At 62.5% G+C, this 54519-nt stretch carries 62 protein-coding genes (2 of these 62 running past the window's edge); 30 read left to right on the top strand and 32 right to left on the bottom strand.

Features of this window, described 5'->3' with window-relative positions:
- The 6 genes from AC0L25_RS14770 to AC0L25_RS14745 all read left to right on the top strand — a co-directional run.
- Positions 1-1218, top strand: the 3' portion of a protein-coding gene (locus AC0L25_RS14770; RefSeq protein ID WP_473596167.1) for a M20/M25/M40 family metallo-hydrolase. It extends 168 nt beyond the left edge of the window; the window shows 1218 of its 1386 coding nt (coding positions 169-1386); its start codon lies beyond the left edge, outside the window; it ends in the stop codon at positions 1216-1218.
- A 196-nt stretch (positions 1219-1414) separates the two neighbouring features.
- Positions 1415-2035 (top strand): ribonuclease D, encoded by a 621-nt coding sequence (locus tag AC0L25_RS14765; protein WP_473596166.1) that lies wholly within the window; start codon positions 1415-1417, stop codon positions 2033-2035.
- A gap of 51 nt (positions 2036-2086) precedes the next feature.
- On the top strand, positions 2087-2335 hold the full coding sequence (locus AC0L25_RS14760; RefSeq protein WP_095496888.1) for a hypothetical protein: 249 nt from the start codon (positions 2087-2089) through the stop codon (positions 2333-2335).
- A 105-nt stretch (positions 2336-2440) separates the two neighbouring features.
- Complete coding sequence (locus tag AC0L25_RS14755) at positions 2441-2695, top strand: GlsB/YeaQ/YmgE family stress response membrane protein (protein WP_473596165.1); 255 nt, start codon at positions 2441-2443, stop codon at positions 2693-2695.
- Positions 2696-2721: 26 nt separating this feature from the next.
- Entirely contained in the window at positions 2722-2868 is a 147-nt protein-coding gene (locus AC0L25_RS14750; RefSeq protein ID WP_473596164.1) for a hypothetical protein, read from the top strand.
- A 204-nt stretch (positions 2869-3072) separates the two neighbouring features.
- Complete coding sequence (locus AC0L25_RS14745) at positions 3073-3468, top strand: hypothetical protein (RefSeq protein WP_473596163.1); 396 nt, start codon at positions 3073-3075, stop codon at positions 3466-3468.
- 508 nt (positions 3469-3976) lie between these two features.
- Here the strand turns inward: AC0L25_RS14745 and AC0L25_RS14740 are convergent.
- Both AC0L25_RS14740 and AC0L25_RS14735 read right to left on the bottom strand, forming a co-directional pair.
- The gene (locus AC0L25_RS14740) at positions 3977-4285 is read right to left on the bottom strand and encodes a hypothetical protein (protein WP_473596162.1); all 309 of its coding nucleotides are present in this window, start codon (positions 4283-4285) and stop codon (positions 3977-3979) included.
- Positions 4286-4427: 142 nt separating this feature from the next.
- Complete coding sequence (locus AC0L25_RS14735) at positions 4428-4571, bottom strand: hypothetical protein (RefSeq protein WP_473596161.1); 144 nt, start codon at positions 4569-4571, stop codon at positions 4428-4430.
- A 175-nt stretch (positions 4572-4746) separates the two neighbouring features.
- Between AC0L25_RS14735 and AC0L25_RS14730 the strand changes: the two genes are divergently transcribed.
- Positions 4747-7002 carry a transglycosylase domain-containing protein gene (locus AC0L25_RS14730; RefSeq protein WP_473596160.1) on the top strand — a complete coding sequence of 752 codons (2256 nt, stop codon included), beginning with the start codon at positions 4747-4749 and terminating at the stop codon, positions 7000-7002.
- A gap of 53 nt (positions 7003-7055) precedes the next feature.
- Complete coding sequence (locus AC0L25_RS14725) at positions 7056-7808, top strand: SDR family NAD(P)-dependent oxidoreductase (protein ID WP_027153080.1); 753 nt, start codon at positions 7056-7058, stop codon at positions 7806-7808.
- A 21-nt stretch (positions 7809-7829) separates the two neighbouring features.
- Here AC0L25_RS14725 and AC0L25_RS14720 read toward each other — a convergent pair whose 3' ends face one another.
- Positions 7830-9620, bottom strand: coding sequence for a cation:proton antiporter domain-containing protein (locus AC0L25_RS14720; protein WP_473596159.1), 1791 nt, complete (start codon positions 9618-9620; stop codon positions 7830-7832).
- Between the two features lie 192 nt (positions 9621-9812).
- Positions 9813-10262, bottom strand: a complete 450-nt coding sequence (locus tag AC0L25_RS14715) for a baeRF12 domain-containing protein (RefSeq protein ID WP_473596158.1) — start codon at positions 10260-10262, stop codon at positions 9813-9815.
- Positions 10263-10656: 394 nt separating this feature from the next.
- Between AC0L25_RS14715 and cysG the strand changes: the two genes are divergently transcribed.
- The 6 genes from cysG to AC0L25_RS14685 all read left to right on the top strand — a co-directional run bounded on the left by cysG (position 10657) and on the right by AC0L25_RS14685 (position 16340).
- Positions 10657-12108 (top strand): siroheme synthase CysG, encoded by a 1452-nt coding sequence (gene cysG / locus AC0L25_RS14710; protein ID WP_473596157.1) that lies wholly within the window; start codon positions 10657-10659, stop codon positions 12106-12108.
- The gene (locus AC0L25_RS14705) at positions 12105-12410 is read left to right on the top strand and encodes a DUF2849 domain-containing protein (RefSeq protein ID WP_473596156.1); all 306 of its coding nucleotides are present in this window, start codon (positions 12105-12107) and stop codon (positions 12408-12410) included. The genes cysG and AC0L25_RS14705 overlap by 4 nt, the downstream gene beginning before the upstream one ends.
- A gap of 47 nt (positions 12411-12457) precedes the next feature.
- Complete coding sequence (locus tag AC0L25_RS14700) at positions 12458-14128, top strand: nitrite/sulfite reductase (RefSeq protein ID WP_473596155.1); 1671 nt, start codon at positions 12458-12460, stop codon at positions 14126-14128.
- A complete protein-coding gene (locus AC0L25_RS14695) occupies positions 14103-14867 on the top strand; it encodes a phosphoadenylyl-sulfate reductase (protein ID WP_473596154.1) in 765 nt (254 codons plus the stop codon). Before AC0L25_RS14700 ends, AC0L25_RS14695 begins: the two co-directional genes overlap by 26 nt.
- A 192-nt stretch (positions 14868-15059) precedes the next feature.
- Positions 15060-15596: a DUF934 domain-containing protein gene (locus AC0L25_RS14690; protein WP_473596153.1), complete on the top strand. Its 537-nt coding sequence runs from the start codon at positions 15060-15062 to the stop codon at positions 15594-15596.
- A gap of 135 nt (positions 15597-15731) precedes the next feature.
- Positions 15732-16340: a DJ-1/PfpI family protein gene (locus tag AC0L25_RS14685; RefSeq protein ID WP_473596152.1), complete on the top strand. Its 609-nt coding sequence runs from the start codon at positions 15732-15734 to the stop codon at positions 16338-16340.
- 75 nt (positions 16341-16415) lie between these two features.
- On the opposite strand, the gene AC0L25_RS14680 is transcribed toward AC0L25_RS14685, so the two are convergent.
- Both AC0L25_RS14680 and AC0L25_RS14675 read right to left on the bottom strand, forming a co-directional pair.
- The gene (locus AC0L25_RS14680) at positions 16416-17438 is read right to left on the bottom strand and encodes a fatty acid desaturase (protein ID WP_473596151.1); all 1023 of its coding nucleotides are present in this window, start codon (positions 17436-17438) and stop codon (positions 16416-16418) included.
- Between the two features lie 136 nt (positions 17439-17574).
- The gene (locus AC0L25_RS14675; protein ID WP_352952279.1) at positions 17575-17811 is read right to left on the bottom strand and encodes a hypothetical protein; all 237 of its coding nucleotides are present in this window, start codon (positions 17809-17811) and stop codon (positions 17575-17577) included.
- Positions 17812-18048: 237 nt separating this feature from the next.
- Between AC0L25_RS14675 and grpE the strand changes: the two genes are divergently transcribed.
- Positions 18049-18684 carry a nucleotide exchange factor GrpE gene (gene grpE, locus AC0L25_RS14670; RefSeq protein WP_473596150.1) on the top strand — a complete coding sequence of 212 codons (636 nt, stop codon included), beginning with the start codon at positions 18049-18051 and terminating at the stop codon, positions 18682-18684.
- Between the two features lie 126 nt (positions 18685-18810).
- Here the strand turns inward: grpE and olsB are convergent, their stop codons facing one another.
- The 11 genes from olsB to sppA form a co-directional block, all read right to left on the bottom strand.
- Positions 18811-19686 carry a l-ornithine N(alpha)-acyltransferase gene (gene olsB / locus AC0L25_RS14665; protein ID WP_473596171.1) on the bottom strand — a complete coding sequence of 292 codons (876 nt, stop codon included), beginning with the start codon at positions 19684-19686 and terminating at the stop codon, positions 18811-18813.
- 176 nt (positions 19687-19862) lie between these two features.
- Positions 19863-22151 carry a hybrid sensor histidine kinase/response regulator gene (locus AC0L25_RS14660; protein ID WP_473596149.1) on the bottom strand — a complete coding sequence of 763 codons (2289 nt, stop codon included), beginning with the start codon at positions 22149-22151 and terminating at the stop codon, positions 19863-19865.
- A gap of 111 nt (positions 22152-22262) precedes the next feature.
- Positions 22263-23252 (bottom strand): acrylyl-CoA reductase (NADPH), encoded by a 990-nt coding sequence (acuI, locus tag AC0L25_RS14655; RefSeq protein ID WP_473596148.1) that lies wholly within the window; start codon positions 23250-23252, stop codon positions 22263-22265.
- Between the two features lie 52 nt (positions 23253-23304).
- A complete protein-coding gene (gene lspA, locus AC0L25_RS14650; RefSeq protein ID WP_473596147.1) occupies positions 23305-23805 on the bottom strand; it encodes a signal peptidase II in 501 nt (166 codons plus the stop codon).
- Positions 23806-23813: 8 nt separating this feature from the next.
- Positions 23814-24671 carry a TrmH family RNA methyltransferase gene (locus tag AC0L25_RS14645; RefSeq protein ID WP_473596146.1) on the bottom strand — a complete coding sequence of 286 codons (858 nt, stop codon included), beginning with the start codon at positions 24669-24671 and terminating at the stop codon, positions 23814-23816.
- On the bottom strand, positions 24672-25718 hold the full coding sequence (locus AC0L25_RS14640; protein WP_473596145.1) for an RsmD family RNA methyltransferase: 1047 nt from the start codon (positions 25716-25718) through the stop codon (positions 24672-24674).
- Positions 25719-25807: 89 nt separating this feature from the next.
- Positions 25808-26293 carry a DUF1772 domain-containing protein gene (locus tag AC0L25_RS14635; protein WP_473596144.1) on the bottom strand — a complete coding sequence of 162 codons (486 nt, stop codon included), beginning with the start codon at positions 26291-26293 and terminating at the stop codon, positions 25808-25810.
- Positions 26294-26428: 135 nt separating this feature from the next.
- A complete protein-coding gene (gene lhpI / locus AC0L25_RS14630) occupies positions 26429-27409 on the bottom strand; it encodes a bifunctional Delta(1)-pyrroline-2-carboxylate/Delta(1)-piperideine-2-carboxylate reductase (protein ID WP_473596143.1) in 981 nt (326 codons plus the stop codon).
- Positions 27410-27501: 92 nt separating this feature from the next.
- Complete coding sequence (locus AC0L25_RS14625) at positions 27502-27834, bottom strand: LapA family protein (protein ID WP_473596142.1); 333 nt, start codon at positions 27832-27834, stop codon at positions 27502-27504.
- Between the two features lie 79 nt (positions 27835-27913).
- Positions 27914-28198, bottom strand: coding sequence for an integration host factor subunit beta (locus AC0L25_RS14620; protein ID WP_006200394.1), 285 nt, complete (start codon positions 28196-28198; stop codon positions 27914-27916).
- A gap of 70 nt (positions 28199-28268) precedes the next feature.
- On the bottom strand, positions 28269-29222 hold the full coding sequence (gene sppA, locus AC0L25_RS14615; protein ID WP_473596141.1) for a signal peptide peptidase SppA: 954 nt from the start codon (positions 29220-29222) through the stop codon (positions 28269-28271).
- A 321-nt stretch (positions 29223-29543) separates the two neighbouring features.
- Between sppA and lptC the strand changes: the two genes are divergently transcribed.
- The 6 genes from lptC to ptsN all read left to right on the top strand — a co-directional run bounded on the left by lptC (position 29544) and on the right by ptsN (position 34803).
- Positions 29544-30257 (top strand): LPS export ABC transporter periplasmic protein LptC, encoded by a 714-nt coding sequence (gene lptC / locus AC0L25_RS14610; RefSeq protein ID WP_473596140.1) that lies wholly within the window; start codon positions 29544-29546, stop codon positions 30255-30257.
- Positions 30244-30867, top strand: coding sequence for an LptA/OstA family protein (locus AC0L25_RS14605; RefSeq protein ID WP_473596139.1), 624 nt, complete (start codon positions 30244-30246; stop codon positions 30865-30867). The genes lptC and AC0L25_RS14605 overlap by 14 nt, the downstream gene beginning before the upstream one ends.
- Positions 30867-31685: an LPS export ABC transporter ATP-binding protein gene (lptB, locus tag AC0L25_RS14600; RefSeq protein ID WP_473596138.1), complete on the top strand. Its 819-nt coding sequence runs from the start codon at positions 30867-30869 to the stop codon at positions 31683-31685. The genes AC0L25_RS14605 and lptB overlap by 1 nt, the downstream gene beginning before the upstream one ends.
- Positions 31686-31874: 189 nt before the next feature.
- Positions 31875-33401, top strand: coding sequence for an RNA polymerase factor sigma-54 (gene rpoN, locus AC0L25_RS14595; RefSeq protein ID WP_473596137.1), 1527 nt, complete (start codon positions 31875-31877; stop codon positions 33399-33401).
- 268 nt (positions 33402-33669) lie between these two features.
- Positions 33670-34254, top strand: a complete 585-nt coding sequence (gene hpf / locus AC0L25_RS14590; RefSeq protein ID WP_258122201.1) for a ribosome hibernation-promoting factor, HPF/YfiA family — start codon at positions 33670-33672, stop codon at positions 34252-34254.
- 84 nt (positions 34255-34338) lie between these two features.
- Positions 34339-34803: a PTS IIA-like nitrogen regulatory protein PtsN gene (ptsN, locus tag AC0L25_RS14585; protein WP_258122202.1), complete on the top strand. Its 465-nt coding sequence runs from the start codon at positions 34339-34341 to the stop codon at positions 34801-34803.
- A 76-nt stretch (positions 34804-34879) separates the two neighbouring features.
- Here the strand turns inward: ptsN and AC0L25_RS14580 are convergent, their stop codons facing one another.
- Positions 34880-35134 carry a BQ00720 family protein gene (locus AC0L25_RS14580; RefSeq protein WP_473596136.1) on the bottom strand — a complete coding sequence of 85 codons (255 nt, stop codon included), beginning with the start codon at positions 35132-35134 and terminating at the stop codon, positions 34880-34882.
- Positions 35135-35289: 155 nt separating this feature from the next.
- Positions 35290-35715, bottom strand: coding sequence for an Hsp20 family protein (locus tag AC0L25_RS14575; RefSeq protein WP_473596135.1), 426 nt, complete (start codon positions 35713-35715; stop codon positions 35290-35292).
- A gap of 143 nt (positions 35716-35858) precedes the next feature.
- Between AC0L25_RS14575 and AC0L25_RS14570 the strand changes: the two genes are divergently transcribed.
- Complete coding sequence (locus tag AC0L25_RS14570) at positions 35859-36800, top strand: nucleoside hydrolase (protein WP_473596134.1); 942 nt, start codon at positions 35859-35861, stop codon at positions 36798-36800.
- Between the two features lie 19 nt (positions 36801-36819).
- Here the strand turns inward: AC0L25_RS14570 and AC0L25_RS14565 are convergent, their stop codons facing one another.
- From AC0L25_RS14565 to AC0L25_RS14540, 6 genes are all read right to left on the bottom strand, one after another.
- Positions 36820-37248, bottom strand: a complete 429-nt coding sequence (locus AC0L25_RS14565; RefSeq protein WP_473596133.1) for a hypothetical protein — start codon at positions 37246-37248, stop codon at positions 36820-36822.
- Positions 37211-37498 (bottom strand): hypothetical protein, encoded by a 288-nt coding sequence (locus AC0L25_RS14560; RefSeq protein ID WP_473596132.1) that lies wholly within the window; start codon positions 37496-37498, stop codon positions 37211-37213. The genes AC0L25_RS14565 and AC0L25_RS14560 overlap by 38 nt, the downstream gene beginning before the upstream one ends.
- 135 nt (positions 37499-37633) lie before the next feature.
- The gene (locus AC0L25_RS14555; RefSeq protein WP_473596131.1) at positions 37634-38248 is read right to left on the bottom strand and encodes a LysE family translocator; all 615 of its coding nucleotides are present in this window, start codon (positions 38246-38248) and stop codon (positions 37634-37636) included.
- 109 nt (positions 38249-38357) lie between these two features.
- Positions 38358-39806, bottom strand: coding sequence for an amidase (locus tag AC0L25_RS14550; RefSeq protein ID WP_473596130.1), 1449 nt, complete (start codon positions 39804-39806; stop codon positions 38358-38360).
- Between the two features lie 9 nt (positions 39807-39815).
- Positions 39816-40724 carry a ribokinase gene (locus tag AC0L25_RS14545; RefSeq protein ID WP_473596129.1) on the bottom strand — a complete coding sequence of 303 codons (909 nt, stop codon included), beginning with the start codon at positions 40722-40724 and terminating at the stop codon, positions 39816-39818.
- A gap of 214 nt (positions 40725-40938) precedes the next feature.
- Positions 40939-41817 carry a methylated-DNA--[protein]-cysteine S-methyltransferase gene (locus tag AC0L25_RS14540; RefSeq protein ID WP_473596128.1) on the bottom strand — a complete coding sequence of 293 codons (879 nt, stop codon included), beginning with the start codon at positions 41815-41817 and terminating at the stop codon, positions 40939-40941.
- Positions 41818-42264: 447 nt separating this feature from the next.
- Here AC0L25_RS14540 and AC0L25_RS14535 point away from each other — a divergent pair, with 447 nt between their 5' ends.
- A complete protein-coding gene (locus AC0L25_RS14535; RefSeq protein WP_473596127.1) occupies positions 42265-42612 on the top strand; it encodes a hypothetical protein in 348 nt (115 codons plus the stop codon).
- A 2-nt stretch (positions 42613-42614) separates the two neighbouring features.
- Here the strand turns inward: AC0L25_RS14535 and AC0L25_RS14530 are convergent, their stop codons facing one another.
- On the bottom strand, positions 42615-43109 hold the full coding sequence (locus tag AC0L25_RS14530) for a DUF2244 domain-containing protein (protein ID WP_473596126.1): 495 nt from the start codon (positions 43107-43109) through the stop codon (positions 42615-42617).
- 22 nt (positions 43110-43131) lie between these two features.
- Here AC0L25_RS14530 and nth point away from each other — a divergent pair, with 22 nt between their 5' ends.
- Entirely contained in the window at positions 43132-43935 is an 804-nt protein-coding gene (gene nth / locus AC0L25_RS14525) for an endonuclease III (protein ID WP_473596125.1), read from the top strand.
- Here the strand turns inward: nth and AC0L25_RS14520 are convergent.
- A complete protein-coding gene (locus tag AC0L25_RS14520; protein WP_473596124.1) occupies positions 43929-44384 on the bottom strand; it encodes a DUF2214 family protein in 456 nt (151 codons plus the stop codon). The two genes, nth and AC0L25_RS14520, sit on opposite strands and share 7 nt — an antisense overlap.
- A 224-nt stretch (positions 44385-44608) precedes the next feature.
- Between AC0L25_RS14520 and AC0L25_RS14515 the strand changes: the two genes are divergently transcribed.
- Positions 44609-45148, top strand: a complete 540-nt coding sequence (locus AC0L25_RS14515) for a GNAT family N-acetyltransferase (protein ID WP_473596123.1) — start codon at positions 44609-44611, stop codon at positions 45146-45148.
- Between the two features lie 49 nt (positions 45149-45197).
- Here the strand turns inward: AC0L25_RS14515 and AC0L25_RS14510 are convergent, their stop codons facing one another.
- Positions 45198-45977, bottom strand: a complete 780-nt coding sequence (locus AC0L25_RS14510; protein ID WP_473596170.1) for an IclR family transcriptional regulator — start codon at positions 45975-45977, stop codon at positions 45198-45200.
- A 205-nt stretch (positions 45978-46182) separates the two neighbouring features.
- Here AC0L25_RS14510 and AC0L25_RS14505 point away from each other — a divergent pair, with 205 nt between their 5' ends.
- The 5 genes from AC0L25_RS14505 (at position 46183) to AC0L25_RS14485 (ending at position 51420) form a co-directional block, all read left to right on the top strand.
- A complete protein-coding gene (locus AC0L25_RS14505) occupies positions 46183-47160 on the top strand; it encodes a Bug family tripartite tricarboxylate transporter substrate binding protein (RefSeq protein WP_473596122.1) in 978 nt (325 codons plus the stop codon).
- A 130-nt stretch (positions 47161-47290) separates the two neighbouring features.
- The gene (locus AC0L25_RS14500) at positions 47291-47827 is read left to right on the top strand and encodes a tripartite tricarboxylate transporter TctB family protein (protein ID WP_473596121.1); all 537 of its coding nucleotides are present in this window, start codon (positions 47291-47293) and stop codon (positions 47825-47827) included.
- A 4-nt stretch (positions 47828-47831) separates the two neighbouring features.
- Positions 47832-49355, top strand: coding sequence for a tripartite tricarboxylate transporter permease (locus tag AC0L25_RS14495; RefSeq protein WP_254023475.1), 1524 nt, complete (start codon positions 47832-47834; stop codon positions 49353-49355).
- A gap of 15 nt (positions 49356-49370) precedes the next feature.
- Positions 49371-50555: a CaiB/BaiF CoA transferase family protein gene (locus AC0L25_RS14490; protein WP_473596120.1), complete on the top strand. Its 1185-nt coding sequence runs from the start codon at positions 49371-49373 to the stop codon at positions 50553-50555.
- Positions 50556-50568: 13 nt separating this feature from the next.
- Entirely contained in the window at positions 50569-51420 is an 852-nt protein-coding gene (locus tag AC0L25_RS14485; RefSeq protein WP_473596119.1) for a citryl-CoA lyase, read from the top strand.
- Here the strand turns inward: AC0L25_RS14485 and AC0L25_RS14480 are convergent.
- The 4 genes from AC0L25_RS14480 to AC0L25_RS14465 form a co-directional block, all read right to left on the bottom strand.
- Positions 51396-51902, bottom strand: a complete 507-nt coding sequence (locus AC0L25_RS14480) for an NUDIX hydrolase (RefSeq protein ID WP_473596118.1) — start codon at positions 51900-51902, stop codon at positions 51396-51398. The two genes, AC0L25_RS14485 and AC0L25_RS14480, sit on opposite strands and share 25 nt — an antisense overlap.
- Positions 51903-52034: 132 nt before the next feature.
- On the bottom strand, positions 52035-52331 hold the full coding sequence (locus tag AC0L25_RS14475; protein WP_352954153.1) for a hypothetical protein: 297 nt from the start codon (positions 52329-52331) through the stop codon (positions 52035-52037).
- 360 nt (positions 52332-52691) lie between these two features.
- Entirely contained in the window at positions 52692-53384 is a 693-nt protein-coding gene (locus AC0L25_RS14470; RefSeq protein ID WP_473596117.1) for a response regulator transcription factor, read from the bottom strand.
- Positions 53381-54519: the 3' portion of a DUF4118 domain-containing protein gene (locus AC0L25_RS14465; RefSeq protein ID WP_473596116.1), read on the bottom strand. 1579 nt of this gene lie beyond the right edge of the window; the window shows 1139 of its 2718 coding nt (coding positions 1580-2718); its start codon lies off the right edge, out of view; its stop codon occupies positions 53381-53383. The genes AC0L25_RS14470 and AC0L25_RS14465 overlap by 4 nt, the downstream gene beginning before the upstream one ends.

The raw sequence follows: 54519 nt of genomic DNA, 5'->3' as shown, positions 1-54519 counted from the left end.
TTCGACGCCGGCGTGCGTGACACGCCTGGCCATCCGATGGTGGTGGCGCACCATGACGGGCCGGCGGGCGCGCCGCATGTCCTGTTCTATGGCCATTACGACGTGCAGCCGGTCGACCCGATCGAGCTTTGGGAAAGCGATCCGTTCGCACCTTCGGTGAAGCAGATCGAGGCCGGCCATCAGGTGATCACGGGACGTGGTTCGGCCGACGACAAGGGGCAGCTGATGACCTTCGTCGAGGCTTGCCGCGCCTGGAAGCAAGTGCATGGCGGGCTGCCGTGCCGCATCACAATCCTGTTTGAAGGCGAGGAGGAGTCCGGCTCGCCATCGCTGAAGCCGTTCCTCGAGGCAAATGCGGCCGAACTCAAGGCCGACTTCGCCCTTGTCTGCGACACCGGCATGTGGGACCGCGATACGCCGTCCATCTGCGTCGCTCTGCGCGGGCTGGTCGGCGAAGAGATCACGGTGAAGGCCGCCGACCGCGACTTGCATTCTGGTCTCTATGGCGGTGCTGCCGCCAATCCAATCCGCATCCTGGCCAGAATCCTGGCCGACATCCACGACAAGCACGGCCATGTCACCATTCCGGGGTTCTATGACGGTGTCGAGGAGACGCCTTCGCAGATCCTGAAGTCATGGGAGACGCTCGGCGAGACCGCCGAGACATTCCTTGGGCCTGTCGGGCTGTCGATCCCTTCCGGCGAAAAGGGCCGCTCGGTGCTCGAACTCACCTGGGCGCGGCCGACGGCCGAGTTCAACGGCATTATCGGCGGCTATACCGGCAAGGGGTTCAAGACGGTGATCGCGGCGGAAGCCTCGGCAAAAGTGTCCTTCCGCCTCGTCCACAAGCAGAATCCCCAGAAGATTCGCGCCGCTTTTCAGGCCTTCGTCAGGGAGCGCATCCCGGCCGACTGCTCAGTCGATTTCCACCCGCATGGCGGCTCGCCGGCGATCCAGCTTTCCTACGACTCGCCATTTCTTGCCAAGGCCAAGGACGCGCTGTCCGACGAGTGGCCGAAGCCGGCGGTGACGACGGGAAGCGGCGGCTCAATCCCGGTGGTCGGCGATTTCCAGACCTATCTCGGTATCGAATCGTTGCTGGTTGGTTTCGGGCTTGACGATGACCGCATCCATTCGCCGAACGAGAAGTACGAGATGAGTTCATTCCACAAGGGCCAGCGCTCCTGGGCGCGCATTCTCGATGCGCTGACACGCTGAGTGGGCGAGAATTCAACTTTCTGTTGATTTTTCATCGGATCGCGGCAAGGACGGGCTAAAGCGCGTCGCGTTTGATCTGCCTGATGCGACGCGCTTTAGGTTGTTGTTTTATGCATGTCGTTATCGCAAAACCGCTGCACACTTTTGCGCGACATGCATTAGAGCGACGCGCGTCCAGTCGCGACCGGAGAAGACGATGAGCGATATCCGCTTCCATAAGAACGATCTGCCGGGGCTCTTGCACTACGACGTCGGGGCGGTCGCCATCGACACGGAGACGCTGGGGCTCAATCCGCATCGCGACCGGCTTTGCGTGGTGCAGATCTCGCCGGGCGACGGTTCCGCCGACGTCATCCAGATCGCGCCCGGCCAGAAGAAGGCGCCGAACCTCGTCAGCCTGCTCAAGAACCGCAGCATAACCAAGCTGTTCCATTTCGGCCGTTTCGATCTCGCCGTGCTCTACCACGCCTTCGGCGTCATGCCGGAGCCGGTGTTCTGCACCAAGATCGCCTCGCGGCTTACCCGAACCTACACCGACCGGCACGGGCTGAAGGACATCTGCTTTGAGCTTCTCGGCGTCAGTCTGTCGAAGGCGCAGCAATCATCGGACTGGGCGGCGGAGACGCTGTCACCCGAACAACTCGAATACGCGGCCTCCGACGTGCTCTATCTTCACCAGCTGCGTGATGTGCTGACGGCGCGGCTGGCGCGCGACAACCGGAGCAAGGAGGCCGAGGCCTGCTTCCGCTTCCTGCCCACGCGTGCGAAACTCGACCTGATGGGCTGGGATGAGGCAGACATCTTCGCCCACAGCTAAGGTGAACCAGGTGTTGGCCGCGACGTTCTGTCGGTCCATGGAGGGGATGAAATGGCTGCCAGAAAACCAATCGAAACAGCGCCCAAGGATGGCTCCAAGGTCACCGTCTACTGGAAGGACAGCGACGGCGTGATGAACGAATCCATCGCGCAGTACCGGTCGCTCGACCGCCTGAAGGCGGCCGGCGGCGACTGGGACGAGAACGACACCGGCTGGTGGGCGTATACGGACGGCCATACGCAAAGGAAGATCGAACCGATCAGCTGGCGGCCTGCATCCGGGGATGATGACGACGAATGACGCCGCTGGCGGGGCCGGCATCTTTCCAATAGGTTGGACCTGTTGCAATCGGAGGTCGATTCGGAGCTCTCTGCTCCGCGATCATTCGCTCAGGAGGGATCTGCAATGGGTACTGAGAGCCTGCTTGTCTTCATCATCATCGGCGCCATCGCCGGTTGGCTCGCCGGCCTGATGGTCAAGGGTTTCGGCCTCGGTCTTGTCGGCAATATCGCCGTCGGCATTGTCGGTGCCTTCATCGCCGGCTGGCTCTTCCCAAGGCTGGGGTTCGCCATAGGCGGTGGTATATTTGCCTCCATCGTCCACGCCACGATCGGCGCGGTCATCCTGCTCGTGTTGATCAAGCTGGTGAAGCAGGCCTGATCCTCGAAGCACATCAAGGGCGCGCCATGAAACAGAACATGCTGTATCTCATCATCGGCGCGCTCGTCGTCGTGGTCATCGCGCTCGGCGTCTATGTCTATCGCGAGCAAACCAGGCCGGAGGGCGTGGAACTCAAGATCGACGACAAAGGCATTTCGATCCAGCAGAACTGAGTGCGCCGGGTTGGCGCGGCAAAGGTGCCGACGACCTACCCATCAGGCCGAAAATTGACGATAAGGCAGGGGCCGCTCCATCCTTCGACGCACCCGGAGAGAAGCCAAGCTGGATATGGAATGAGAGTGACGTATCGACACATCCGCGGTATGATCTTGATACAGGGAGTTTGGGGCCAACCCACCTACTATTAGGAGGTTGCCATGAGGCACCAAACACTGGACCAACTGCATACGGTGGCAAAGGTACATAGAGACCCAACACCTCCTGGAATGGATCGAACCCAACGTCTCGAACGTTGGTCAAAACTTCTTGAACGGCAGCCCGACCGACTCCTTACCGCGCTTATCGGGACCGAATATCGTTCGTCGCCCGAGCGCGAAAATATGCGTGGCGAGGGCTCGCCAATATCGGTTGCCTTCGAGGATCCGATCCTGCGCGATGAGGGGCTGAAAGACGACACCTATGGCGAAGCGAAGCGTTTCTTCGAATTGACCGACAATGAGCTCCACGAAATTGTCTGCTACTGCCATGTGGGCGAGACGATGCAATCATCCTGGGCAGCGCTTTCCGTTCGCGCTGCGATTGGTAACGAATGATCCGCCAGGGTTGAATGACTTTGTGACAAGGTCATCCGCCAATTCAATGGTTTAGAGCGCGATCGGACGCAAAACCTACTTTACCGGTCGCGCTCTAATGACGAGCATAGACTGCGGCTATCTTCATAGACGCGCGGCCAGGTTCGCGCCCACCAGAGGGCGGCGGGGTGAGAAATCGCCTGGATCTAGCGCTTCAGGATGCAGCCATAATTGGGCGAATCTGGTTCTCCCAGATCCGATAGCCGTCCCCGTTAAGGTGGACCCCATCGGTCGTGAACTCCGGCCGGAGGCTACGTTTCGGGAGAGGGATGCGTTGAGGTCCAGAAACCGGCAATTGGTGGCGTTTGAGCAAAGAGCCATGTGCGCGCTGTTCAACCGCTTTATTGCTGCGTTGTGAACCTCGCTGCTCGTAAACAACGGTGACTGGACAACGATGCTGTCCACATCCGCCAACCGTTCAATGATCTTGCCGTAGGATGTAGCGACGTCGTCAGGGCTAGCTGACCTGCTAATATCGTTTACCCCTAGCATGAAAAACGAGCCGGGGCTCTGCTGCCGTAATCTGGTCGAGCCTTAGGAGCGCGCTGTCGACGCGTTCACCAGATATGCCGCGATTGATTATTGACAGTCTGGGAAACATCTCCTGCCAATGGCCACTCGCAGTGAGAGAATCACCAAACATGACGATGTCGGCATGTCCTTGGAATTGACGGAATTCGTCGACTTTCGCTTGCCAGTGAGCGTTATCGGAGCGTGTTGCAAAGAGGGTCACTAGCAGCATCGCCAGCACTGTGCTGAAGATCAGCATCTTCTTCATGTCAACCTACCAAGGTAGTCATAGCTCGCTCCGTAACCGCTCGGTGGTCTTGCCATCGATCTTCATGGGCTTGTAGGTCATCAGCCGCTTCATCTGCCGCCAGCCTGGATGACGCCCCGCAAGGTCGCTGGCCACTCCGACATCAGCCAGACAGAGAAATATGACCGCGCTCGAGGCCGCAGACTGTTTTGCCGATGCCAGAATCAGGCGACGCGAACAGAGCGGTGACGGGCGGTAACAGATTTAGGAATTCGTATGGAATTTCAAAGGCCTGCTGAACGGTCATTTTAACCCGCCCTTAAATCGCCGCAACTACTCTTCACCCCGAACGCCATGGAGCGACGTGCGTCCGTTCGGAGGCACAATACGCTCTAGACTTTGAAGCTTCGCATCGTGCTTTCCGAAAATCGATTCCGATTTTCGGGCCGATGCGACAGGCATCGGGACAGACAGCACAGCGCATGGCGAACCGCAGAGACAGCCGCATCGAACCGAGCTTCGAGGGACCGCCACAGGCGAAATCCTCGGCCGGTTTTTCGGTGAGCGAGGAGGATCGCGTCGTGCCGAGCAACCGCAAGACCTCTGCAAAGCGCCAATCGGCCAAGACAAGATCGTCGCGTCGCGGACGCGGTAAAAGCCGGCGCGGCCTGTTCAGCGTGCTCGGCCGGTTGGCCTACTGGTGCTTCGTCCTGGCCATTTGGGGTGGCATCGCCACCGCCGGCATCGTCGTCTATTACGGTGCGAAAATGCCGGCGGCCACCACCTGGGCCATTCCCGACCGCGCACCCAATATCAGGATCGTCTCGGTCGACGGAAAACTGCTCGCCAATCGCGGCATGAGCGGCGGCGAAGCCGTCGGCCTGCATGAAATGTCGACCTATATTCCCGAGGCCGTCATCGCCATTGAGGATCGCCGCTTCTACTCGCATTTGGGCATCGATCCGATCGGTTTGTCTAGAGCCATGGTGGCCAACGTTCTCGGCGGGCGTTTTTCGCAAGGCGGCTCGACGCTGACCCAGCAATTGGCGAAAAACCTGTTCCTGACACCCGACCGCACGCTGGAACGCAAGGTGCAGGAAGTGCTTTTGGCGCTGTGGCTCGAGCAAAAGCACACCAAGGACCAGATCCTCGAAATGTATCTCAACCGGGTTTATTTCGGCTCCGGAGCCTATGGTGTCGAAGCGGCCTCACGCCGGTATTTCGGCAAGAGCGCGCGTGATGTCACGCTGTCCGAGGCTGCACTCCTCGCTGGCCTGTTGAAGGCGCCGTCGCGACTGTCTCCGGCGCGTGACCCGAAGGCGGCCGAGCAGCGCGCGCAGCTCGTTCTCGCCGCCATGCGCGACGAAGGCAAGATCAGCGCCAAGGAGTTGACCACTGCGATGACCGCGCCGGCGTCGCGGGTGGCATCCTACTGGACGGGCTCGGAAAACTATGTCGCCGACACCATCGTGGAAGAACTGCCCGACCTGATCGGCGACGTGCGCGGCGACATCATCGTCGACACCACCGTCGACCTCACGCTGCAGAAGCTCGCCGAACAATCGATCCGCCGGCTGATCGACGGGAGCGGCAAAAAGCTCAATGCCAGCCAGGGCGTGCTGGTGTCGATAGACAATTCCGGCGCGGTACGCGCCATGGTCGGCGGCTATGATTATTCGACTAGCCAGTTCGACCGCGCCTCGGAGGCGCGCCGCCAGCCGGGCTCGGCGTTCAAGCCCTTTGTTTACATGGCGGCGCTGGAGGCCGGCCGTACGCCCGACAGCGTGCGCAATGACGCGCCGATCAGAATAGGCAAATGGACGCCAACCAATTACGGCGGCAAGTATTTCGGCAAGGTGACGCTGGCGACGGCGCTGGCGAAATCGCTGAACTCGGTGGCCGCCCAGCTGACCATGGAAGTCGGACCTGACGCGGTCGTCGAGGCGGCGCATCGCATGGGTATCGGGTCCGACCTCACGGCCAATACCTCGATCGCGCTCGGCACCTCTGAAGTGACACCGCTGGAATTGACGTCGGCCTATGTCCCCTTCGCCAATGGCGGCTATCGGCCGGACGTCCATTTCATCCGCCGCGTGACGACAGCCGGCGGCAAGGTGCTCTACGACAATAATGACGGCGGCGCCCCGCGCGTCGTCAAGCCCGAGATCGTGGGGATGATGAATTCGATGATGACCGGCACCGTCGAAATCGGCACTGCCAGGAAGGCGGCCTTTGCCTGGCCGGCCGCCGGCAAGACCGGCACCAGCCAGAATTCGCGCGACGCCTGGTTCATCGGCTATACCGCCAATCTCACCACCGGCGTCTGGTTCGGCAATGACGATGGCGGTCCGATGAAGAAGGTCACCGGCGGCGCGCTGCCGGCGCAGGCCTGGCATGAGTTCATGGTCGCCGCGCACGAAGGCGTGCCGGTGCGGCCGCTGCCTGGAACATGGAGGTCGACGCCCGCGGATACGATCGTGCAGGACGAAATACCGTCCAACACCGCGCAACCGGCCCCGGTGCCGTCCGCGTCGGTTGGCCAATCCGCGCCGTCTGCCAAAAAAGCGTCATCGCCTCGCGCCGTGCGTCCCGCCGAAACGGTCGATGCCGCAGGCTTCGGCATGCCGGGCGGTGGCGGCACCACCGCATCGATCAAGCGCCCGGTGCCGCCCGGCGATGTCGGCGGCCCGGTCAAGAAGCGGCAGACCTCGATCCTCGACATCCTCACCGGCGGCTGACCCCCTCGTCATCGCTGCCGTGTTCCGCTACATCTCCCGTTTGGAGATCGCGAATGGCCGAAACCGACACCAGAAAGACCATCGTGCTGACCGGCGCCAGCCGCGGCATCGGCCACGCCACGGTCAAGCGCTTTTCACGAGAAGGCTGGCGCGTCATCACCTGCTCGCGCCAGGCCTTTGCCGAGGACTGCCCGTGGCCGGCCGGTCCGGAAGACCACATCAAGGTCGATCTCGCCGACCAGGAGGATGTCGGCATCGCGATCTCGGAAATCCGCCACCGGCTGGAGGCGCATGGCGGCCAGCTTCATGCGCTGGTCAACAATGCCGGCATCTCGCCGAAGCTCAAGGACGGCAACAGCCGCATGAATTCGATCGACACGCCGATGCATGTCTGGCGCGACGTGTTCCAGGTCAATTTCTTCGCGCCGATCATGCTGGCGCGGGGATTGTTTAGGGAATTGGCGTCGGCCAAAGGGTCGATCGTCAACGTCACCTCGATCGCCGGCACCCGGGTGCATCCCTTTGCCGGCACCGCCTATGCGACGTCAAAGGCCGCGCTCGGCTCGCTGACGCGCGAAATGGCGCATGATTTCGGGCCGCACGGCATCCGAGTCAACGCCATCGCACCCGGCGAGATCGACACGGCGATCCTGTCGCCGGGCACGGAAAAGATCGTCGAGACGATTCCACTACGGCGGCTGGGCACCACGGCGGAAGTCGCCGACATCATCTTCTTCCTGTGCTCGCAGCAGGCGTCCTATGTGACGGGCTCGGAAATCCACATCAATGGCGGCCAGCACGTGTGAGCGAACGCTGGCGATCGAGGGCTAAGCAATCGGTGCTTTCGGCTCTTTGGGCCCCTCTGCCTTGCCTTCCATCACCTCTTCCACAATCCCCCGCGCGATCTCGCGCTCACCCATGATGACGGTGTCGGCTCCGAGCCCCTTGAGATGCTCGACCTCGGCATCGGAATGGGCGCGGGCAATGACGTTGATCTTCGGGTTGGCGGCGCGGGCGCGTAGCACGATCTGTCCCGCCTCGAAGGCGTTGGGGATGGCGAGGATCAGCCGCTTCGCGCCCTCGGGATTGGCTGCGGCGAACACCTCGCTGTTCGCCGCATTGCCGGACACGGTTTCCATGTCGTCGTCCCTGAGCTTCGCCAGCGTCTTGTCGGCATCCTCGATGACGAGGAACGGCAGGGCGGCCTCCGTCAATGACGCGCCGACAAGGCTGCCGACACGGCCATAGCCGACCAGGATGGAATGGCCGGTAAGCGCTGTCCTGGGCGGAGGGCCGTCCTCTTTCACCGGCTCCGCAACCGAAGCCAGCTGGCCTGGCTCCGTCGCGGGGCCGATCGGCTTTGCCTCGTCGAGCGAGGCCGCCTTGCCGGCGCGCCTTTCCAGCCATGGTTTCATCCAGTCGACGGCAAGGAACATCAGCGGGTTGAGGACGATCGACAGGATAGCACCGGCGAGGATGAGGTCGCGTCCTTGTTCGGGCAGCAGCTTCAGCCCGACGCCGAGCTCGGCCAGAATGAACGAGAATTCGCCGATCTGGGCAAGGCTTGCCGAAATCATCAATGCGGTCGGGATCGGATAGCGGAAGGCGACGACGATAGCGAAGGCCGCCAGCGATTTGCCGATGACGATGATGACCAGTGTCGCCAGGATCGGCCAGCCATTGCTGATCAGGCTGAACGGGTCAAACAGCATGCCGACCGAAACGAAGAACAGCACGGAAAACGCGTCGCGCAGCGGCAGCGATTCCTCGGCCGCTCGATGGCTGAGCGCCGATTCGCTCATGATCATGCCGGCGAAGAAAGCGCCCAACGCCAACGAGACGCCGAATAGCTTGGCCGCGCCGAAGGCGACGCCGAGCGCGATGGCCAGCACCGCCAGCCGGAACAATTCACGCGACCCGGTATGGGCGACGTAGTGCAGGATCCAGGGGATGACCCGGCGGCCGACCACCAGCATGACGACTACAAAGGCGGCGACCTTGGCCAGCGTGATGCCGACGACACCCCAAACGCCGTAGCTCGCCGGCAGCGACAGCAGGCCGCTGCTATGGATCTCCACCGGCTCCTGACCGCCCAGCACACCGGCCAGCGCCGGCAGCAGTACCAGCGCCAGCACCATGGCCAGGTCCTCGACGATCAGCCAGCCGACAGCAATGCGGCCGCGCTCCGTCTCGATCAGCCGCCGTTCCTGCAAGGCACGCAACAGCACTACGGTCGAGGCGACGGAAAGCGCCAGCCCGAAGACCAGCCCCGCGCCCATCGACCAGCCGAGCATCCAGGCAAGAGCGGCGCCGAGCGCTGTCGCGAAGCCGATCTGCACGATGGCGCCGGGCACGGCGATGGCGCGGACCGACAACAAGTCCTTCAGCGAGAAATGCAGGCCGACGCCGAACATCAACAGGATCACGCCGATTTCGGCCAGCTCATTGGCAAGGCCGGCATCGGCGACGAAGCCAGGCGTGTTCGGCCCGACAAGCACGCCGGCGATGAGGTAACCGACCAGCGGCGGGATGCGGAAGCGATTGGCAATTGCGCCGAAGACGAAAGCCAGCCCCAGACCGGCGACGATTGTGGCGATAAGGGGCGTGTCATGCGGCATGGTCTATGGAGCGCCTTTCAAAAATCACGATGTCGGATATGCACCGCCGAGGCAGCCGCCTTTGCAATATGGCGGCTCGGATGGCCGCGAGGCAACCCGCAAATGCCATGAAATCCACGACAGGGATGACAGAAGGCGAGCCGCCTCGGGGGGTTGCTGCAAAAGAAGGGCCTGAGCGCCTTGATGCCGCGATCAGGCCGCCTGCAGCAGGTTTTCGATGTCGACGATGGTGTGGTTGGTCAGCGTCTTCGGAATTTCCACTGTGATTTTCTCGGCAACTTCCTTGTGCAGTTTTCGACGCATGTCGCCCAGCACCTGCGGCGGTGCGATCAGCACCATCTCCTTGAAGGCGCCGCGATGCGCGAGCTTGTACAGCCGCTCGGCAATTTCGTCGGCAAAACGCTCCTTGCCGAGTCTATGCCAGTCAGTGTCCTCGACTGCGCTACGGTGGGCGGAAGGGCCGTCGCTGTAGCGGCCGGGGCGGTCCGAACCTTGCTCTCGCGTCGCCGGATTTGCCTGTTCCATTTCCTGCACGACCTGAAGGTCGGGATATTGGGTGTCACCATGGTTCTCGAGGAACAGCGCCTTCTCGCCGTCGGCCACCACGATCCACAGTCCGCGTTTCAGCTTGAGGTTATCCACGGAGCGCTCCTTTTTTCTGTTTTTCATGGTTCTCTAGGCCCGTCTCTGGAGCCATTGCCGCAGCTGAACAGCCATGCTCGGATTCGCAGGGCAAACGCGCGCCAAGGCAGGAATGTTCCGGTGTTCAGCCCATCGCAGCTTTAGTCAAACTAGATTGGTATAATTTAGAAAAAAGTGTTTTGTAACATGTCTCACTTGTCGCTAGAACGGCCGCAGATCAAGGCTCGCAACAGCGGTGTGGATCCGCTCCACTCGTGGGTGTGGAATTTTTTTCTCCTGCCTCCAGTGCTTGCGGAAAAGCGATTGCTTCGCACGAAGCGATGCGCGAGTGCGTTCCTTCTGCTTTTTCGCGCTCGCGCGTAGAACTGAAAGCGAATTCAGGATTCCGCTCGCCATGCCGCAGGCCACCGCCAAGCTCAACGCCTTTCCCGTCTTCATGCGGGTCGAGGGCGAAACCGTTGCCATCGTCGGCGACGGCGAGGAGGCTCTGGCCAAGGCGCGGCTGATCGGCCAGTCGAGCGCCGTGCTGCGCATCATAGCCGATGCCGCCGAGGCCGAGTTGCTGGCCTTCATCGCCGCGAATGGCGCCGTCCACATCGCTGCCGCCTACGATGCCGCGCATCTTGAAGGCGCGGTGATGGTGTTTGCCGCCAGCGGCAATGAGGCGCTCGACCGGCGCGTTGCCGAGGATGCGCGCCGGCTGGGCATTCCGGTCAATGCCGTCGACCGGCCGGAGCTGTGTGATTTCTTCACCCCGGCGCTGGTCAACCGCGCGCCGGTCGCCATTGCCATCGGCACCGAAGGGGCGGGCCCGGTGCTTGCTCAGATGCTGCGCAGCCGCATCGACCGCATGCTGTCGCCGTCGCTTGGGCCGCTTGCTTCACTTGCCGCCTCGTTGCGCGGCACCGCTGAGAGATTGCTGCCGAAAGGCAATGCCCGCCGCCGCTTCTGGAGCGTCTTTTTCGGCGGCGCACCGGCCCGCGCCATGGACGCCGGCCAGCTTTCGCAGGCGCATGACGCGGCCGTCGACCTGTTGCTTTCGAATGCGCCGGCATCGGGCCACATCTCTCTGGTCGGCGCGGGTCCCGGCGCTGAGGACCTGCTGACGCTGCGCGCTCACCGCCTGCTGATGGAAGCCGATGTCATCGTCCATGATGCGCTGGTGCCGGAGGCGATCGTCGCCATGGGCCGTCGCGACGCCGAGCGTCTGCCGGTGGGCAAACGCAAGGGCTGCCACACCAAGATCCAGGCCGAGATAAACGCGCTGCTGATCGAACTTGGCCGCGATGGCAAGCGCGTCGTGCGGTTGAAGTCCGGCGATCCACTGGTGTTCGGCCGGGCGGGCGAGGAAATGGCGGCGCTGCGCGATGCCGGCATTGCCTATGAGGTGGTTCCGGGCGTCACCGCGGCCTTCGCCGCCGCCGCCGATTTCGAGTTGCCGCTGACGCTGCGCGGCGTGTCGTCGTCGATGGTGTTCACCACCGGCCACGACCTCAAGGGAAATTCGCTGCCCGACTGGGCCAAGCTCGCCATTTCCGGCGCCACGGTCGCCGTCTATATGGGCCGCTCAGTCGCGGCCGAGGTTGCCGGCCGGCTGATCGAGGCTGGCCTGTCGCCGGATACGGCGGTCGCCGTGGTCGAGAATGCCAGCCTTGCCAACCGCCGCCGTTTCCACGGCACGCTGGCCGACCTGCCGTCGCTGGAGGCCCGCGCCGACCTTACCGGCCCGGTCATGACGATCATCGGCGATGCAGTCGCCGGCGCCAACTTTGACCATTCCGAGCCGCTTGCGGCGCACAGGCATGAGGGCGCGCCCCAAACAGCCGCCGAAGGAGCTGAACGATGAAAGTTCTGACCGCAAACCGCCTGACCGACGGCGAGGCCGTCTGGTACGCCAATGGCGGCTGGGCCGAGACCATCGACAATGCCGATCTCGCCCATGACAAGGCGGCTGAAGACCGACTGGAGGCGATCGGCGCCGCGGCCTATGCCAACAATGAAGTGGTCGACGTCAATCTGATCGACGTGACCGTCGCCAATGGTGTGGTCGAGCCGGTCCGGCTGCGTGAAAAGATCCGCGCCGCCGGCCCGACCAACCGCAACGACCTGGGCAAGCAGGCCCGCCCGGAAGCCGCCCGGGCGGCGTAAACGACTATTATGAATAAACGGGCGGACGCGCCCGGAAAGACCAGAACATGTACCGTTACGATGAGTTCGATCACGATTTCGTCCAGGCCCGCGTCGCCGAGTTCAGCGATCAGGTCGCGCGGCGGCTTGCCGGCGAGATCACCGAGGATCAATTCCGGCCGCTGCGGCTGATGAACGGCGTCTACCTGCAGTTGCATGCCTACATGCTGCGCATCGCGGTGCCTTACGGCACGCTGAACAGCAAGCAGCTGCGCATGCTCGGCCACATCGCACGCAAATACGACAAGGGCTACGGCCATTTCACGACGCGCCAGAACGTCCAGTTCAACTGGCCGGCGCTGTCGGACATTCCGGCGATCCTGGCCGATCTGGCGAGTGTCGAAATGCACGCCATCCAGACCAGCGGCAACTGCATCCGCAACGTCACCGCCGACCACTTCGCCGGTGCCGCCGCCGACGAGGTGGCCGATCCGCGCCCCTATGCGGAAATCCTGCGCCAATGGTCGTCGGTGCATCCGGAGTTCTCGTTCCTGCCGAGAAAATTCAAGATCGCGGTGACCGGTGCCGAGCGCGACCGCGCCGCCATCCAGACGCATGACATCGGCCTGCATTTGAAGAAGAACGCTGCCGGAGAACTCGGTTTCGCCGTCTATGTCGGCGGCGGCCAGGGCCGCACGCCGATGATCGCCAAGAAAATCCGCGACTTCCTGCCCGAGGCCGACCTTCTATCCTACTGCACGGCGATCCTGCGCGTTTACAACCTCTACGGCCGCCGCGACAACAAATACAAGGCACGCATCAAGATCCTCGTCCACGAGACGGGGGTCGAGGAGATCACCCGTCAGGTCGAGGCCGAATGGCAGGAGCTGAAGGATGCGGATCTAAAGCTGCCGGAAGCCGACATCCGCGCCATCGATGCCTATTTCGCGCCACCGGCGCTGGCCGACCGGCCGGAAGGCGACGAAGCTGTCAAGCTTGCCCGTCTCGATTCCAAGGGCTTTTCGGAATGGCTCGATCAGAACGTGGTGACCCACCGCCATCCCGATTATGCCGCCGTGACGATTTCGCTCAAGGGCATCGGCGAAGCGCCGGGCGATGCCTCCGACAGCCAGATGGAAGCGATCGCCGACCTCGCCGAGAAATATGCATTCGATGAGCTGCGCGTCAGCCACGAGCAGAACCTGATCCTGCCGCATGTCGCGCGCGCCGACCTCAAGGCGGTCTATGACGCGCTGGTCAACATCGGACTGGCGACGGCCAATTCCAACCTGATATCAGACATCATCTCCTGCCCTGGCCTCGATTATTGCGCGCTGGCCACGGCGCGCTCCATTCCGGTAGCACAAGAAATCTCGCTTCGTTTCGCTTCGCTCGAGCGGCAGCGCGAGATCGGTGAATTGAAGCTGAAGATTTCCGGCTGCATCAACGCCTGCGGTCATCACCATGTCGGCCATATCGGCATCCTCGGCGTCGAGAAGAAGGGCGCCGAACTCTATCAGGTCACGCTCGGCGGCTCGGCCGACGAGAACACCTCGGTCGGTGAGATCATCGGTCGCGGCTTCAGCTCGGCAGAGATCACCGACGCCATCGAACAGATCGTCGAGACCTATCTCGGGCTTCGACTGGACAGAACCGAAAAATTCATCGACGCCTACCGCCGTGTCGGTCCCGCGCCGTTCAAGGAGGCGCTCTATGCTGGCGAAGCCAAGGCCGCTTGATCGTATCGTCGACGTCGAGGCCGGCATCGCCGCCGAAGCGGCGGGGCTCGATGCGCTCTATGGTCATCTGAAGCCGCTTGAGATCATCGAGCGGTCGGCCCGGGAGTTCTTTCGCGGCGAAATCGCCGCGGTTTCGTCCTTTGGCGCGGATTCGGCGGTGCTGCTGCACATGATCGCTAAGATCGACCGGACTTTGCCGGTGATCTTCCTCGACACCGGCAAGCATTTCGAGGAGACGCTCGGCTATCGCGACGCGCTCGTTGCCGATTTCGGGCTGACCGACATCCGGGTGATCACGCCTGAAGAAGCGGCGCTCGAACGGATCGATCCGACCGGCAATCTGAACGAGACCGACACTGACGCCTGCTGCGACGTCCGCAAGGTCGAGCCGCTGGCGCGGGGCGTTGAGCCGTTCCGCGCCTGGTTCACCGGCCGCAAGCGTTTTCAGGCGACGACGCGGGCAGCGCTTCCGGTGTTCGAGGCGGTCGGTTCGCGCATCCGCATCAATCCGCTGGCGCATTGGACGACCGCTGACCAGGCCAACTATATGCGCGCGCATGCGCTGCGTGAAAATCCGTTGGTTGCCTATGGCTATCTGTCGATAGGCTGCTTCCCATGCACGCAGCCGGTGCAGCCGGGCGAGGACGCGCGCAGCGGCCGCTGGGCAGGGCACGCCAAGACCGAGTGCGGCATCCATTTGTCGGGGCTGGAAAAGTCGCTGACCGACGCATCGCTTTAGAGTATGTTGATATTCAGCCGGCCTGCGAACGGTGCTTCCTGCGCTTCCGGTGCTCGCGTACTCTAAGTACGCTCCGCTCCGGTTCTCGGAAGCCACCCAGTCTGGTCGCTTCGCGCCCGCCTTCGACTCCGGCTCGGCCTGACCTGGATCTCGACACACCCTAGGATTGTTTTGGACTTTAGGAATTTTTTGATGACCGAGCCGACACTGAAGACCGTTACCCGCCTGTGGACCCCGAATGGTTTTCGCGAAGACGAGTGGGTTCATGCCGAGAGTGCTGATGCGCTGTCCGGCAATGGCCGCTTCATTCTGCCGCTGCAGGCGTTTCTCGACCTCGACCCAGCGGTGCGCCGGTCGGCGAAGGAACGCCTTGGCGTGCTGCTTCAGCCCGGTGACCAACTCGAAAAAATCGCCGACCTGCTCGACCAGATATCGTTGGTGGCATTGGCCTTTCCGGCTTTCAGTGACGGCCGTTCCTTCTCCAAGGGCGAATTGCTGCGCAGCCGCTACCATTTCGAGGGCGCGGTCCGCGCCACCGGGCAGGTTCTAGTCGACCAGCTTCCGCATATGCTGCGCCTTGGCTTCGACGAGTTCGAAGTGTCAAATCCAGTGTTGCTGAAACGGCTCGAGGAAGGCCGCACCGGCGGTCTGCCGCTCTCGTATCAGCCGACCGTGAAGCCGGAGGCCAAAGGTCCCAAATATTCCTGGCGGCGGGTGCGCGCGGGCTGATCGTCTCCACGGAGCAGGTCGCATCTGGTCGGACCACTTTGCAGATTCAGTCTTTTATTTTCGGCGTCCGCACCTTTGGATAGGCCTATTATTTCGCGATCCGAAATAAATATCGCCACCAAGGGAGGAACCGGAATGGCTGGTAAGAAGATACTGATGCTCGTTGGCGAGTTCAGCGAGGAATACGAAATTTTCGTCTTTGAGCAGGCCATGCATGCGGTCGGCCACACTGTCCATGTCGTCTGCCCCGACAAGAAGGCGGGCGATATCCTGAAGACGTCGCTGCACGACTTCGAGGGCCACCAGACCTATACGGAAAAGCTCGGCCACGACTACATCCTCAACAAGACCTTTTCCGAGGTGAACCCGGCCGAATACGACGCCGTCTATGCGGCGGGCGGGCGCGGCCCGGAATATATCCGTATCGACAAGCGCGTGCAGGCGCTGGTGCGGCATTTCCACGACACCGGCAAGCCGATCTTCACCATCTGCCATGGCGCGCAGATCCTGATGGCGGTCGACGGCGTGCTGCGTGGCAGGCAGGTCGCGGCGCTGCAGTATTGCGAGCCGGAAGTCACGCTCGCCGGCGGCACCTACATCGATGTCGCGCCGACCGGCGCCCATGTCGACGGCAATCTGGTATCGGCCAAGGGCTGGCCGGGCCTCGCCGCCTTCATGCGCGAATGCCTGAAAGTGCTCGGCACCGAGATCCACCATGGCGAGATCGAACGCAAGGCGGCTTGAGCCAGGCCTTGGAAACCGCCGCAGCTGTGGTGCGGCGGCTCTACAGCGCCGCGCGTCCTTTTGGGGTACGCGCTTTTACGCAGTCATCCGCGCTTCGCGAAACGACACCAGCTTGCTGCGGCTCTCATCCCACAGCGCCAGCTTGACGCAGCGCAGGCTGTCGAGAAGCGTGACGCGACCGATTTCGCGCAGTTCCGGATAGTCCCTCAGGACCTCTTGGAGTCGATAGCACGGCACCTTGGCGGAGAGGTGGTGCACGTGATGGACACCGATATTGCCGGTGAACCAGTTCAGCACCGGCGGCAGGTCATAATAGGACGAGCCGTGCAGGGCCGCGTGCTGAAACTCCCATTCGGAGTCCTTTGCCCACTCAGTCTCTTCGAATTGGTGCTGGACGTAAAACAGCCAGATACCGGCGGAACCGGCGAGAACGACGATGGGCAAATGGACGACCAGGAACGCTTCGAGGCCGACGAACCAGACGAGGGCAGCGGCGGCGACCGCGATGGCCACGTTGGTGGCCATAGACGACACCCAGGGCGTGAGGCCGCCTCGCATCATGCCGACCGGCAGTCTCTGCTCAAAGATGAAAAGCCAAATGGGGCCGAGGCCGAACATGACGAGCGGATGGCGATAGAGACGATAGGCAAGGCGGCCCTGCCAGGACATTTGCCGATATTCCGCGACGGTCAGCGTCTTGATATCGCCCGTGCCGCGCTCATCGAGATTGCCGGCGCTGGCGTGATGGGTTGCGTGGGCACGCCGCCAGCAATCGTAGGGCGTCAAGGTCAGGATGCCCAGGCCGCGGCCGATCCAGTCGTCGGCGGTGCGGTTGGCGAAGAAGGAACCGTGGCCGCAATCGTGCTGGATCATGAAGATCCGCACCAGAAAGCCGGCGGCCGGAAGGATGAGAACCAGACCCCACCAATGGCCATAGGCATAGGCAGCCGAGGACAATGCCCACAGCGTGGCAAAGGGGATGAGGGTGATGGCAAGTTCGACGGCGCTGCGCCGCCTGTCAGGTTTCTTGTAACGCGCCAGGATTTTCAACCAGGCACGTTTGCTGTTCGCCACAGCTTCGGGGGAAATCATGTTCATCAGGAAGCATAGACGGACCATTCCGTCGCCGCAAGGCAGGCATCACGCGAAGTTACTGCGCGTAAATGTCGCGCGACGCGCAAGCTACTGCAATGTGGAAGGGCATGCTTGGGTTCCGGCGGCACGCGTGTTGGGTCTACCGCCTGTGGCCACCGGCGGCTACGCTGCTCTCGATGCCGTCCAGGCGGTCGAGCAATTCCCTGAATCGATCGGGAATATCGTTCTCCGTCCGGAACGCCGGCAGCGCACGCAGAAAGCGCGTCGTTGCCTCGGTGCCGAACTGGCGCCTGATGCCAGCCGCGAGCCTTTCACGTCTTTCGTCATTGGCGCGGGCGCTATTCTTGTTATGGTCGCCGTTGTTGCGGGTCATCATTTCAAAATCCTGTGTCGGCTTCGAAACTCTTCCAGCAGACGAATGGTTCCCCCATCGCAGCATCTTGGCAAGCAAAGCCGGCGGTTACAGTAAAATTTGAATTAATATCGAACGGTCTTCATGATGCGCCGTCGAGCGCCAGCGGCCTCTTCAGTATCGCTTGCCCCTTGATTTTTGGCCGCCAAACCTCGATATCGGGCACAAAATCCACATCATTCGAAATGACGGGAAACGGCGATGAGCGACCAGGCAAAAGACGAACGCGCGCCCGAGGATATCGAAGCGGCTGAGGCCGCCGCCGAGCGCTCGGAAGGCAGCGTCGACGGCGACTATGAAGCACTTGTGCGGCTGTTGAAGGAAAACGAAGAGCTGAAGGACCGCGCGCTCCGCGTCGCAGCCGAGATGGAGAATCTGCGCCGCCGTACCGCCCGTGACGTGCACGATGCGCGTGCTTATGCGGTTGCCAATTTCGCCCGTGACATGCTGTCGGTATCTGACAATCTGCGCCGCGCGCTGGACGCGATCCCGGCTGAGGCCAAGGCGTCGGGCGATACCGGTTTCAAGGCGCTGATCGAGGGCGTCGAGCTCACCGAGCGCGCCATGCTATCGGCGCTGGAGCGGCACGGGGTGAAGAAGCTCGAGCCGGAAGGCGAGAAGTTCGATCCAAATTTCCACCAGGCAATGTTCGAGGTGCCCAATCCGGAGGTGCCGGCCAACACGGTGGTCCAGGTCGTGCAGCCAGGCTATTCGATCGGCGAGCGGGTGCTGCGGCCGGCCATGGTCGGCGTTGCCAAAGGCGGACCCAAGCATGTCGCGAGCGAAGCGCCGGTCGAGCCAGGGCCGGTGAATGAGCAGGCTGAGAAGGATGCGTAAGTTAGGGGAGTAGGGCAGTAGGGCAGTAGGGCATAGCCTACGTACGGGTAAGCCGAGCAATGCCTACTCCCGGCCGTTGCCTTCTCTTCCCCTACTCCCCTACTGCCTTATTCCCCTACTGCCTTTTCACGCTGCGAAACGCTGGGCTTCCCCACCATAATAGTTGACGTAGCGGGCGCCGATCTCCTGGACCGGCATCACTACGAACACGTCGACCGTCGAGAATTCGCGGTCGATGACGCAGCCGTCGCCGATGCGCGCGCCGACGCGCAGATAGCCCTTGACCAGCGGCGGCATCGCCGCGATCGCGGCCTTGGCGTTGACCGCCTCGATCGGCATCAAATCCATGGAACAGTAGCGCCCGGCGACCGCACGCACGTCCCAGGCCGAATTCGTCCGGCAGTGATGGGCGAGATAGGTCAGCGCTTCGGCGTGCGCCGCCGGCACGGTGCCGTGGAACGAAGCGCAACCGGTCATCACGCCGATCCCGTAATGGTTGATATAGGCCCAAATACCTTGCCAAAGCGCCTCGATGGTGCGCTTCGAGCGGTATTCCGGCAAGACGCAGGAGCGGCCGAGCTCGAGGAAACGCTGGCCGGGGTGGCGGGCGATAAGATTGGTCAGCTCGAATTCGCCCTCGGAATAGAAGCCGCCCGCCGCTGCCGCGATTTCCTGCCGCAGCAGGCGGTAGGTGCCGACAATGCGGCGATGCTCGGGACCGGACAGCGAGGTGTCGAAGACAAGCAAATGATCACAAAGCGGATCGAAATGGTCGGCGTCGCGGCGGTCCTGCACCTGGAACAGGTTTTTCCTGGCGCCGAGCTCGTCATAGAACACCCGGTAGCGCACTTCCTGCGCGGCGGCGATCTCGGCCTCGTTGCGGGCGAGCCGCACTTCGAGGTTGCCTATGCGGCCGAGCGCTTCGCCTTTTATGACGGCATCGACATTGCGCCCGGTGAGCAAAGCACCGCTGGCGTTCGGCCGAGCGTCACATTCCGGCATAACTGTATGCACGAGTGATTCTCCTTCGAGCCATCCCTCTTGGCACGGGGATACGGTGTAGGTGCAACAGGATTGTGACAGTACCGTGATACGGCGTTGCGGGCAATACTTCGTCGGCTGGGTAATCCTTCAACCGGCTATGTTACGCAGGGAAGCCAGGAGGGACACCCGGCGGATCACGCGGCGACGTGGCCCTCGATCGCATGGACAAGCGCGTCGGGGTCGAGCGGCTTGGTGACGAAGCCGCTGGCGCCATGGGCGAGCACGGCGTGGCGGGTCGTTTCCTGACTGTCCGCCGAAAGCACCATGATCGGAACCGGCGGCACGGCGGTTTCCTCCTCATGCCGGCGGATGGCGGCGATGGCGTCCAGCCCGTCCATGACAGGCATGTGCAGGTCCATCAGCACCACGTCGAAGCGGTGCTTGCGGCCGGCGCCAGTGACGGCCTCGACGGCGGCCTTGCCGTTGCCGACCACTTTCACTCGATGCCCGGCCTTTAGCAGCGTGGCGCGGGCAAGCATGGCGTTGATGTCGTTATCCTCGGCGATCAGCACGGACAGGCCCTGCTGGCGGCTGCTAATGACGCGGACGGATGGTGCGCTGCGCTTGTCCGGCTGTGGCTGGGTGAGGGCGGGTACGCTGCTGGTCAAAAGCACGCGCAGCAATGTCTCGCCACGCACCGGCCTTGCCAGGAAGGTGGCGTAGCCGCTGGCGCGGAACTCGCCCAGCATGCCGCGGTCGGTCGGCGCGATCAGCGTGATCGCCTCGCAGTCGGCAAAGCCGCTCTGGCGAAGGCGCTTGAGCAACCTGCCGTCGCTCTCCTCCATGGCCGCATCAACCAGAAGCACGTCGCAGCCTTCTGGGAAGGACATTGCCTGGGCGGCGGTCGCAGCCAGATCGACCATGCCGCCATTGGCACGGATGGTGCGGGCGATGGCGTCGGCCTCAACGGCGTTCTTCGACAGTATCACCGCGCGCCGCCCTGACAGCGCATTCTGGCGGGTCTGCGGCGGCTCGGTGGCCGATATTGCAGGGATTTCGAAGACGAACTCGGAGCCTTGGCCGAGCCGGCTCGATACCGAAATCGTGCCGCCCATGGCGATCACCAGGCGCTTGGAGATGGCAAGACCGAGCCCGGCGCCGCCATGCGCGCGGGTCGACGTGCCATCAGCCTGTTCGAATTCCTCGAAGATGCGCTCCATATCGTCCTCGTGCAGGCCGGGACCGGTGTCGGCGACGGTGAAGCATATGCGGTCGGTGGTTTCGGTGCGGGCACGAGCGATGCTCACCAATACGCCGCCGCTGTCGGTGAACTTGATCGCGTTGCCGATCAGGTTGAGCAGCACCTGCCTGACTCTTCCCGGATCGGCTGATATCATCTGCGGCACGTCGGGTTCGACATGGCAGCCGAGGCCGATATTCTTAGCGAAGGCGCGCGCGGCCAAGAGTTCGACTATGTTGTCGGCGATCTCGCGCACCGACATTGGCTGCGGTTCGGGATCGAAGCGGCCGGCCTCGATCTTGGAATAGTCGAGCAGATCCTCGATCAGCGCCAGCAGCGCGCTGGCCGAGGTCGAGACGGCGCCGACATAGGTCCGTTGTTCGGGGGAGAGATTGGTGTCCGCCAGCAGCCTGGCCATGCCCATGATGCCGTTCATCGGCGTGCGGATCTCGTGGCTGACGGTGGCGAGGAAGCGCGATTTGGCCTGGCTTGCATATTCGGCTCGCTCACGGGCGGTGATCAGCGACGATTCGGCGTGCTTGCGGGCGGTGATGTCGCGGGCGATGGCGCGATGCGAGGCGCCGCCGTTCTCCTTGTCGCGCACGGACAGTTCGACCCATGAGAACCAGCGCGGGCCGCTCGACGTGCTAATGGCGACGTCGGTGGAGCTCAGGCATTCGTGGTCGGAAAAAGCGGCATCGGGAACGATGCCGACGTCGATGCCGAGTTCGGCCAGAGTCCTGCCGGCAAGGTCGCGCTGGTCGGCTCCGACAAGATCGGCGAAAACCTTGTTGGCATAAACGATATGGCCGTCACGGTCGCGGTGGACGACGAGATCGCCAAGCGCGTCGATCAGCCCGCGAAAGCGTTCCTCGCTCTCCTGCATCTCCCACATGCGGTCGGCCAGGGTTTCGACCTCGGCGCGGCTGCGAGCTGCGGTCTCGCCAAGGATGGCAACCGTGCGACGCTCCGTGCGCCTGGCACGCAGATGCACGGCAAGTCCGGCCATGCCAGTCGCCAATAGGCCGACGGTGATGAAGATCGGCGCGCCGGTCAGGTGCGACAGGCCTGCCAGCACGACGATGGCGACGAGCGTCAGGAACGGCAGGCCTTCGCGATTGGCGGCGGGCAGTTCGGGCGCCAGTGGCGGCGCTGCGATATGCTGGCGCCTTGTCGCCTCCGGGCCGATCTCGTCGACGCTTTCGTCGCTCTCTGTTTCTCTGATGCCGGATTCCGTGACCATGCGGAAACCCTTGCCAGACAGAGATTATGGAAAATTGCGACCGATCGTTCGAATTTTATCGGTCGCGCGGTTTTTTGCCTTTCTTTCGTGCAAAACGGCAGACGCTAGAACTCACATATCCACCACTACGCGGCCACGGATCTTGCCCTCGACGATGTCGTGCGCGGCCTCGATAATGCCGTCAAAGCCGATGGTCGTGGACAGGCTGGCCAGCTTCTGGAGATCGAGATCCGTGCCGATGCGGCGCCACGCCTCCATGCGGACCTGCTTCGGCGCCATCACCGAATCGATGCCGAGCAGACAAACGCCGCGCAGGATGAACGGGGCGACGCTCGCCGGCAGATCCATGCCGCCTGCCAGGCCGCAGGCGGCGACGGCGCCGCCATAGGAGGTCATCGAAAGGACGTTGGCCAGCGTGTGGCTGCCGACAGCATCGACGCCGCCCGCCCAGCGTTCCTTGGCGAGCGGCTTTGCCGGCTGGGCAAGCTCGTCGCGCGAAATCACTTCCGCAGCACCCAGGTCGATCAGGTAGGGGTTTTCAGCGCTGCGGCCGGTCGAGGCGATGACATGATAGCCGAGGCTGGACAGGATCGAGACCGCGACCGAGCCGACGCCGCCGGCCGCACCCGTCACTACCACCGGGCCGCGATCGGGCACGATGCCGTGCCGTTCCAGCGCGATGACGCAAAGCATGGCGGTGTAGCCGGCGGTGCCGATCGCCATGGCATCATGCGCGCTCATGCCCTGAGGCAGCGGCACCAGCCAGTCGCCGTTGACACGGGCGCGCCCGGCATAGGCGCCAAAATGCGTTTCGCCGACGCCCCAGCCGTTCAATATGACCTTGTCCCCCTTGCGCCAGTCGGCATGGGAAGACGAGATGACGGTGCCGGCGAAATCAATGCCCGGCACCAGCGGCCAGCGGCGGATCACCGGCGCCTTGCCTGATATGGCGAGGCCGTCCTTGTAGTTCACTGTCGTCGCCTCGACGGCGACGGTGACATCGCCTTCCATCAGGTCGGCTTCGGTGAGGTCGGTGACCGCAACCGACTGCTTCTTCTCGGCATCGCGCGAAACGAGGATGGCTTTGAAGGTTTCGGGCATGTCTTCTCCTCGGGCTTCTCGAATGGCCACTGTATGGCGGCAGGAGGCCAGGTCAATCGCTTGAGGGCTTGGCCTCGCGCCGCCAACCGATGAGTTCGTCGAAGACGACCACCACCGCGCCGACCGCGATGAAGGCATCGGCAAGGTTGAAGATGGCAAAGGACCATACCGGGGTGTGGAACAGAATGTAGTCGATCACGTGACCATAAGTAACGCGGTCGAACAGATTGCCGAGCGCGCCGCCGACGATCAGCGCAAAGCCGATGCGGGTAAGCACGTGGCTGGGCGGAGTGCGGACCGCGAGATAGAGCACGAAAGCAACGACGAAAGCGGCGATAACCACCAGGCCGGTGTCGCCGAAGGACGAAAACATCGAGAAGGCAATGCCGGTGTTGTAGGTGCGATACAGTGCCAGGAACGGCACAAGATCGACCTTTTCCTGAAAGGCGAGGCCGGTCTCGACCAGATATTTCACCCACTGGTCGAGCGCTATCGCGACGACGACCAGCAGGGCGTAGGGGAACCATGATTTTGCCGTTGGGGATTTCACCATTTGGGATGTCACGGTCTGGCGTCCTCCGGGGCAAGTTTCAGCGCGCCGCGCCGGATCTCGAACAGCATAATGCCGGTGGCCACCGCGAGATTGAGCGAATCGGCCCGGCCGGCCTGTGGGATGCGCAGCAACCTGTCGCAGCTTTCGGCCAGGCTGTCGGGCAGGCCCTGCTGTTCGTTGCCCATAATCAGCAGCACCGGGCCTTTGGAAAAGTCGACCGAGCGGTAATCGACCGCACCCTTCAGATGCGTGCCGGCAACGAGGCCAGGAAAGCTTTTTCGCCACGCGAGGAAGGCGTCCGGCGTCGCCTTGGCGACCGGCACGGCGAAGATCGAGCCCATCGTGGCGCGCACGGTCTCGACGGAAAAAGGATCGGTGGTCTCGCCGACCAGGATGACGCCCTTGGCGCCAACGGCATCGACGGTACGGATGACGGTGCCGAGATTGCCGGGGTCGCGCACGCGGTCGAGCGCCACCCAGACATCGCCGTCTCGAGCGCGGATGTCCTTCAGCGGCAGGAACTTCTGCGAAAAGACGCCGACCACCATTTGCGGGTTATCACGGCGGGTGATGGCGACGAGCACTTTTTCCGAAACTTCGAGCACGGTGCCGCCGGCGGCAACCGTGCGCGCCGCGACCTTTTCGACCGCTGCATTGCCGCGTCCGGCCTTGGCGAAGACCAGTGTCCGGATCGACCAGCCGAGGTCGAGCGCATCGATGACCAGCTTCAGCCCCTCGGCCATGAAGGCGTTCTGCTGATCGCGGAATTTCTTCAAGGAGAGCGCCTTGATGTCCTTAATCAACGGATTGGCGAGGCTGGTGACTTCCTTCACTTGCCCTGGCGCGCCGGCGTGCCGCTCGCTCATTCAGGCCACCCAGCGCGAGAACAGCGACGTGGACAGTGCCCGGCCGGCGGATTTCTCGCGGATGATCAGTTCGCCGGATTCGACCGTCCCGCCCATGCCTGCGAAAGTGTCGCGCATCAAGGCATGGATGGCGAAGAAGGAGGCGCGGATCGAATAGGCGGTCAGCACGACAGCAAGCGGCTTCGGCGTCAGGATCGAGCGGCAGAGGTCGGTCAGATCAGGCAGGTCCTCGAACAATTGCCAGACCTCGCCCTTGGGGCCACGGCCATAGGCGGGCGGATCGAACAGGATGATGTCGTAGCGGCTGCCGCGGCGCTCCTCGCGCTCGGCGAATTTCATGGCGTCGTCAATGATCCAGCGGATCGGCTTTTGCGACAGGCCCGCCATCTCCTGGTTCTCTCTGGCCCAGCCGATCGCCTTCTTGGACGCATCGACATGGGTGACCTCGGCGCCGGCGCGCGCCGCCACCAGCGAGGCAAGGCCGGTATAGCCGAACAGATTCAGCACCTTGACCGGTCGCTTCGCCGCCGCGATCAGCCCGGCCACGTGGTCCCAGTGCGACGCCTGCTCGGGGAAGACGCCGACATGCCGAAACGAGGTGAAGCGGCCGAGATAATCGATGCCGTCATGCTTCATCGGCCAGGTCTCGCCAAGCGGTGTCCTCGGGAAGCGCCAGCGGCCGATGCCTTCCTCGTCGGTGTCGCCGGTGAAAATGGCGTCGGCGCGGTCCCAGTCTTTGGCCGGCAACGCTTTTTGCCAGATCGCCTGGCCCTCGGGCCGGACGATGCGATAGGGGCCGTACTGCTCGAGCTTTTGACCGGCGCCGCTGTCGAGCAGCGCATAGTCGGTGTTGGGCGCCACTTCGAGAATCAGCGGCAGGTGTTCGGCGGGCAGGGCGCCGTCGCGGCGCGAAAGTACGCGCGGCACGGCTTTCGGGTCGGTGCGGTTGCCCGATGCTGTGCCGGTCCCGCGCGGCGCCTGTTCCGTCTCGCCCTTTGCGAGCTGATGCGAGCGGCTGTCGCGGCGTTTGTCGCGAAAAGGTTTCAAGAAGAGCATCTCCGGGGCGACTTGGCCCGCTTCTGCCACAGCACATTCGCTGGTGCAACAAACGCGGTCTCTGGGTATTTCCGAAACGGTCAGCCGCGCCTGATCCAAAGCAGGGCGACAACCAGCGATACGAAACCGACGACCTTGAAGCCGGCGACGATCATATGGCCGGTTTCCCAGCGCAGTCGGATCGCTTCGAAATTTTCCGGAATCGGTCCAGGCACCCAGGTGGCCAGAATATCGTTCGCCGGCTTGACGAGAGCAAACCACATCGCAAGAGACACCGCATAGAGCACGGCAGTGGCCAACGCGTACCAGAACGCCGGACGGTCATTGCGCAGCATCCATGCGAGAAGTCCCGGGCAGCCGATCGCGGCCACGTCGAGTGGCGCGCCAATGACGGCAAACAGCTGGAACTGGGCGTTGAAGACAGTCGTCTCGCGCCAGAGCGAAGGCGACCACTTCGTCAGCCGAGGAGCTGATTCCAGGACATGGGCGAAAGACGGTCCAAGGCTGAGCGCCGCGACGACGGCGGCCAAGATGGACCAGAACAACAGGAACCCGCGTATCTCCATAACGCCCGAACAACGGCGTGACGCCGGAGACGTTCCCAGCGGAAGGGAGTAGGGCAGTAGGGGAATAGGGGGTAAGTGAATAGGGAAAATATGACTTGCAGGAAGCCGCACGATTGGTAGAGCTCCCCTACTCCCCTACTCCCCTACTCCCCCACTCCTGAGCGCCTTGTACACCGCAATGCCGGCGGCAAGGTCTTCGAGGGCTGCGCCGACCGATTTGAACAGCGTGATCTCACCGGGGCTTTGCCGGCCCTTCTTCTGGCCGCGCGCCAATTCATGCAGGTCGGCGACGATGGCTTGCGCCTTCAGCACGCCCGAGGCCAGCGGCTGGACGATATCGCCCGCCTCCTTGGTGGCGCCTGCCCGGGTATCGACATAGATGCGGGCACGCGCAATCGCATCGTCGTCGCTTTCGCGCATGGCCGGCGTGAAAGCGCCGACCAGATCGACATGGGTTCCCGGCTTCAACAGCGCGCCCTTGATCAGCGGCGTGGTCGTGATCGTCGCCGACGAAACGATGTCGGCCTGGCCGAGTTCGGCGTCAAGATCGCTCGCGGCGGTGGCCGCAAAGCCCCCGGCGCGCAATTCCGCCGCAATCTTTTCGGCATTGGCCGGCGTGCGGTTCCAGATGCGTATGGCGGTGATCGGCCGCACCGCTGAATGCGCTCTGGCGAGGAACGGCGACAACGCGCCGGCGCCGACCACCAACAGCCGCGAAGCGTCCTCGCGGGCCAGATAGGAGGCGGCCAGCGCCGAGGCGCAGGCCGTGCGCCACTGCGTCAACCGCTGGCCATCGATCATGGCTTCAGGCTCGCCGGTCGCGCCGTCGAGCAGGAGGTAAAGCCCCATCACAGCGGGTTTGCCTACGGCGTTGTTGTCGGGCGACACTGTGACGATCTTGACGCCGATATGGCCGCCTGCCGACGTGCCGGTCGTATTGAAGTCGGTCCAGGCCGGCATCAGGAGCAGCGTCGAGGCCGCGCCGTCGGGGCGTTCGACCGTATGGTGATGCCTGACCGGCTGTACCGCGCCATCGCGAAAGGCCGCGCGCAGCGTCTCGACCAGGCCAGGAAAGGTCAGTGCTTGATCGACCTCGGCCGCCGAAATGGTCAGCATGGGAAACTCCGTGGAGAAATACGCCTAACGCATAACCGAAAATGGTACAGCGACCTTTGTGCGTCCCAAAGGACGTGCGGCGCTGTGTTGGCTCAGCTGGTCGGCTTCGGTAAGGCCGGGCCTTGTGGCGCAGCCGGCGCACGGCTGACCGCCTGGCGCAGGTTCTCGGCCTCGACGCCGCGCTGGCGCGCCAGCCTGCGGTAGCGGCCCTGCTTGATCCAGGTCGCCAGGCTGCCGACGACCATGCCAATGGCGAGAGCCAGGAACAGGAAAATGAAAAGCGGCAGCGTCACCGTCAGCGCCGGATTGCCGGGGTTGAACGGATCCAGGGTGAAGGCAACCGGATCGCGGTTGGCGACCGCCAGCGCGATCAGGATGACGGCCAGCGGCACGAAGATCACGATCAGCATGAAACGATTGAACATAGAATTTCCTGTCGAAGGCGGCTACCGCGGGCTTGGCCATACCAAAAAGGCCGCCATGCTGCACGAGCTCGCGCGGCGGCTATTTGCCGCCGTTCAGCCTTTCACGCAATTCCTTGCCGGTCTTGAAGAACGGCACCCATTTCTCCTCGACCTCGACGGATTCGCCGGTGCGCGGGTTGCGGCCGGTCCGGGCGGGGCGGTTTTTCACCGAGAAAGCACCGAAACCGCGCAGTTCGACCCGGTTGCCTTCGGCAAGCGCGTCGGTGATCTCGTCGAAAATCGCGCCGACGATGTTTTCGACGTCGCGCAGAAAAAGGTGCGGGTTGCGTGTGGCGATGATCTGCACAAGTTCGGATTTGATCATGAGAAGGCTCCCCGTGAAAACACTGCGGTCAAAATTATGAGGATGATTTTATTTGCTTTTTTCACTCGTCTCAAGGGTGCCAGACGGAAACGAGACCGTCAAGAAACAAGCGGTCGGCACCAAGTTCGTGAATGATCTCGCCGCCATAGTCGGGCAGGCCGAGCGCACTGCCGATGGTTCGCGCCATCGCTTTCGAGAACAGGAAGCCGCCGCTTTCTGCGTCCTTCCACTCCACCACCTTGAGCTTGGCGTCGACGCCCTTTGTCGCGAGCCAGTCGATCGCTTCGGTCTCGCCGCCGACCGCGTCGATCAATTTGTTGGCAACAGCCTGCCGGCCGGTGAAGATCGACCCGTCGGCCAGGGCCAGCGCCTCCGGCTTGGTCATATTGCGGCGTTCGGCGACGATGCCGACGAACCAGTCGTAGCTGTCCAGGATGAGCTTGCGGACCATGGTGCGCTCGTCGTCATTGGTCGGCTTGAAAGGCGATGGCGAGGCTTTCAACGGCGAGGATTTCACTTCCTCGAGCTTGATGCCGAGCTTGTCCATAAGGCCGCTGACGTCCGGATACTGGATCAGCACGCCTATCGAGCCGACGATCGACGATTTGCGCGCGACGATGTGATCGGCCGCGGTGGCGATCATGTAGCCCGCCGATGCGGCCAGCGTGCCGACCTCGGCCACCACCGGCTTCTCGGCGGCCAGCTTGCGCACTGCCTCGTAGATCGATTCGCCCCCGACGGTGGTGCCGCCTGGTGAATCGATCGACAGGATCACAGCTTTCACCCTCGAGGATTGACGGATGGTATCCAGTTGTTTGATCAGGTCTTCGTCTTCGGTAATGGTGCCCTCGATCTTGACCTTGGCGATATGGTCGACCGCCGTGCCAGTGAAGTCGTCACCGTAAATCCAGCTCGAAAAGGCAATCAGCCCGACTGCTGCGACAACAAGCGCTGCAACGCGCCAGAATGTCAGCTTGCGGCGCAAGCGGCGGCGGTCGATCAGGTCGTCGGCTCTCAGTGCCATGGTCAGCCTCATAGTCGGTGGAAGCAGATGCTTTTAAAGCAACCATCCGCGCCCGGCTACCGATTCCTGACGAGCTTGCGCCAAAGACAGGGTTTCGACGTTCGCGCGCCGGGGTTTTCAAGAGACATCAAGACCAATCCACAGGCCCCTAACGCTGTGCGCTTGTATCTGGTATGAGATGCAAGTCGTGCCGGTTTCATTTTCGTTTGTGCAACAGCAACCGTCACACTTTTGCGGTTTTCCTCCGCTTGTGCTTGCTTGAGGGCGCCGGCATCCCACCTATAGGGGTGCTTGGCGGCAGGGGTTTAAAAGAAAGCAGTTATGTTAGCGCGACCGATCGAACCGACCAACACCGAGACGGAGTTGGCTCCCCCGGACGTAGGCCCGGCGCGGGTCGACGCCTTCGGCATTGCCCGGCGCCATTCGCGCCGCGTGCGGATCTTGAAGCTGGCGGTGCCGCTGGCCGCTGCCGCAATCGCGATCGCCTTCCCGGTCTATTCCTATCTCGCGGCGCCTGGCTCAATCCAGGTCCAGGCCGACGGTAGCGCCTTCGCCAATGGCAAGCTGGTGATGGCCAACCCCAAGCTCAACGGGTTCACCAAGCAGAAACTGCCCTATTCTATGACGGCTTTGCGCGCCATACAGGACGTGACCAAGCAAGGCATCATCAATTTGGAGGGCATCGACGCCAAGCTGCCGATATCGACCGACAATGTGGCGGCCATCAATGCCTCGCACGGCACCTATAATCGTGACGGCAACACGATGAGCCTGACCAGCGATGTCACCATAACCACCACCGATGGCTTGGCGGCAAAGTTCAAATCGGTCTTTCTCGATATGGGCAAAGGCACTATGAAGACGAACGACCCGGTCGACGTCAGCCGCGGCGGGTCGCGGATCACCGCAGATTCGATGTCGATCCAGGACAACGGCAAGATCGTGGTTTTCGAGAACAGAGTGCGTGTCAACATCGATCCCGCCAGCTTGAAGGCGGCAGAGGCAATGAGCGGAGAATCCAATGCGGTTCAGTAGTTCGACACGGCTCGTGGCCGCAGCTTCGGCGTCGCCGGCCCGTGGGCTGGCTTTGGGGCTGGCTTTGGGGCTGGGCTTAGGGATGGCGCCAGCTCTGGCGCAGTCCAAGGCCACCAGCCAACTGTCGGGCCTCAAACTGTCCGGCGACAAGCCCATCCAGATCGAAAGCGATAAGCTCGAGGTCCGCCAGGCGGATAGCGTCGCAGTGTTCACAGGCAATGTAAGCGTCGTCCAGGGTCCGACCTTGCTTAAGGCCGGCAAGATGACGGTCTATTACGTCAAGGACCCCGACGCTGACGCCAAGGATGCGCAGGCCGCAGGTGCCGCGATGACCGGCTCGGCCAACATCGACCGCCTGGAGGTCGCCAACAAGGTCTATATCAAATCGGACGACCAGGTCGCCACCGGCGACAGCGGCACCTTCGACATGAAGACGGAAGTGCTGGTGCTTTCAGGCAGCAAGGTCGTGCTTTCGCAAGGTGACAATGTACTGGTCGGCTGTAAGCTCACCGTGCAGATGAAGAGCGGCCTGGCCCAGGTCGACGCCTGCGGGGGCCGCGTGATGATGTCGATCACGCCGCCGGCGAAGTCGGGAGCGGCGAACCCCTGATGGTCGACGTAGTATCGCTGATGGCGCGTGTTTCAGGACGCGCCGCCAGCAAACTTGCGGCACCGGCCACGGTCAGCGTCGACCAGGTAAAGTTCAAAGGAACCTTGATCGCCAAGGGCCTGACCAAGAGCTACAAGGGCCGCAAAGTCGTCAGCGGCGTGACGATCGGCGTGCGCGCCGGTGAGGCGGTCGGACTGCTCGGTCCCAACGGCGCCGGCAAGACGACCTGCTTCTACATGGTCACCGGCCTTGTGCCGGTCGACGAAGGCACAATCGAAATCGACGGCTTCGATGTCACCTCGATGCCGATGTACCGCCGCGCCCGCCTTGGCATCGGCTACCTTCCGCAGGAAGCGTCGATCTTTCGCGGCTTGAGCGTCGAGCAAAACATCCGTGCCGTGCTCGAAGTCGTCGAAAAGAACCGCAAAAAGCGCGAACACAGTCTCGATGAACTCCTCGATGAGTTTCACATCAGTCATCTGCGCAAAGCCCCGTCGCTGTCGCTTTCCGGCGGCGAGCGGCGGCGCCTTGAAATCGCGCGCGCACTGGCGACCCGCCCCGCATACATGCTGCTCGACGAACCTTTCGCCGGCATCGATCCGATCGCCGTCGCCGATATCCAGCAACTCGTGCGCCATCTGACGGCGCGGGGCATCGGCGTGCTCATCACCGATCACAATGTCCGCGAGACGCTCGGCCTGATCGACCGCGCCTACATCATCCATGCCGGCCAGGTGCTGACCCATGGCCGGGCCGACGAAGTGGTCGCAAATCCGGATGTGCGGCGGCTTTATCTCGGTGAGGGATTTACACTCTAAACGGGAAAATCCTCTCCAAGCGCGATTTTTAGCGCGAGATGGGCTTTCTTTTCCGATTTCTCGTCCGAATAACGCATCGACAGGCGAGTTTTGATCGCCGTCGCCTTGACAAGCAAAAGCCGGGCCAGTTTCTATGCCCAACTCCTTCCGGCAGTCCGGATGCGTAGACAGGGCGTTTGAAACCGAACCATGGCGTTGGCGGCAAAACTACAGCTACGACAATCCCAGTCGCTGGTGATGACGCCGCAACTCATGCAGTCGATCCGGCTGCTGCAGTTCACCCACGTCGAACTGGAACGCTTCATCGACGACGAGATCGAGCGCAATCCTCTGCTCGATCGCGCCGAGCCGCAGGACGATGCCGTCAGCGACCAGGCGCAGAAGATCGATGCCGCGCCGGAAACGACCACCGACGGCGACTGGTTCGAGCAGGAAACGGCGTGGAGCTCCGAGGCGATCTCGGAAAAGCTCGACACTTCGCTGGAAAACCTGTTTCCCGACGACCCCGGCACCAGCGAGCGGCTCGGTCCCGACCTGACGGCCCAATGGAAATCGGCCTCCGGCAACAGTTCCGCGTCCTCGTCGGACGGCTTCGACGTCGGAGACATGGCGGCCGCCGCCATCACGTTACGCGAGCATGTCGGCGAACAGGTCGCGCTTGCCTTCGCCGACCCGGCAGCACGCCTGATCGCCGGCGAACTGGCCGATGGCCTCGACGAGGCCGGCTACATGCGCGCCGACATGGCTGAGATCGCCGCCCGTCTCGGCACCGACGGAGCGGCGGTGACGAATGCGCTCGCTGTCTGCCAGACATTCGAGCCCCCCGGCATCTTTGCCCGTGACCTCGCCGAATGCCTGTCGCTGCAGCTTGCCGTCCGCGACCGGCTCGATCCGGCGATGAAGGCTTTGATCGCCAATCTCGAACTCCTGGCGCGGCGCGATTTCCAGACACTGAAACGGATTTGTGGGGTCGACGAGGAGGATCTGCTAGACATGCTGGCCGAGATACGTGCGCTCGATCCGCGCCCGGGGATGGCGTTTTCGGGCGGCGCCAGCGACGCGATCATCGCTGATGTCGAAGTGCGGGCGGCTAATGACGGAAGCTGGGTGATCGAACTCAACCCCGAAACGCTGCCGCGCGTGCTGGTCGACCATATCTATTTCGCCCAGGTATCACCGCATGCGAAAAACCAAACGGAAAAGGATTTCTTGGCGGAATGCCTGCAAAACGCCAATTGGCTGACGCGCAGCCTCGACCAGCGGGCGAAGACCATCCTTAAGGTTGCCTCAGAAATCGTGCGCCAGCAGGACGCCTTCCTCGTCCATGGCGTGCGTCACCTGAAGCCGCTCAACCTGCGCACGGTGGCCGACGCGATCGGCATGCACGAATCGACCGTCAGCCGGGTCACCGCTAACAAGTACATGCTGACGCCGCGTGGTGTGTTCGAACTGCGCTATTTCTTCACCGCTTCGATCGCTTCGTCGGGTGGCGGCGACGCGCATTCATCTGAAGCAGTGCGCGACCGCATCAAGCAGTTGATCGACGAGGAGAAGCCTGCCGACGTGCTTTCCGACGACGCGATTGTAGATATGTTGCGGGAAAGTGGCGTCGATATCGCCAGGCGCACGGTCGCCAAGTATCGGGAGGGCATGAATATTCCTTCGTCGGTGCAGCGGCGGCGTGAGAAACGCGCTTTGGCCAGCGCCGGACGTTGATCTCCGACGGAATTTCCACAGCTTTCGCGCTTCATTGACAAGCCGCAATGAAGTGGCTAGAAGCCCGCCCGCATGGGACGGGCTACTGCCCGCATGCGGATGGTCCGTCACAACGTTGGCCACGGGACGGTCAAAGAAGGCGGCTTGTGATCAACCGGAAAGTTCGGATTTAAAATCGGCGCAAGTGACGCCGCAAAGCTTGTGCGCACAGACCACGGGTATAAACTCGGAGCAGTTTGAAGCCTGAGCAAGGAAGGTCAGTTTTCAGATGACACTGCGCATATCAGGAAAACACATGGATATCGGCGATGCGTTCCGCACGCGCATCAACGACCGTGTCGGAGAAGTGATCGGGAAATATTTCGATCGGGGCTTTTCAGGGCAAATTGTAGTCGTCAAATCGGGATCTCGCTACACGGCCGATTGCATGATCCGGCTGGATTCCGGCGCTTCGCTGCAGGCGACCGGTGAAGCCCAGGACCCGACGCTCGCTTTCGAGGCCGCGGCGGATCGCCTCGAAACCCGACTTCGGCGCTATAAGCGTCGGCTGAAGTCGCATAATTCAGGCAATGCCAATGGCGAACTCACCGACATCGCCTATACGGTGATGGCGCCGCTTGCCGACGACGACGAGGAAATACCGGAGAATTTCGCGCCAGCCATCGTCGCCGAATCAACCATGACGCTGCGGACCATGTCGGTGGCGTCAGCTGTGATCGAGCTCGACACCAAGGACAGCCCGGTTCTCGTCTTCCGCAATGCTGGAAACGAGCATCTCAATATCGTCTATCGCCGGCCGGACGGAAATATCGGCTGGATTGACCCGTCTACGACCAAAGTCGCGCAGGGATGACGGCCAAGGCCGCACCGGGATAAGGCACCAGCCGCACGCGAGAGTGAGGGCTGGCGACGGCAGGCGAACAAGGGATTTTCAAGTATGGATCTGAGCGATCTTATCAACGTTCCGGCGATCTTGCCGGCGTTGAAGGCGAACTCCAAGAAGCAACTGCTGCAAATGCTGTCCGAAAGGGGAGCTGCGATTTCCGGCATTCCGGAACGGGAGGTGTTCGACACCATCCTGCAGCGTGAGCGGCTGGGCTCGACCGGTGTCGGCAACGGCATTGCCATTCCGCATGGCAAGCTGGCCGGGGTGAAGCGGATCGCCGGGGTTTTCGCCCGACTGGAGACGCCGGTCGATTTCGAGGCGCTGGACGACCAGCCGGTCGATCTGGTGTTCCTGCTTTTGGCGCCCGAAGGCGCCGGCGCCGACCACCTCAAGGCGCTGTCGCGCATCGCGCGGGTGCTGCGCGACGCTGACACGGTGGCCAAGATCAGGGGCACCCGCGACGCCGCAGCGATCCACGCGCTTTTGTCGGACACGCAGGCCTCGCACGCGGCCTGAGTTTTTGATTCGATCCGTTGAAGGGCCGCCGCGAGCGGCCCTGTCCGTTTTCCAACCAGATCGCTGTGCCGTATTGTCAGTGGATGGCGAGGGGGATCAGGTCGTTTTCCAAGGCGCCAGCCAGCGCCCGATCGCGAGCGTCCGAAAGCAGGATCGGCTGGCCGTTGGCGGCAAACAGGGCCCACAGTTCCAGGCCGGGCGCGATTTCGCCGAGGCCCGGGAAACGGCCGCGCAGATCGTCGCTCGACACCTTCCTGAGATAGGCGACCGAGCCTTCGCCGAGATGGGCGAATTCGCCGCTGGTCATAAGATTTTCGTCAGTTCTGGTCATTTAAGCCTCCTTGGCGCGAGGACGCCGCTCAAGGCCGCCTCGCATGAGAGCCATTAGAGCGCCGTGTGTCCAAAGAACGCTCTAACACTTCAATTTGCTGCATCGTACTTTTGGAAAAATCGATCCCGATTTTCCGGCCGATGCAGTGGTAAAGATCAGTCTTTCACCGATATGTTTATTTTCCGTACCAGCCGCTCGGACTCGGGCCGATCGAGATCGATTGACAAAAGGCCGTTCTTCAGCTCCGCCGCGATCACCCGCATGCCGTCGGCCAGCACGAAACAGCGCTGGAACTGGCGCGCAGCAATGCCGCGATGAAGAAATTCGCGCTCGGTGTCGTCGTTCTGACGGCCGCGCACGACCAACTGGTTCTCCTCCGTGGTCACATCGAGATCGTTTTCGGCGAAACCGGCGACAGCGAGCGTGATGCGCAGCCTTTCGGCCTTGCCGTCGACGCCGCTGAGGCGCTCGATGTTATAGGGAGGATAGCTGTCACCCGACTTCGCCAAACGCTCCAAGGTCTTTTCCATGGCATCGAAACCCAGGAGAAGCGGGCTGGAAAAAGGCGTCATTCGGCTCATGTTACACTGTCCTCTCAAGAGCGACATAAAGCGGAAAAACCCAGATGGCATTTTTCCCGATGGTCTTGATATGGTCCGCCCCGCGGTCAAGTTCAAGCCGTCAAAAGCCCCGCCCAAAAAGACTCCCCAAACAAGGAATTGAAATGCCCCAATCCCGCAAGATCATCATCGACACGGATCCCGGCCAGGATGACGCCGTCGCCATATTGCTGGCGCTCGGCAGCGCCGAGCTGGAGATCGTCGGCATGACCGCCGTCGCCGGCAACGTGCCGCTGAGGCTCACCGAAAAGAACGCACGCAAGATCTGCGAACTGGCCGGCAGGCCCGACATCAAGGTCTATGCCGGCGCCATCCGACCGCTGGCGCGCGAACTGGTCACCGCCGAGGAGGTGCATGGCGAGACCGGTCTCAACGGACCGCAATTGCCCGAGCCGACAATGAAGTTGCAGGACCAGTATGCGGTCGATTTCATCGTCGAGACACTGATGAGGGAAGAGAGCGGCACGATCACGCTCTGCGCGCTCGGACCGCTCACCAACGTTGCGCTGGCGCTGATCCGCGAGCCGAAGATCGCGCCGCGCATCAAGGAGATCGTGCTGATGGGCGGCGGCTTCTTTGAAGGCGGCAACGTCACCCCAACCGCCGAATTCAACATCTATGTCGACCCGCATGCCGCCGATGTCGTGTTCAAATCCGGCATCCCGATCGTCATGATGCCGCTCGACGTCACCCACAAGGCGCTGACCACGGCCAAGCGCACCCAGGCCTTCCGCAAGCTCGGCACCAGGGTCGGCACAGCTACGACGGAGATGCTGGAATTCTTCGAGCGCTTCGACGAGGAGAAATACGGCACCGACGGCGGACCGCTGCACGACCCTTGCGTCATCGCCTATCTGTTGAAGCCGGAGTTGTTCAGCGGCCGCAACTGCAACGTCACCGTGGAAATCGCCTCGGAGCTCACGATGGGCATGACCGTGATCGACTGGTGGGGCGTGACCAAGCGGCCGACCAACGCCATGGTGATGCGCGACATCGACCATGATGCGTTTTTCGCGCTGCTGCTGGAAAGACTGGGACGGCTTTAGAGCCGCTCACGGGCGCCGCTCATTCGTTGAGCAATCGGTATGTGTCGGTACCGTTTAGGTGATGCTGCTGTTGGATCGAAACTTCCGATCCGATCATATGTGGTGAGACCACTTCGCCTTGCACGAACACCAGTATCCCGCTGTCGCGCAGACGGACTTGGTACACGTAACGGATTCCCCGGCCGACAATGGCTTTGGGACTAAGAGGCGTCGTCGTGACGTTTTCGACGACGCCCATAACTTTTTGCAAGCCACAATCGGGCTGATATGCCGCGTCACAATCGATATGGCTATCACCAAAATGATGGCGCAAAACAACGAGACGCCGACAATGGTGTCGCGGTACTCTTGTTGAGTAGAAGAAAACGATTTCTAAGGGAAAGCCTTGTTTGGCCCATTCACGCCGCCGTTCAATTTGCGAACCGGTAAGAGATGGAGCCGTTGTCACGCGTAACGCGCTCAAGTCTGACGTTTGAGCCGATCAAGCGTGGGTGATCGTCGCAAATGAGGAACGACGAACCATTCTCAAGGAACAGTAAATACATGATATTCTGACCCTTGCCCTGTCCGCTTTTGATCATTGCGTCGATCGCATCAACCGACCGGATCGGGCTCGCGTCGTTCGCCCATTTGTTCAGAGCCGACGGAACCATCACCGCGAACAAAGTGATGAGCAGGATCACGCCAAACGCGTTCATTTTCAAATCCGCATAAGTCCACGGCATAGACATGAATCCCTCAGCGCAGATTCATGTGGTGGCACGAAGGCTGACTTTCAATCAGCCCTTTTTGTTCCGGCGATGTTACTGTTGGTGACGCCGGGCTCGCGGCCGTTACTTCGCCTTTGAAAACGCCAGCCACAAGCCGCCGCCGACCAGAAAGCTGCCGCTGATTCTGGACATGAGCTTGATGCGGCCGGCCGAGAGCAGGCGTCCGGCGCGGCCGGCGGCGAGCGCGAAGGTCGAATCCGACACGGCGGCGAAGATCAGAGCGGTGAGACCCATGACGCCGATCTGCATCGCGTAGTTGCCATCAGGGGCGATGAACTGCGGAAAAAACGCGCCGAAAAACACCAGCGTCTTAGGATTGCTGATCGCCACCAGCAGGCCTTGCAGGAAGAAGCCGCCGCGCGGTGTCTTCGCCGATCCGTCGGCGTTCAACTTGCCCTTGGAGCGAAACATCTGCACACCCATCCAGATCAGATAGGCAGCGCCGATCAGCCTGACCCATTCGAACCAATGGCCCATGCCCGCGATCAGCGAAGTCAATCCGATGCCGACAATGGCAATCATGATGGCCAGCCCGGCCTGCGTGCCGGCGACATTGGCGAGGCCGGCGCGGGAGCCATGGCGGATGCTGTTGGCGATGATCAGCGTGACCGTCGGTCCAGGCACCAGGACAATGACGATACAGGCAACGACATAGGTAGCGTAGAGTTCCAGCGACATGGTTTTCCTCGACAATATGCGGCTTGCGACGCGGCCGACCGTGATCAATGCATGACAGCAACGCCGGTGCAAGCCGGCCGCATATGTCGCTGGCAACCTTGACCTGGATTTAGACGCCGGCCTGCCACGGCAACGTCGTCTCGTAGGCTGCCGCTGCTCTCAACACGGCCATGTCGCCGCGCGGCTGCCCGATCAGTTGCATGCCCATTGGCCTGCCTCTGGCATCGAAGCCCGCCGGTACGTTCACCGCCGGGCAGCCGCCCAGCGTAGCGAGCGCGGAAACCTGCATCCAGCGGTGATAGCTGTCCATGGTCCGGCCCGCCACTTCCCTTGGCCAGTGGGTGACGACATTGAAGGGAAAGACCTGGGCGGTTGGCAGCGCAATCAGGTCGAAGCGGGCGAAGAGCGACAGGAGGGTTTTGTGCCAAGACGAGCGCCTCACCGTGGCAGCGTAGATCTGCGGCGCCGTGAGCTGTAGCGCATGTTCCACCTCCCACACGGCCTCCAGCTTCAGAAGACTGCGTTTCAAGGGATCGTCGTAATGCGCCTTGAGCGCGCAACCGCTGCTCGCCTGGCGCAGCGTTACAAAGGCCTGCCACAGCGCTTCGAAGTCGAAATCCGGCACCAGCGCTTCGGTCTGAAAGGATATTTCGGCGAATCGGCTGAGAGCGGCCTCGCAAAGACCAAGGATGCCGGGTTCGACCGGCAGATGACCACCGAGATCGCCGAACCAAGCGATGCGGCCGCCGGCCGTTGGCGTTTGCAGTCCCCGTAGGAAGCAGTCCTGCTTGTGATGTGAGAGCGGCGCGCGAGGGTCGTAGCCGGCCTGCTCGTCGAGCAGCAGCGCCATGTCGCGCACGCTGCGGCCCATCGGCCCTTCGACGCCCATCTGCGCGTGAAAGACGTCAAGCTCGGGGCCGGCCGGGACAAGTCCCTGCGACGGACGGAAGCCATAGACATTGTTGTAGGCGGCCGGGTTGCGCAGCGAGCCGCCAAAGTCGCTGCCGTCGGCGACAGGCACCATGTCGAGCGCCAGCGCGACCGCCGCGCCGCCGCTCGAACCGCCGGCGGTCAAGGCCGGGTCGAAAGCATTGAGCGTCGGGCCGAACACGGTGTTGTAGGTGTTGGAGCCAAGGCCGAATTCGGGAACATTGGTCTTGCCGATGATGATGGCGCCAGCCTTGCGGATGCGCTCGACGAAGAAATCGTCTTCCTGCGGCACGAAATCGGCGAAGATCGGCGAGCCGAAGCTGGTCCTGAGGCCCCTGGTTTGCGCGAGATCCTTGATGGCGATCGGCAGGCCGAACAGCGGTCCGGCATGCCCTGCATGCGCCAGATGCGCGTCGGCCTTGTCGGCCTCGCGCAAGGTGTCGGCACGGTCGCGCAGCGAGACGATGGCATTGACCAGCGGGTTCACGGCTTCGATCCGGTCGAGGAATGCCGTCACCACCTCGCGCACGGACAGCTGACGACGCCTGATCGCGTCGGCAAGATCCACGGCGGACAGGCGGCAGATATCGCCGGCAGGCGGCACGGCGTGTTTCGTGGCCGGGCGCATGGCTCTCACCTAGCTGGCGGATTTTTGCAGCGCCGCGTCGACGTCCTTCGCCAGCGGGATCGCCGGTTGGGCGCCGGGCTTCAGGCAAGCGAGCGAACCAGCAGCAGCAGCACGGGCGAGCGCCTGATCGAGCGGCAGGCCGGATGACAGCCCGGCGGCGAAATAGCCGCAAAACGTGTCGCCGGCGCCGACCGTATCGACAGGGGTGATCTTCAGCGCCGGAACCATCAGAAGATCGGCCGGCGTGGCAGCCAGAACGCCGTCACCGCCGAGCGTGACGACGATTGTACGGCCGGTCTTCCCGGCGTAATCGCGCATCCGCGCCGGGCGATCGCGGCCGCTCAGCGAAAGCGCCTCGCCATAGAGGTCGAATTCGGTCTCGTTGGCGACGACATAGTCGGCCTTGCCGAGGAAGGCGGCCGCCTCGCCACGGAATGGTGCCGTGTTGAGCACGGTGACCGCGCCTGCAGTCCGGGCCGCGTCCAGTGCTGCATCGACAGTCTGCAGCGGTATCTCCTGCTGCAAGAGCACGACATCGCCCTTCTTCATGAAAGCCTTGGAAAGGTCCCCTGTCACGACCGAATCATTGGCGCCCGGTACCACAGCAATCACGTTCTCGCCGTCGTCGGCGACCATGATCAATGCGGTGCCGGTCGAGGCGAAGGTTTCACCGACACCGGATAGATCGATCTTGCCGTCCCGCAACAGCGCCAGCGCTTCAGTGGCGAAGTTGTCCTTGCCGACCGCGCCGACCATGTGCACCTTGGCGCCGGCGCGCGCGGCGGCCAGCGCCTGGTTGGCGCCCTTGCCGCCGGGTGCGGTGGTAAAGCCGGAGCCCCGAACCGTCTCGCCCGGTGCGGGCAAGCGGTCGACATTGGCGATAAGATCGAGGTTGATCGAGCCGATAACGATGATCAAGTGGTGCCTCCCTGCTGACGCATCGTGGTTTCCGAAAATCGGAATCGGTTTTCGGAAAGCACGAGGCGTAGAATTAAAGTGTTAGAGCGTACTTTGTGCGTCCGAATGGACGCACGTCGCTCTAATTGCACGGGAAGCTACTCCGTAAGGCCGCTGCTTGCCAGACCGCGCCGAGACCAACCCGCGCTGCCGGCCCGAATCGATGGACGTGTCATCAAGATCCGACCTGTCCCGCTTCCCAGCCAAGGATGGCTCGCTTGCGGGTCAGGCCCCAGTGGTAGCCAGTGAGCGCGCCGGACTTGCCGAGAGCCCGGTGACACGGCACTACGAAGGACATCGGATTGGCGCCGACCGCGGCACCCACCGCCCGGCTGGCGCTCGGTGCGCCGATGCGGGCGGCTATCGAGGAATAGGTGCAGGCCTTGCCCATCGGGATGCGCAGCAGGGCTTCCCAGACGCGGACCTGGAAGTCGGTGCCGATCATGACGACGCGCAGCGGTTGGTCGGCGCGCCACAGCGCCGGATCGAAGATGCGCGCAGCATAGGGCGCCGTCGCGGCCATGTCCTCGACATAGTTTGCGTTCGGCCAGCGGCTGGACATGTCGGCGAAAGCCGCACGCTCGCCGCCGGCATCGCTGAAGGCGAGGCCGGCAAGGCCGCGATCGGTGACCATGATCAGGGCGATGCCGAAGGGCGAAATATGATAGCCGTAGCGGATCGTCAGCCCGGCGCCGCGCGTCTTATAGTCACCCGGCGACATCGCCTCGTGGGTGACGAAAAGGTCGTGCAACCGGCCGGGGCCTGACATGCCGACTTCGAAAGAAGCCTCGAGCAGCGGCATGCCGGAATCGAGCAGTCTGCGCGCGTGGTCGAGCGTGACCGCCTGGAGGAATGCCTTGGGCGACAGGCCGGCCCAGCGGGTGAAGAGCTTCTGCAGGCCGGTCGGCGTCTCGCCGACCTCCTCGGCCAGTATTTCGAGCGACGGCTGGTCACGGTAGTCAAGGCTGATCTTCTCGATCGCGCGCCGAACAACTTCGTAGTCACTGCCTTCAGGTGTGATGTCTTTCTTCAGAATAGCTGTCTGTGCGTTCATGGGACTATCTCCTTGGGCGTGAATATCGCCCTTCGCGGCTCCGATCACCACCCGAAACTTGCCTTCTCGTCATGTGCATCCAGACAGATTTGGCTCGAGCTGAAGAGGCATGCATGGCTGGCAAGAAAGTGCATCGCATCGAGGAAAAGCGATGCTGCTCCTGTTCATCCGGCTTTGGAGCTACATCCCGCCGCTGGGTAAATCGGCAGGATGTTGCGATATCGATTCTGAAATAACTTCCCCTGCGCTTCGCGCTTGTTGCTCGACAACAAACTTAATGCGAGTTTGTCGGAAAGACGGATCCTATGGAATGAAGCAAGATGCACGGGCAGCAGCGGCTTTTTTTCTGGCCCCTCCAATTGCGGTGGCAATCGAGATTCTTCGAGAATTGTGCATCGTCGTTTTTTACCACGGATTGAATGAAAGTCTTGTATACACGAGCCAATTTTGGGCGGTATTGAAGACCGCAACCATTTTTGCATGGTCTTTCGCAATACTGTTTGGGATCCCGCTCTACATTCTTCTGAGATGGCTCAGAATTTCTCGCCGTGGGTAACGATAGGGTTCGCTGCCGCAATCGGAGCATTGTTCAATATTTTTCCGGAATTCTTGCCCAAAAATGAGACGACCAACTTTTGGATAACAGGCTGCCAAATCATAGCGAATGGCACGCGCACTTTATGTGGTTATTGGGAGCTGGCATCGGACGTGCTGTCTACCGCGACGCTGGGCGCGATGGCCGGTCTGATTTTTTGGCTTATCTACGCTGGCGGCTGGAAACGGCCAGTCACCTGAATCTAGCGTGCTTTCGCGGTCGCCAGTGCCCTTGAAAAAGCAGTGGCAAAGCTCTCGCGGTCGTCGGGATTGAGGAAACCGCCGATCGGCACATTCTGGCCTTGTGCTTCCACCGCCATCCTGGTGATGCCGATCTCGGCGTGGCGGGCGACCGAAAAACGCGCCCAGAACGGATTGAAGCGATGCGCTTCCGATTTGCCTGATGGCGCGGTCTTGCGGATATTGAGACTGGTGCGCGAGACCGACACTTCGTCGCGGGCGCGGGCGGCACGATAATTGGCGCGAAAGGCGATGTAGACGGCAATCAGGTCGAGACCCAAGAAGCCGAATACCGGCCAGGCGCCGCGCGACAGGAAAAACGCTCCGGTCACCAACGAGCCGAACAGCAGGGCGCCCATCAGGATGGCAAAGCCGGTTTTGCCCAGCGACCGATGCGGTATCAGCAACGCCTGGAAGAATGGCTCGTCGGCCTGAAATGAGGCGTTTGTGTCGCTCATGCCGGGATATTATAGGAAGAGGATGACGAGCCCCAAGTCCAAAAATTCCTCCACGCCCGAAAATGAACTGCCCCCCGGCCGACGCGACGGCTCGAACGCCAAACCGCGTGCCCGGCCGGTGCGGTCCCATTCGCTGTACAGCCCGGCCGAGGTGCACGAGATTTTCCGACGCTTTTCCGTTCAGCGGCCCGAGCCGAAGGGCGAGCTCGAACATGTCAACGCCTTCACGCTGCTGGTGGCGGTGGTGCTTTCGGCACAGGCGACCGATGTCGGCGTCAACAAAGCAACGCGGGCGCTGTTCAAGGTCGCCGACACGCCGCAAAAGATGCTGGCGCTCGGCGAGGCTAAGCTCGGCGAGTATATCCGCACCGTCGGGCTTTGGCGCAACAAGGCTAAGAACGTCATTGCGCTGTCGGAAGCGCTGATCCGCGACCATGGCGGCGAGGTGCCTGACGACCGCGACCGGCTGGTCAAGCTGCCGGGCGTCGGGCGCAAGAGCGCCAATGTCGTGCTCAACATGGCCTTTGGCCAGCATACGATGGCGGTCGACACGCACATCTTCCGCATTGGAAACCGGCTCGGGCTGGCGCCCGGCAAGACGCCGGAGCAGGTCGAACAGGGGCTGTTGAGGATCATCCCGGACGAATATATGCGGCACGCGCATCACTGGCTGATCCTGCATGGGCGCTATGTCTGCAAGGCGCGCAAACCGGATTGTCCGGTCTGTGTCATCGCCGACATCTGCAAGGCCGAGGAGAAGACGAATGATGTTCCGGCGCCGCTGGTCGAAATTGCGCCACTCGAACCGGTAGGCGAAATTCAGTAGCCGTAGCCGCGCGCCATCGCCGCGGCGAAGACCGGGATCAGCAGGAAGATCAAGGCTTCGGCGCGGACATAAGTTCGAACGGATACAAGTTGCGCCGCCGGCACCTGGAAACCGGGACTGGCCGAGGCCTGCCTGTTCCAGGAAACAAAGCGGATCGTCGGGATGATCGACAACAGGCCGACGATGACGAAGGCCGCCATCTTTGCCCAGAACACCCAGTTGTAGACGTAGAATTCCCAGCCCTTCAGGCCGTAGATGACGCGGCCGATGCCGACGACGATAATCAGCATTGCGATGATGCCATAATGGCGATCGATGCCGACAAGCCGCCGGAGCGTCGCGGCGGGCAGATCGCCACGGATCAAGACAAATTCGGCGCCGATGATGCCTGCCAGTGAAAACACCAGCAGATGATGAAAGATGGCAAGCAGAAGATCGGTGGTATCCATGCCCTTTTTCCCTCCGTCGGACGGCACAGCGGACGCGCTGAATCAGTTGCCGGTGAAAACTAGCACCGCCGGACAGGATTCACATGGCTGGGAGATGATCTGCACAGGCTTTGGCTCTTGTCTGGTGCAGGCGATTGGATCTCTGTCGCATATCGCTGTCCCCAAATCACCGAGCACTGGGCGACATGCACTAAGCACAGGCAAACGCAACCGAGGCATGACATATGATCAACCCACAGACGCTCGTCGCTCCCGTCATCGAAACGCCGCGCACCGTGCTGCGGTCACACCAGCTCGATGATTTCGATGCCTACGTCGCCATGTGGGCCGATCCGGCCGTCACCCGCTTCATCGGCGGCAAGCCGCGCACGCGAGAGGAAAGCTGGATGCGCTTCCTGCGTCATGCCGGCCTGTGGTCGCTGCTGGGCTACGGCTTTTGGGCGATCGAGGACAAGGCATCCGGCCGCTTCATCGGCGAGGCCGGCTTTCACGATCTGAAGCGCGACATGGTGCCTTCGATCGAAGGCGTTCCGGAAGCCGGCTGGGCACTGGCCCCGAGCGCACATGGCAAAGGGTTCGCTAGCGAAGTCGTCGCACGGGTTCTCGCCTGGGGCGACGAGGCATTCGGGCGCGCAAGGACGGTCTGCATCATCGATCCGGAAAACACCGCTTCATTGAACGTCGCGGCAAAATGCGGCTACAGGGAAGTGCTGCGGACCTCCTATCACGACGATGCGACGATCCTGCTGGAACGGCAGGCTTGAGGGTGCTGCCTGTCGTCCTGTGGTTCTGATCAGGCCGAATCGAGGCTTTCTACGCCTTCCGCTTCAGCATCGGACCTTCCGCTTCGGCGCCGGCTTTGCGGGCCGCCTGTTCTAGCATCGAGGCGTCTTCGCCAAAAGCGCGGGTGGCACGCGCGGCTGCCTCAATCAGCGGATGTTTCATGCGCTGGAGAAAGGCCGCGTCGACGCGCGTGCTCGGGCCGGACAGCGTCAATGCCCCGAGCAAGGTGTGCCCCGGTCCGAACACCGGTGCCGAGACGCCCGCCGTCTCGGGGTCGCGGTCGCCGACCGACAAACAATGATAGGTCTTGCGGATCGTCTCGTAAGGCTCGCCCTGCTGACCGGAAAACGCCGCAAGCACGCGGCCGCCTGAACCGGCCAGCAACGGCAGCACGTCGCCTTCCCGTATGGTGTAGCGGATGGGATGCTTGGACTCGACGCGGTAGAGACAGGTGCGCACGTCGCCCGAACGGACATAGAAAGCGACGCTTTCCCAGCTTCGCTCGGCCAGATCGCGCATGATCGGCAGCAGGATGTCGATCGCCACAACCGAACGCTGGTATAGGGCGCCCAGTCGGAAGGTGGCAGGGCCGACGCGGTAGCGGCCGTCGTCGAGACGCTCCAGCAGCTGCCCGCGCAGCAACGAGTTCGCCAGCCTCAGGATCGTACTCTTGTACAGGCCGGTCCGCGCCGCGATTTCGGCAAGGCTGAGCGACCGGTCGGCGGTAGCGAAAGCATCGAGGATGGCGATCGCACGGTCGAGCGCGGCAACGCCGTTGGTCGACGCAGGCCTGGATTGTGTTACGGTCATCTGCTTGACCACGTCGTTCCGTTCCCAGTTGGACAGAAGGGCCGATCGGAACAACTATGCCGCGTGCAGATAGTTCTGTCCAGTAGAATGCCGTTCCTGTTGACAGAACGAAGCAAAGACTGCATGAATTTTTGTCGAGCGGGTCTGAATTCAGGCTACGTTGCTGGCAGGCACCGGAGGAGGTGTCCGTGATTGGAGGAATCCCATGCTGAACAGACGCAGATTTTTAATGAGCACCGCCGCCGCTGGCGCCGCCGGCTTCGCGGCGTTGCATCTCTCGCCCGCTTTTGCGCAGGATGCACCGCAGATCCAGATCTTCGTGCCGGCAGCGCCCGGCGGCGGCTGGGACCAGACGGCGCGCACGATGGACCAGGTGCTGCGCAGCGAAAAGCTGATCTCCGGTTCGCAGATCACCAATGTCGGCGGCGCCGGCGGCACAGTCGGCCTGCCGCAATTCATCAGCCAGTGGAACGGCAAGGGCAATTCGCTGATGGTTGCCGGCATGGTCATGGTTGGCGCCATTATCGCCAACAAATCGGCCAATAATCTCACCGAAGTGACGCCGATCGCCCGCCTCACCGGCGAATTCGAGGCGCTTGTGGTGCCGGCGGCCTCGCCGTTCAAGACCGCAGCGGATTTCGTCGCCGCCCTCAAGGCCGATCCGACCAAGGTTCCGGTGGCTGGCGGTTCGGCGGGCGGCTCGGACCATATATTGTTCGGCCTTATCGCGAAGACGGCCGGTGTTCCGGCAGCCAACCTCTCCTACGTGCCGTTCGCCGGTGGCGGCGAGGCACTGTCGGCGCTTCTCGGCAACCAGGTCGCGGCCGGCATCTCCGGCTATGGCGAGTTCTCCGAACAGGTCAAGGCAGGCGCGCTTCGGCTGCTCGCCATTTCCGCGGACAAGCGCCAGGAAGGCATCGACGCACCGACGCTGAAGGAAGCTGGCATCGATGTCGAATTGTTCAACTGGCGCGGCGTTTTCGCACCGCCGGGCGTTTCCGACGCCGACAAGGCGGCGATGGTAACGCTGGTCGAGACCATGGCCAAAAGCGATGCCTGGGCCACCGAATGCAAAAACCGCAACTGGACGCAAATCCTGCTCACCGGCGACGACTATGCGAAATTCCTCGCCGAGGACACGGCCCGGATCGCAGCCATCCTCAAGGACCTCGGCCTTGCCTGATTTCCTCGGAGAGGGGCGGTCTGCACTGCCCCTTTCCGAAGTTCGCCAGCCGCATGGACATGCGATCCAGCGCGAGTGAAACTGCGGTAAGGTCGGCTGTGGGAGACCGGCCTATCCAGGGAGGACGATCATGAGCACCAGCGACCAGCAGGCGGCGCGGCCGCGCCTTGCCGTGCCCGAACTGCTGATCGGCATCGGGCTTCTCGCTTGCGCCGGCGCAGTTGCATGGCAGACGCTGTCGATTCCGGTGTCGCCGCTCTACTCGAAGGTCGGCCCGACCGTCTTCCCCTACATCACCATGGTCGGCATGACGGTCCTTTCCCTCCTGCTGATCGTCGCCGCCCTGCGGGGCGGCTGGCAGCCGGAAGAAGAAAAGGAAACGCCGACCGACTGGAAGGCGATGGGCATCGTCGCCGTCGGACTGGTCGCGAACCTTGTGCTGATCCAGCCGCTTGGCTTCACCGCAGCCTCGGTGATCATGTTCGTTCTCATCTGCCACGGGTTCGGCAGCAGACATCCGCTGCGTGACGCGCTGCTTGGCCTGATCCTGGCGCTTGCCGCCTATTTCGGCTTCGCCAGGGCACTCGGCGTCAACATCGGCGCCGGCTTCATCGAGAACCAGCTGAACACGGGTCTCGATTCGATCATCCGTATGTTGAGAGGCTGAAGCCATGGAAACGCTCAGCCATCTCGCGCACGGATTTTCGGTCGCTTTTACGCCGGTCAATCTCATGTGGTGCCTGCTCGGCACGACACTGGGGACAGCGATCGGCGTGCTGCCCGGCCTCGGACCGGCGCTGACCATCGCGCTGCTTTTGCCGATCACCTATCAGGTGGCGCCGGAAGCGTCCTTCATCCTGTTTGCCGGTATCTATTACGGCGCCATGTATGGCGGTTCGACGACATCGATCCTGCTCAACACGCCGGGCGAAAGTGCGACCATCGTCACTGCGCTGGAAGGCAACCGGATGGCCCGTTCCGGCCGCGGCGGCGCGGCACTTGCCACCTCGGCGATCGGCTCCTTCGTCGCCGGCACACTCGGCACGCTGGGCGTCGCTTTCCTGGCTCCGGTGGTGGTCAAATTCGCGCTGTCTTTCGGCCCGGCCGAATATTTTTCGCTGATGGTGCTGGCCTTCATCACGGTTTCGGCGGTGCTCGGCTCGTCGTCGGTGCGTGGTCTGACCAGCCTGTTCGTCGGCTTCGTCATCGGCATGATCGGCGTCGACCTGCAGACCGGCCAGCCGCGCTTCACCTTCGGCATGAGCCAATTGCTCGACGGCGTCGACGTGATCGTTGTCGCCGTCGGCCTCTTTGCGGTCGGCGAGACGTTCTACATGGCCTCGCGCCGCTATGCCGGCAAGGACGAGATCGTGCCGCTGAAGGGCTCGCTCTACATGACGGCGGCCGAATGGGCACGCTCGTGGAAGGCTTGGCTGCGTGGCGCCCTGCTCGGCTTCCCGATCGGCGCCCTGCCGGCCGGCGGCGCCGAAATCCCGACCTTCCTGTCCTATGCGATCGAGAAGAAGCTCTCCAAACACAAGGAGGAGTTCGGCACGGTCGGCGCCATTGAAGGCGTTGCCGGACCGGAAGCCGCCAACAACGCATCGGCTGCCGGCGTGCTGGTGCCGATGTTGACGCTCGGCCTGCCGACCTCGGCGACGGCCGCGATCATGCTGTCGGCCTTCCAGAGCTATGGCATCAATCCCGGGCCGATGCTGTTCATGACGCAGGCCAATCTGGTCTGGGGGCTGATCGCCAGCCTGTTTATCGCCAATATCATCCTCGTCATTCTCAACCTGCCGCTGATCGGCCTGTGGGTGCGGCTGCTGAAAATCCCGGCGCCGCAGCTCTATGCCGGCATCCTGGTGTTCGCCACGGTCGGCACCTACGGTATTTCGCAGTCGCCGACCGACCTCGTCATCCTCTATCTGCTCGGCGGGGCCGGATTCCTGATGCGGCGCTTCGATTTCCCGACGGCGCCGGTCATCATCGGCATGATCCTCTGGCCCCTCGCCGAAACGCAGTTCCGCCGTGCGATGACCATCTCGAACGGCGACTGGTCGGTGTTCTACAAGCATCCGCTGTCGCTGACGCTGCTGACGCTGGCGTTCATAGGGCTGATCGGACCGCATATCTACGCTTTCATCGAACGCCGGCGCACGCGAGGACCCGAGCATGTGCCGGGCGATGCCTGATCTGTTTGTGACATCATGACCGATCTGCTGTCCGGTATCCGCGTCCTCGACCTGACCAATGTTCTGGCAGGTCCTTACTGCGCCTATCAGCTGGCGCTGCTCGGGGCCGATGTGATCAAGGTCGAGGCGCCGCAGGGCGGCGATCTGGCGCGCCAGCTCGGCGGCTCGCCGGAGCTCAACAGTGCCGGAATGGGCGCTTCGTTCCTGGCGCAGAACGCCGGCAAACGATCGGTGGTGCTCGATCTCAAGAAAGAGGCCGATCGCGAACGCTTTCTCGATCTGGTCGCCTCCACTGATGCGCTTGTCGAGAATTTCCGGCCCGGCGTGATGGACCGGCTGGGGCTTGGCTATAAGAGGCTGAAAGAGGTCCGCCCCAGCCTTGTCTATTGCGCGATTTCGGGCTTCGGCCAGACCGGGCCGATGCGCGACAACCCTGCCTACGACCAGATCATCCAGGGCCTTTCCGGCATCATGAGCATCACCGGCACACCGGAGACTGCGCCATTGCGTGTCGGTTATCCCGTCGCCGACACGCTGGGCGGGCTGGTCGGGGCGTTCGCCATCGCCGCCGCGCTGGTCAAGCAGAAGACGACAGGCGAGGGCGCCTTCCTCGACGTGTCGATGCTCGAATGCACGCTATCCGCGCTGGGCTGGCCGGTCTCCAACTATCTGACGGCTGACGTCGTGCCGCAGCCGATGGGCAATGAGAACATGACGGCTGCACCTTCCGGCACGTTTCGCACCGGCGACGGTCTGCTCAACATCGCCGCCAATAAGCAGGAGCAGTTCGTTACGCTCTGCCGGCTGATCGGGCTGCCGGAGCTGGCGTCAGACCCGCGCTTTGCCGAGCGCGAGGCGCGCAAGCGCAACCGCATCGCCTTGAAGGCACTGATCGAGGATGCCCTGGCGAGCGGCTCGGCCGCGGCCTGGGAAGAGACGCTCAATCGCGCAGGCGTGCCGGCGGGCAGGGTGCTGACGATCCCGCAGGTGCTGGCCGAGCAGCAAGTGATCGAGCGCGACATGACCACCCGTTTCGATGGCATGCCGAACATGGAGCGGCCGCTGACCGTCGTGCGCGGCGGATTCATGGTCGATGGTGCGGCACCCTTGCCGACCAAGCCGCCGCCGGCGTTGGGCGAGCATATGGACGAGGTGTTTGCCAGCCTGCCGCCGCGCGTCAAGAAAAGGGCGCAGGCATGAGCGACGTGAGAACATGAGCGACGTTGGAAAAAAAACCGGCCGCGAGCGCGGCGAGGAATGGTGGCAGACCGATATCATCGAAATGCGCCCTGGCGTGATCCGGCTGCGCGGCTATGAGATCCAGGACCTGATCGGCCGCGTCAGCTTTCCGGCGATGATCTGGCTGATGCTGCGCGGCGAACTGCCAGGTGAGGAGCAGGCGGCGCTGCTCGGCATCGCGCTGGGGGCGGCCGTCGACCACGGGCCGCAGGCACCGTCGATCGCCATTGCCCGCATGGCGGCTACCTGCGGCGTCGGCATCAACAGTGCCATGGCCTCAGCCATCAATGTGCTTGGCGACGTGCATGGTGGCGCCGGTGAACAGGCGCTTGCCTTCTACGGCGACATCGCCGCGGCACTGGACGCAGGCGTGACGCTTGCCGATGCCGTCGCGTCGCGCCTCGATCGTTTCTTCGCCGAGGAAAAATCCTATGTGCCGGGGCTCGGCCATCGCTTCCACCCGGTCGATCCGCGGGCGCCGCGCCTCATCGAGCTGACCCGCGATTTTGCCGCGCGCGGCGTCGTCAGCGGACGTTTCGCCGACATCGCCGAGGCTGTTGAGGCCGAGGTCGCGCGGCGCAAGGGCAAGAAGATCCCGCTCAACATCGACGGCGCCACCGCTGTCATCTATGGCGAGCTCGGCTTTCCGCCGCCGCTGACACGCGGCCTGTTCGTGCTCTCGCGCTCGGTCGGCATATTGGCGCATGCGTGGGAACAGTCGCAACAGAGCGACCGAAACAAGGGGCCACTGCCACGCGAATGGTTGTGGGCCTACACCGGCACGCCGGTGCAGCCTTTGCCTCAGGGTGATGACGATGCCAAATGAGACCTTTGCTCAAGTTCGCCAGCGGGCGCTGGTTGGGGAACTTTCAAGTTCTTCAGCAGCGTTGAAAGGTCGGGCTCGTCGATAAGCACGGCTGCGTCTGCCGGCGTCAGCCACGCTCGCTGCCGCCTTTTGGCTTCCTGCCAGTTGGCCAGTTCCTCCGTCACCGCCAGCAGGTAGACGGTGACGTCGACGCGGACGAAGCGGTTGGTCAGCCGCTTCCAGTAGGAATAGGTGCCGGCCGGCTGCTTCAGCGTCTTGCCGAGGACGCCGGCTTCCTCCTGCGCTTCGATGGTGGCTGCCTTGCGCCCACTCTTGCCCTTCATCGGCCAGCCCTTGGGCACAATAAAGCGCCTTGTCGATATCGAGGTGACCAGCATCACCTCGACGTTGCCATGCTCGCCCAGCCGAAAAGGAATCGCCGCGACCTGACGGATCCGCCCGCCCTTCCTCGCCTTGCGTACGGCCTTCTTGGTGGCTGCCATTCCCGACGATCCAATCAGGGCAGTGCCCAAGCAAAAAGGCACATTGCGAAATCAAAACCGCCTTGATGCTACTTCAAGCACATCTGCGTTCAAGTATATAAGTCGGCTAATAAATGAAAAGCGCCGGCTATCTCAGCGGCAGGTGCTGATGAAGCGGCTGCCCGACCGCCGCAACTGGCAAGTAGGCTGCATCTGCTGCACATCAGGCCGTTGCGGCGCGACCTGGCGATCCTGGGCACGGAACTGCTGTTGCTGCTGCTGATACTGCTGCCGCCGCAGCCTGTTCTCGAGCATCTGCAATTCGCCCTGCAGGACCAGCGCGTTGCGGTTGGCGGGAGTGACGTTCTGCGCGGAGACAGCGGCGCCCGACAACATCGCTGTTGCCAGCATTGCCGACATGAAGATCGTCGATAGGCGAAGCGGCGACATCTGTTCATTCCCGCACGAAATGGAACCCTCTAATCAATATAGGGCGTTTGTCTGGTGACGCCATAATTAAAGCCTCGCCGAGGCGGAATTGCCGGGGCTGAAGGCCCGTCGACCCTCATGTGCTGGCCAGGGGCATCATCTCGAGGTTGACGACAAGGGGGCATTCTGCAATTCAGCACGTGTCAGGCCGGTTGCCTGGTGTCTTTGGCATCCGATACGAAAATCACGCCGCTGCTCGAGGCCGCCGCCATTTTGAAAGGCCAACCGATCAGCTTTCCCATCTCATGACCGGCTTTAGCGGCGCGCTCTCCCGAACCGCGGAACTCTCGGCCGATTGAGCGTTGTCCACTAGGATTACATTCAGTCCACTTCGCGCAGACGATATCCGACGCCGGTTTCGGTCGTGATGTAACGCGGCTGGTCGGGCGTTTTCTCGATCTTTTGCCTGAGCTGCCGCACATAGACCCTGAGATACTGCACGTCGGTCGAATCGCCCCAGACCTGCTTCAAAAGAAACTGGTGGGTGAGAACCTTGCCCGCGTGCTGCACGAGGATGCGCAGGATGTCGTATTCCTTCGGCGAGAGCTTTATCTCCCTGCCCTCGATCGTGACAATGCGCTTCACCAGATCGACAGTGAGGTCGCCAGTGTGGAAGACCGGCTTTTCGCCTTGCTGCTGGAACTTGTGGCGGAGCGCTACGCGGATGCGGGCGACAAGCTCGTTCATGCCGAACGGCTTAGTGACATAGTCGTCGGCGCCGAGTTCAAGTGCCGAGACGATGCCGGCCTCGTCGGTGCGGCTGGAAAGGATGACCACGGGAACATGCAGGCCGTCGTCCCGCCATTTGCGCAGCAATTCGTGGCCGCTCATTCCGGGCAGGCCGAGATCGAGCAGGATCAGGTCCGGCTTTTCCGTCTCCATCAGTTCGATCGCCGTCTTGGCGTTTGGCGCCTCGCTGATCCCATAGCCCTGGCTGCCAAGGCCGACGCGGAGCAGCTTGCGGATAGGGGGTTCATCATCGACTACCAATATCCTGACGTCCAGGTTCGTCATGGCAATTCATCCATGTCGGGGTCGTCCACATGTTGGACTTCCGGCACCGGCATCCTGATGGTGAAAACCGCACCAGAGCGGTCGGTCCTGTTGGCCGCCGAAATCGTCCCGCCCATCGCCTCGATGAAGCCGCGGCAGATCGAGAGCCCAAGCCCAGTGCCGGCACGGACTTGGTCGCCCTTGCGCACCCGGTGGAACGTGTCGAAAATGCGCTCCAGATCCGCTGGCGGAATGCCCGGCCCCTCATCCATGATCTGCAGGATGACGGAACCATTGTCGGCCCAGCCCTGCAGGCGGATCGTCGAACCTGGCGGCGCATATTTAGCGGCATTGTCGAGGAGGTTGAACAGCGCTTGCTCAAACAGGACGGGGTCGAGCCTCAACATCGGCAGATCCGTGGGAATGTCCATTTCGGTCTTGTGTTCGCCGATGATTTTCCTGGCCCGATGCAAGGCGGTGCCGACAATGTCGCCGACATAGTGGAATGCGTAGTTCGGCTCCATCGCACCGGATTCGATCTTGGTCATGTCGAGCAAATTGGCGATGAAGCGGTTCAGCCGCTCCGATTCGTCGAGCACGGTCGACAGCAGGTCCGCCCGGTCCGCTTCGGGAAGCGCCGGCGCAAATTCCCGCAAGGTGCCGGCGGCGCCCATGATGGCGGCAAGCGGTGTTTTCAGGTCATGGGAAATCGAGGTCAGCAGCGCCGAGCGCAGGCGGTCCGCCTCGGCCTCGAGCTTGGCCCGGTCGACGTCGGCAACAAGCTGGATGCGCTCGATGGCCACTGCCGCTTGATCGGCGAGCGCGTCGAGCAGGCGCTTCTGTTCGGGAGTCAGCAACGGGCCCTGCTTGTCGTTGTCGAGGCCGACGACGCCGACGGCGGTGCGTCCCGTCCGCAACGGCAGATACAGGCGTCTTGCTCCGGGAAGCGTGTCGGCGCCGCGGCCTGCGGGGCGATCGTGCTCCCAGGCCCAACGGGCGGCCGCGATATCGGCCTCGGCCAGCGTGTCGTCGGGTGGGTAGCCGGCCTTGACGGTGATCGAGCCGTTTTCCGGCAGCAGCAGCACCACGCGCAGCTTCAGCATCGAGGCAATCTGGAAGGCAGTCGCCCAGAGCACGTCGTCAAGCGTGCCAGCGC

Source organism: Mesorhizobium sp. WSM4813 (assembly GCF_055811555.1).
The sequence above is the reverse complement of the archived record's forward strand: the minus strand, read 5'-3'. Positions and strand labels throughout refer to the sequence as shown.

Bases quoted from the DNA above. Each gene is read 5' to 3' on its own strand.
- AC0L25_RS14765 (WP_473596166.1), top strand. From the start codon at position 1,415: ATGAGCGATATCCGCTTCCATAAGAACGATCTGCCGGGGCTCTTGCAC.
- AC0L25_RS14760 (WP_095496888.1), top strand. From the start codon at position 2,087: ATGGCTGCCAGAAAACCAATCGAAACAGCGCCCAAGGATGGCTCCAAG.
- AC0L25_RS14755 (WP_473596165.1), top strand. From the start codon at position 2,441: ATGGGTACTGAGAGCCTGCTTGTCTTCATCATCATCGGCGCCATCGCC.
- AC0L25_RS14750 (WP_473596164.1), top strand. From the start codon at position 2,722: ATGAAACAGAACATGCTGTATCTCATCATCGGCGCGCTCGTCGTCGTG.
- AC0L25_RS14745 (WP_473596163.1), top strand. From the start codon at position 3,073: ATGAGGCACCAAACACTGGACCAACTGCATACGGTGGCAAAGGTACAT.
- AC0L25_RS14740 (WP_473596162.1), bottom strand. From the start codon at position 4,285: ATGAAGAAGATGCTGATCTTCAGCACAGTGCTGGCGATGCTGCTAGTG.
- AC0L25_RS14735 (WP_473596161.1), bottom strand. From the start codon at position 4,571: ATGACCGTTCAGCAGGCCTTTGAAATTCCATACGAATTCCTAAATCTG.
- AC0L25_RS14730 (WP_473596160.1), top strand. From the start codon at position 4,747: ATGGCGAACCGCAGAGACAGCCGCATCGAACCGAGCTTCGAGGGACCG.
- AC0L25_RS14725 (WP_027153080.1), top strand. From the start codon at position 7,056: ATGGCCGAAACCGACACCAGAAAGACCATCGTGCTGACCGGCGCCAGC.
- AC0L25_RS14720 (WP_473596159.1), bottom strand. From the start codon at position 9,620: ATGCCGCATGACACGCCCCTTATCGCCACAATCGTCGCCGGTCTGGGG.
- cysG (WP_473596157.1), top strand. From the start codon at position 10,657: ATGCCGCAGGCCACCGCCAAGCTCAACGCCTTTCCCGTCTTCATGCGG.
- AC0L25_RS14705 (WP_473596156.1), top strand. From the start codon at position 12,105: ATGAAAGTTCTGACCGCAAACCGCCTGACCGACGGCGAGGCCGTCTGG.
- AC0L25_RS14700 (WP_473596155.1), top strand. From the start codon at position 12,458: ATGTACCGTTACGATGAGTTCGATCACGATTTCGTCCAGGCCCGCGTC.
- AC0L25_RS14695 (WP_473596154.1), top strand. From the start codon at position 14,103: ATGCTGGCGAAGCCAAGGCCGCTTGATCGTATCGTCGACGTCGAGGCC.
- AC0L25_RS14690 (WP_473596153.1), top strand. From the start codon at position 15,060: ATGACCGAGCCGACACTGAAGACCGTTACCCGCCTGTGGACCCCGAAT.
- AC0L25_RS14685 (WP_473596152.1), top strand. From the start codon at position 15,732: ATGGCTGGTAAGAAGATACTGATGCTCGTTGGCGAGTTCAGCGAGGAA.
- AC0L25_RS14680 (WP_473596151.1), bottom strand. From the start codon at position 17,438: ATGAACATGATTTCCCCCGAAGCTGTGGCGAACAGCAAACGTGCCTGG.
- AC0L25_RS14675 (WP_352952279.1), bottom strand. From the start codon at position 17,811: ATGATGACCCGCAACAACGGCGACCATAACAAGAATAGCGCCCGCGCC.
- grpE (WP_473596150.1), top strand. From the start codon at position 18,049: ATGAGCGACCAGGCAAAAGACGAACGCGCGCCCGAGGATATCGAAGCG.
- olsB (WP_473596171.1), bottom strand. From the start codon at position 19,686: ATGCCGGAATGTGACGCTCGGCCGAACGCCAGCGGTGCTTTGCTCACC.
- AC0L25_RS14660 (WP_473596149.1), bottom strand. From the start codon at position 22,151: ATGGTCACGGAATCCGGCATCAGAGAAACAGAGAGCGACGAAAGCGTC.
- acuI (WP_473596148.1), bottom strand. From the start codon at position 23,252: ATGCCCGAAACCTTCAAAGCCATCCTCGTTTCGCGCGATGCCGAGAAG.
- lspA (WP_473596147.1), bottom strand. From the start codon at position 23,805: ATGGTGAAATCCCCAACGGCAAAATCATGGTTCCCCTACGCCCTGCTG.
- AC0L25_RS14645 (WP_473596146.1), bottom strand. From the start codon at position 24,671: ATGAGCGAGCGGCACGCCGGCGCGCCAGGGCAAGTGAAGGAAGTCACC.
- AC0L25_RS14635 (WP_473596144.1), bottom strand. From the start codon at position 26,293: ATGGAGATACGCGGGTTCCTGTTGTTCTGGTCCATCTTGGCCGCCGTC.
- lhpI (WP_473596143.1), bottom strand. From the start codon at position 27,409: ATGCTGACCATTTCGGCGGCCGAGGTCGATCAAGCACTGACCTTTCCT.
- AC0L25_RS14625 (WP_473596142.1), bottom strand. From the start codon at position 27,834: ATGTTCAATCGTTTCATGCTGATCGTGATCTTCGTGCCGCTGGCCGTC.
- AC0L25_RS14620 (WP_006200394.1), bottom strand. From the start codon at position 28,198: ATGATCAAATCCGAACTTGTGCAGATCATCGCCACACGCAACCCGCAC.
- sppA (WP_473596141.1), bottom strand. From the start codon at position 29,222: ATGGCACTGAGAGCCGACGACCTGATCGACCGCCGCCGCTTGCGCCGC.
- lptC (WP_473596140.1), top strand. From the start codon at position 29,544: ATGTTAGCGCGACCGATCGAACCGACCAACACCGAGACGGAGTTGGCT.
- AC0L25_RS14605 (WP_473596139.1), top strand. From the start codon at position 30,244: ATGCGGTTCAGTAGTTCGACACGGCTCGTGGCCGCAGCTTCGGCGTCG.
- lptB (WP_473596138.1), top strand. From the start codon at position 30,867: ATGGTCGACGTAGTATCGCTGATGGCGCGTGTTTCAGGACGCGCCGCC.
- rpoN (WP_473596137.1), top strand. From the start codon at position 31,875: ATGGCGTTGGCGGCAAAACTACAGCTACGACAATCCCAGTCGCTGGTG.
- hpf (WP_258122201.1), top strand. From the start codon at position 33,670: ATGACACTGCGCATATCAGGAAAACACATGGATATCGGCGATGCGTTC.
- ptsN (WP_258122202.1), top strand. From the start codon at position 34,339: ATGGATCTGAGCGATCTTATCAACGTTCCGGCGATCTTGCCGGCGTTG.
- AC0L25_RS14580 (WP_473596136.1), bottom strand. From the start codon at position 35,134: ATGACCAGAACTGACGAAAATCTTATGACCAGCGGCGAATTCGCCCAT.
- AC0L25_RS14575 (WP_473596135.1), bottom strand. From the start codon at position 35,715: ATGAGCCGAATGACGCCTTTTTCCAGCCCGCTTCTCCTGGGTTTCGAT.
- AC0L25_RS14570 (WP_473596134.1), top strand. From the start codon at position 35,859: ATGCCCCAATCCCGCAAGATCATCATCGACACGGATCCCGGCCAGGAT.
- AC0L25_RS14560 (WP_473596132.1), bottom strand. From the start codon at position 37,498: ATGAACGCGTTTGGCGTGATCCTGCTCATCACTTTGTTCGCGGTGATG.
- AC0L25_RS14555 (WP_473596131.1), bottom strand. From the start codon at position 38,248: ATGTCGCTGGAACTCTACGCTACCTATGTCGTTGCCTGTATCGTCATT.
- AC0L25_RS14550 (WP_473596130.1), bottom strand. From the start codon at position 39,806: ATGCGCCCGGCCACGAAACACGCCGTGCCGCCTGCCGGCGATATCTGC.
- AC0L25_RS14540 (WP_473596128.1), bottom strand. From the start codon at position 41,817: ATGAACGCACAGACAGCTATTCTGAAGAAAGACATCACACCTGAAGGC.
- AC0L25_RS14530 (WP_473596126.1), bottom strand. From the start codon at position 43,109: ATGAGCGACACAAACGCCTCATTTCAGGCCGACGAGCCATTCTTCCAG.
- nth (WP_473596125.1), top strand. From the start codon at position 43,132: ATGACGAGCCCCAAGTCCAAAAATTCCTCCACGCCCGAAAATGAACTG.
- AC0L25_RS14520 (WP_473596124.1), bottom strand. From the start codon at position 44,384: ATGGATACCACCGATCTTCTGCTTGCCATCTTTCATCATCTGCTGGTG.
- AC0L25_RS14515 (WP_473596123.1), top strand. From the start codon at position 44,609: ATGATCAACCCACAGACGCTCGTCGCTCCCGTCATCGAAACGCCGCGC.
- AC0L25_RS14510 (WP_473596170.1), bottom strand. From the start codon at position 45,977: ATGACCGTAACACAATCCAGGCCTGCGTCGACCAACGGCGTTGCCGCG.
- AC0L25_RS14505 (WP_473596122.1), top strand. From the start codon at position 46,183: ATGCTGAACAGACGCAGATTTTTAATGAGCACCGCCGCCGCTGGCGCC.
- AC0L25_RS14500 (WP_473596121.1), top strand. From the start codon at position 47,291: ATGAGCACCAGCGACCAGCAGGCGGCGCGGCCGCGCCTTGCCGTGCCC.
- AC0L25_RS14495 (WP_254023475.1), top strand. From the start codon at position 47,832: ATGGAAACGCTCAGCCATCTCGCGCACGGATTTTCGGTCGCTTTTACG.
- AC0L25_RS14490 (WP_473596120.1), top strand. From the start codon at position 49,371: ATGACCGATCTGCTGTCCGGTATCCGCGTCCTCGACCTGACCAATGTT.
- AC0L25_RS14485 (WP_473596119.1), top strand. From the start codon at position 50,569: ATGAGCGACGTTGGAAAAAAAACCGGCCGCGAGCGCGGCGAGGAATGG.
- AC0L25_RS14480 (WP_473596118.1), bottom strand. From the start codon at position 51,902: ATGGCAGCCACCAAGAAGGCCGTACGCAAGGCGAGGAAGGGCGGGCGG.
- AC0L25_RS14475 (WP_352954153.1), bottom strand. From the start codon at position 52,331: ATGTCGCCGCTTCGCCTATCGACGATCTTCATGTCGGCAATGCTGGCA.
- AC0L25_RS14470 (WP_473596117.1), bottom strand. From the start codon at position 53,384: ATGACGAACCTGGACGTCAGGATATTGGTAGTCGATGATGAACCCCCT.